Annotated in this window: 51 protein-coding genes (2 of these 51 only partly in view); 19 read left to right on the forward strand and 32 right to left on the reverse strand. The window is 72.0% G+C overall.

Annotated elements, in window-relative coordinates; all coding sequences use genetic code 11:
• The 4 genes in view from ACIA8L_RS13650 to ACIA8L_RS13665 are tightly spaced (at most 2 nt apart) and all read right to left on the reverse strand, a layout consistent with a single transcriptional unit that may run on beyond the window.
• Positions 1 to 1,829, reverse strand: partial view of a TIM-barrel domain-containing protein gene (locus ACIA8L_RS13650; protein ID WP_395903967.1) — the 5' portion only. The gene continues 460 nt to the left of window position 1, outside the view; the window shows 1,829 of its 2,289 coding nt (coding positions 1-1,829); its start codon is at positions 1,827 to 1,829; the stop codon falls past the left edge of the window.
• Positions 1,829 to 2,677 carry a sugar ABC transporter permease gene (locus ACIA8L_RS13655; protein ID WP_395903969.1) on the reverse strand — a complete coding sequence of 283 codons (849 nt, stop codon included), beginning with the start codon at positions 2,675 to 2,677 and terminating at the stop codon, positions 1,829 to 1,831. The genes ACIA8L_RS13650 and ACIA8L_RS13655 overlap by 1 nt, the downstream gene beginning before the upstream one ends.
• Before the next feature lie 2 nt (positions 2,678 to 2,679).
• The gene (locus ACIA8L_RS13660) at positions 2,680 to 4,185 is read right to left on the reverse strand and encodes an ABC transporter permease subunit (RefSeq protein WP_395903971.1); all 1,506 of its coding nucleotides are present in this window, start codon (positions 4,183 to 4,185) and stop codon (positions 2,680 to 2,682) included.
• Positions 4,182 to 5,462: an extracellular solute-binding protein gene (locus tag ACIA8L_RS13665; protein ID WP_395903973.1), complete on the reverse strand. Its 1,281-nt coding sequence runs from the start codon at positions 5,460 to 5,462 to the stop codon at positions 4,182 to 4,184. The genes ACIA8L_RS13660 and ACIA8L_RS13665 overlap by 4 nt, the downstream gene beginning before the upstream one ends.
• 129 nt (positions 5,463 to 5,591) lie before the next feature.
• Here ACIA8L_RS13665 and ACIA8L_RS13670 point away from each other — a divergent pair, with 129 nt between their 5' ends.
• A complete protein-coding gene (locus tag ACIA8L_RS13670) occupies positions 5,592 to 6,599 on the forward strand; it encodes a LacI family DNA-binding transcriptional regulator (protein WP_395903975.1) in 1,008 nt (335 codons plus the stop codon).
• 7 nt (positions 6,600 to 6,606) lie between these two features.
• Here ACIA8L_RS13670 and ACIA8L_RS13675 read toward each other — a convergent pair whose 3' ends face one another.
• From ACIA8L_RS13675 to ACIA8L_RS13685, 3 genes are all read right to left on the reverse strand, one after another.
• Positions 6,607 to 7,353: a GNAT family N-acetyltransferase gene (locus ACIA8L_RS13675; protein ID WP_395903977.1), complete on the reverse strand. Its 747-nt coding sequence runs from the start codon at positions 7,351 to 7,353 to the stop codon at positions 6,607 to 6,609.
• A 197-nt stretch (positions 7,354 to 7,550) separates the two neighbouring features.
• Positions 7,551 to 8,666 carry a GAF domain-containing protein gene (locus ACIA8L_RS13680; protein ID WP_395903979.1) on the reverse strand — a complete coding sequence of 372 codons (1,116 nt, stop codon included), beginning with the start codon at positions 8,664 to 8,666 and terminating at the stop codon, positions 7,551 to 7,553.
• A 117-nt stretch (positions 8,667 to 8,783) separates the two neighbouring features.
• The gene (locus tag ACIA8L_RS13685; protein WP_395903981.1) at positions 8,784 to 9,656 is read right to left on the reverse strand and encodes a S1 family peptidase; all 873 of its coding nucleotides are present in this window, start codon (positions 9,654 to 9,656) and stop codon (positions 8,784 to 8,786) included.
• A gap of 318 nt (positions 9,657 to 9,974) precedes the next feature.
• Here ACIA8L_RS13685 and fxsT point away from each other — a divergent pair, with 318 nt between their 5' ends.
• Both fxsT and ACIA8L_RS13695 read left to right on the forward strand, forming a co-directional pair.
• Complete coding sequence (gene fxsT / locus ACIA8L_RS13690; protein WP_395903983.1) at positions 9,975 to 12,599, forward strand: FxSxx-COOH system tetratricopeptide repeat protein; 2,625 nt, start codon at positions 9,975 to 9,977, stop codon at positions 12,597 to 12,599.
• Between the two features lie 57 nt (positions 12,600 to 12,656).
• On the forward strand, positions 12,657 to 13,673 hold the full coding sequence (locus tag ACIA8L_RS13695; protein WP_395903985.1) for a serine/threonine protein phosphatase: 1,017 nt from the start codon (positions 12,657 to 12,659) through the stop codon (positions 13,671 to 13,673).
• A 3-nt stretch (positions 13,674 to 13,676) separates the two neighbouring features.
• On the opposite strand, the gene ACIA8L_RS13700 is transcribed toward ACIA8L_RS13695, so the two are convergent.
• Positions 13,677 to 14,483: an SAM-dependent methyltransferase gene (locus ACIA8L_RS13700; RefSeq protein WP_395903987.1), complete on the reverse strand. Its 807-nt coding sequence runs from the start codon at positions 14,481 to 14,483 to the stop codon at positions 13,677 to 13,679.
• A 348-nt stretch (positions 14,484 to 14,831) separates the two neighbouring features.
• Here ACIA8L_RS13700 and ACIA8L_RS13705 point away from each other — a divergent pair, with 348 nt between their 5' ends.
• Positions 14,832 to 15,908, forward strand: a complete 1,077-nt coding sequence (locus ACIA8L_RS13705) for a hypothetical protein (protein ID WP_395903989.1) — start codon at positions 14,832 to 14,834, stop codon at positions 15,906 to 15,908.
• 23 nt (positions 15,909 to 15,931) lie between these two features.
• Here ACIA8L_RS13705 and ACIA8L_RS13710 read toward each other — a convergent pair whose 3' ends face one another.
• Positions 15,932 to 16,690: an alpha/beta hydrolase family protein gene (locus tag ACIA8L_RS13710; RefSeq protein ID WP_395903991.1), complete on the reverse strand. Its 759-nt coding sequence runs from the start codon at positions 16,688 to 16,690 to the stop codon at positions 15,932 to 15,934.
• A gap of 151 nt (positions 16,691 to 16,841) precedes the next feature.
• Here ACIA8L_RS13710 and ACIA8L_RS13715 point away from each other — a divergent pair, with 151 nt between their 5' ends.
• Both ACIA8L_RS13715 and ACIA8L_RS13720 read left to right on the forward strand, forming a co-directional pair.
• Positions 16,842 to 18,356: a beta-N-acetylhexosaminidase gene (locus ACIA8L_RS13715; protein WP_395903993.1), complete on the forward strand. Its 1,515-nt coding sequence runs from the start codon at positions 16,842 to 16,844 to the stop codon at positions 18,354 to 18,356.
• 151 nt (positions 18,357 to 18,507) lie between these two features.
• Positions 18,508 to 20,913 carry an Hsp70 family protein gene (locus tag ACIA8L_RS13720; RefSeq protein WP_395903995.1) on the forward strand — a complete coding sequence of 802 codons (2,406 nt, stop codon included), beginning with the start codon at positions 18,508 to 18,510 and terminating at the stop codon, positions 20,911 to 20,913.
• Here the strand turns inward: ACIA8L_RS13720 and ACIA8L_RS13725 are convergent.
• From ACIA8L_RS13725 to ACIA8L_RS13760, 8 genes are all read right to left on the reverse strand, one after another.
• Positions 20,906 to 21,082, reverse strand: a complete 177-nt coding sequence (locus tag ACIA8L_RS13725; RefSeq protein WP_395903997.1) for a hypothetical protein — start codon at positions 21,080 to 21,082, stop codon at positions 20,906 to 20,908. The two genes, ACIA8L_RS13720 and ACIA8L_RS13725, sit on opposite strands and share 8 nt — an antisense overlap.
• 32 nt (positions 21,083 to 21,114) lie before the next feature.
• Entirely contained in the window at positions 21,115 to 22,905 is a 1,791-nt protein-coding gene (locus ACIA8L_RS13730; protein WP_395903999.1) for an alpha-glucuronidase, read from the reverse strand.
• Positions 22,902 to 24,941 (reverse strand): beta-galactosidase, encoded by a 2,040-nt coding sequence (locus ACIA8L_RS13735; protein ID WP_395904001.1) that lies wholly within the window; start codon positions 24,939 to 24,941, stop codon positions 22,902 to 22,904. Before ACIA8L_RS13735 ends, ACIA8L_RS13730 begins: the two co-directional genes overlap by 4 nt.
• A 168-nt stretch (positions 24,942 to 25,109) precedes the next feature.
• On the reverse strand, positions 25,110 to 25,784 hold the full coding sequence (locus ACIA8L_RS13740) for a hypothetical protein (protein ID WP_395904003.1): 675 nt from the start codon (positions 25,782 to 25,784) through the stop codon (positions 25,110 to 25,112).
• A 120-nt stretch (positions 25,785 to 25,904) separates the two neighbouring features.
• Entirely contained in the window at positions 25,905 to 27,416 is a 1,512-nt protein-coding gene (locus ACIA8L_RS13745; protein ID WP_395904005.1) for a xylan 1,4-beta-xylosidase, read from the reverse strand.
• Position 27,417: 1 nt separating this feature from the next.
• The gene (locus ACIA8L_RS13750; protein WP_395904007.1) at positions 27,418 to 29,073 is read right to left on the reverse strand and encodes an extracellular solute-binding protein; all 1,656 of its coding nucleotides are present in this window, start codon (positions 29,071 to 29,073) and stop codon (positions 27,418 to 27,420) included.
• A 34-nt stretch (positions 29,074 to 29,107) separates the two neighbouring features.
• Positions 29,108 to 29,980: a carbohydrate ABC transporter permease gene (locus tag ACIA8L_RS13755; protein WP_395904009.1), complete on the reverse strand. Its 873-nt coding sequence runs from the start codon at positions 29,978 to 29,980 to the stop codon at positions 29,108 to 29,110.
• Positions 29,974 to 30,861, reverse strand: a complete 888-nt coding sequence (locus tag ACIA8L_RS13760) for an ABC transporter permease (protein WP_395904011.1) — start codon at positions 30,859 to 30,861, stop codon at positions 29,974 to 29,976. Before ACIA8L_RS13760 ends, ACIA8L_RS13755 begins: the two co-directional genes overlap by 7 nt.
• Positions 30,862 to 31,102: 241 nt before the next feature.
• Here ACIA8L_RS13760 and ACIA8L_RS13765 point away from each other — a divergent pair, with 241 nt between their 5' ends.
• The 3 genes from ACIA8L_RS13765 to ACIA8L_RS13775 are packed head-to-tail and all read left to right on the forward strand — an operon-like array spanning position 31,103 to position 34,065.
• Positions 31,103 to 32,011 carry an acetylxylan esterase gene (locus tag ACIA8L_RS13765; RefSeq protein WP_395904013.1) on the forward strand — a complete coding sequence of 303 codons (909 nt, stop codon included), beginning with the start codon at positions 31,103 to 31,105 and terminating at the stop codon, positions 32,009 to 32,011.
• 33 nt (positions 32,012 to 32,044) lie between these two features.
• Complete coding sequence (locus tag ACIA8L_RS13770) at positions 32,045 to 33,061, forward strand: LacI family DNA-binding transcriptional regulator (protein WP_395904015.1); 1,017 nt, start codon at positions 32,045 to 32,047, stop codon at positions 33,059 to 33,061.
• Positions 33,058 to 34,065 carry a LacI family DNA-binding transcriptional regulator gene (locus ACIA8L_RS13775; protein WP_395904017.1) on the forward strand — a complete coding sequence of 336 codons (1,008 nt, stop codon included), beginning with the start codon at positions 33,058 to 33,060 and terminating at the stop codon, positions 34,063 to 34,065. Before ACIA8L_RS13770 ends, ACIA8L_RS13775 begins: the two co-directional genes overlap by 4 nt.
• A 35-nt stretch (positions 34,066 to 34,100) precedes the next feature.
• Here the strand turns inward: ACIA8L_RS13775 and ACIA8L_RS13780 are convergent, their stop codons facing one another.
• Positions 34,101 to 35,207: a PQQ-dependent sugar dehydrogenase gene (locus ACIA8L_RS13780; RefSeq protein WP_395904221.1), complete on the reverse strand. Its 1,107-nt coding sequence runs from the start codon at positions 35,205 to 35,207 to the stop codon at positions 34,101 to 34,103.
• 104 nt (positions 35,208 to 35,311) lie between these two features.
• Here ACIA8L_RS13780 and ACIA8L_RS13785 point away from each other — a divergent pair, with 104 nt between their 5' ends.
• Positions 35,312 to 35,509, forward strand: a complete 198-nt coding sequence (locus tag ACIA8L_RS13785; protein WP_395904019.1) for a hypothetical protein — start codon at positions 35,312 to 35,314, stop codon at positions 35,507 to 35,509.
• Here the strand turns inward: ACIA8L_RS13785 and ACIA8L_RS13790 are convergent.
• The gene (locus ACIA8L_RS13790; RefSeq protein WP_395904021.1) at positions 35,472 to 35,600 is read right to left on the reverse strand and encodes a hypothetical protein; all 129 of its coding nucleotides are present in this window, start codon (positions 35,598 to 35,600) and stop codon (positions 35,472 to 35,474) included. The genes ACIA8L_RS13785 and ACIA8L_RS13790 overlap by 38 nt on opposite strands.
• Positions 35,601 to 35,641: 41 nt before the next feature.
• A complete protein-coding gene (locus ACIA8L_RS13795) occupies positions 35,642 to 36,802 on the reverse strand; it encodes a glutamate-cysteine ligase family protein (RefSeq protein WP_395904023.1) in 1,161 nt (386 codons plus the stop codon).
• Positions 36,803 to 36,916: 114 nt separating this feature from the next.
• On the opposite strand from ACIA8L_RS13795, the gene ACIA8L_RS13800 reads away from it, so the two are divergent.
• The 4 genes from ACIA8L_RS13800 to ACIA8L_RS13815 all read left to right on the forward strand — a co-directional run bounded on the left by ACIA8L_RS13800 (position 36,917) and on the right by ACIA8L_RS13815 (position 39,632).
• Positions 36,917 to 37,417, forward strand: a complete 501-nt coding sequence (locus tag ACIA8L_RS13800; protein ID WP_395904025.1) for a hypothetical protein — start codon at positions 36,917 to 36,919, stop codon at positions 37,415 to 37,417.
• Positions 37,418 to 37,500: 83 nt separating this feature from the next.
• A complete protein-coding gene (locus tag ACIA8L_RS13805) occupies positions 37,501 to 38,334 on the forward strand; it encodes a hypothetical protein (RefSeq protein WP_395904027.1) in 834 nt (277 codons plus the stop codon).
• A gap of 87 nt (positions 38,335 to 38,421) precedes the next feature.
• Positions 38,422 to 39,225 (forward strand): zinc-binding dehydrogenase, encoded by an 804-nt coding sequence (locus tag ACIA8L_RS13810; protein ID WP_395904029.1) that lies wholly within the window; start codon positions 38,422 to 38,424, stop codon positions 39,223 to 39,225.
• An 8-nt stretch (positions 39,226 to 39,233) separates the two neighbouring features.
• Entirely contained in the window at positions 39,234 to 39,632 is a 399-nt protein-coding gene (locus tag ACIA8L_RS13815) for a MerR family transcriptional regulator (RefSeq protein WP_395904031.1), read from the forward strand.
• Here ACIA8L_RS13815 and ACIA8L_RS13820 read toward each other — a convergent pair.
• The 3 genes from ACIA8L_RS13820 to ACIA8L_RS13830 are packed head-to-tail and all read right to left on the reverse strand — an operon-like array spanning position 39,598 to position 42,343.
• The gene (locus ACIA8L_RS13820) at positions 39,598 to 40,596 is read right to left on the reverse strand and encodes an ABC transporter substrate-binding protein (RefSeq protein ID WP_395904033.1); all 999 of its coding nucleotides are present in this window, start codon (positions 40,594 to 40,596) and stop codon (positions 39,598 to 39,600) included. The genes ACIA8L_RS13815 and ACIA8L_RS13820 overlap by 35 nt on opposite strands.
• Before the next feature lie 14 nt (positions 40,597 to 40,610).
• Entirely contained in the window at positions 40,611 to 41,381 is a 771-nt protein-coding gene (locus ACIA8L_RS13825; protein WP_395904035.1) for an amino acid ABC transporter ATP-binding protein, read from the reverse strand.
• Entirely contained in the window at positions 41,381 to 42,343 is a 963-nt protein-coding gene (locus tag ACIA8L_RS13830) for an amino acid ABC transporter permease (RefSeq protein WP_395904037.1), read from the reverse strand. Before ACIA8L_RS13830 ends, ACIA8L_RS13825 begins: the two co-directional genes overlap by 1 nt.
• Positions 42,344 to 42,452: 109 nt before the next feature.
• On the opposite strand from ACIA8L_RS13830, the gene ACIA8L_RS13835 reads away from it, so the two are divergent.
• Entirely contained in the window at positions 42,453 to 43,139 is a 687-nt protein-coding gene (locus ACIA8L_RS13835; RefSeq protein WP_395904039.1) for a GNAT family N-acetyltransferase, read from the forward strand.
• Between the two features lie 36 nt (positions 43,140 to 43,175).
• Here ACIA8L_RS13835 and ACIA8L_RS13840 read toward each other — a convergent pair whose 3' ends face one another.
• Entirely contained in the window at positions 43,176 to 44,087 is a 912-nt protein-coding gene (locus tag ACIA8L_RS13840; RefSeq protein ID WP_395904041.1) for a hypothetical protein, read from the reverse strand.
• A 117-nt stretch (positions 44,088 to 44,204) separates the two neighbouring features.
• Here ACIA8L_RS13840 and ACIA8L_RS13845 point away from each other — a divergent pair, with 117 nt between their 5' ends.
• Complete coding sequence (locus ACIA8L_RS13845; RefSeq protein WP_395904043.1) at positions 44,205 to 45,335, forward strand: FAD-dependent oxidoreductase; 1,131 nt, start codon at positions 44,205 to 44,207, stop codon at positions 45,333 to 45,335.
• Positions 45,336 to 45,342: 7 nt separating this feature from the next.
• Positions 45,343 to 45,792, forward strand: a complete 450-nt coding sequence (locus ACIA8L_RS13850) for a MarR family winged helix-turn-helix transcriptional regulator (protein ID WP_395904045.1) — start codon at positions 45,343 to 45,345, stop codon at positions 45,790 to 45,792.
• A gap of 5 nt (positions 45,793 to 45,797) precedes the next feature.
• On the opposite strand, the gene ACIA8L_RS13855 is transcribed toward ACIA8L_RS13850, so the two are convergent.
• The 7 genes from ACIA8L_RS13855 to ACIA8L_RS13885 form a co-directional block, all read right to left on the reverse strand.
• Positions 45,798 to 47,507, reverse strand: a complete 1,710-nt coding sequence (locus tag ACIA8L_RS13855; RefSeq protein WP_395904047.1) for an ABC transporter ATP-binding protein — start codon at positions 47,505 to 47,507, stop codon at positions 45,798 to 45,800.
• Positions 47,504 to 49,168, reverse strand: coding sequence for an ABC transporter transmembrane domain-containing protein (locus ACIA8L_RS13860; protein ID WP_395904049.1), 1,665 nt, complete (start codon positions 49,166 to 49,168; stop codon positions 47,504 to 47,506). The genes ACIA8L_RS13855 and ACIA8L_RS13860 overlap by 4 nt, the downstream gene beginning before the upstream one ends.
• 40 nt (positions 49,169 to 49,208) lie before the next feature.
• A complete protein-coding gene (locus ACIA8L_RS13865; protein WP_395904051.1) occupies positions 49,209 to 49,685 on the reverse strand; it encodes a hypothetical protein in 477 nt (158 codons plus the stop codon).
• Between the two features lie 48 nt (positions 49,686 to 49,733).
• A complete protein-coding gene (chrA, locus tag ACIA8L_RS13870; RefSeq protein ID WP_395904053.1) occupies positions 49,734 to 50,924 on the reverse strand; it encodes a chromate efflux transporter in 1,191 nt (396 codons plus the stop codon).
• The gene (locus ACIA8L_RS13875; RefSeq protein ID WP_395904055.1) at positions 50,921 to 51,304 is read right to left on the reverse strand and encodes a VOC family protein; all 384 of its coding nucleotides are present in this window, start codon (positions 51,302 to 51,304) and stop codon (positions 50,921 to 50,923) included. Before ACIA8L_RS13875 ends, chrA begins: the two co-directional genes overlap by 4 nt.
• Complete coding sequence (locus tag ACIA8L_RS13880; protein WP_395904057.1) at positions 51,301 to 52,053, reverse strand: ArsR family transcriptional regulator; 753 nt, start codon at positions 52,051 to 52,053, stop codon at positions 51,301 to 51,303. Before ACIA8L_RS13880 ends, ACIA8L_RS13875 begins: the two co-directional genes overlap by 4 nt.
• Before the next feature lie 414 nt (positions 52,054 to 52,467).
• A complete protein-coding gene (locus ACIA8L_RS13885; protein ID WP_395904059.1) occupies positions 52,468 to 53,697 on the reverse strand; it encodes an aspartyl protease family protein in 1,230 nt (409 codons plus the stop codon).
• Positions 53,698 to 53,756: 59 nt separating this feature from the next.
• On the opposite strand from ACIA8L_RS13885, the gene ACIA8L_RS13890 reads away from it, so the two are divergent.
• Positions 53,757 to 54,680: an NADP-dependent oxidoreductase gene (locus ACIA8L_RS13890; protein ID WP_395904061.1), complete on the forward strand. Its 924-nt coding sequence runs from the start codon at positions 53,757 to 53,759 to the stop codon at positions 54,678 to 54,680.
• A gap of 44 nt (positions 54,681 to 54,724) precedes the next feature.
• The gene (locus ACIA8L_RS13895) at positions 54,725 to 55,873 is read left to right on the forward strand and encodes a molybdopterin-binding protein (RefSeq protein ID WP_395904063.1); all 1,149 of its coding nucleotides are present in this window, start codon (positions 54,725 to 54,727) and stop codon (positions 55,871 to 55,873) included.
• Positions 55,874 to 55,947: 74 nt separating this feature from the next.
• Here the strand turns inward: ACIA8L_RS13895 and ACIA8L_RS13900 are convergent, their stop codons facing one another.
• Positions 55,948 to 56,141: the 3' portion of a YfbM family protein gene (locus tag ACIA8L_RS13900; RefSeq protein WP_395904065.1), read on the reverse strand. The gene runs 322 nt beyond the window's last position; only the last 194 of its 516 coding nucleotides appear in the window; its start codon lies off the right edge, out of view — the gene reads right to left on this strand; it ends in the stop codon at positions 55,948 to 55,950.

The following is a 56,141-nucleotide window of genomic DNA, read 5'->3' on the forward strand; positions in this document are numbered from 1 at the left end:
TCGCCGTCGGCGCCCACGACCACGAGCAGCTCGACGTGTGCCGGGCGGACCGGGTCGTTCGCCGGGATCGCCGCGCCGTCCAGCGGGATGATCGCCCCCGCCGGGGCCAGGACCGGGATGGTGGTGAGGTCGCGGTGCAGATACAGCATGCGGCCGCCCGAATACACCAGGCCGGTGAACACGTCGACCCACACGCCGCCGGGCAGCCACGCCTTGACCCGGGCCAGCAACGTGCGGCGGTCGGCGGGCTCGGTGACCGCGGCGACCAGCAGCTCGGTGCCGAACTGATACTGGTGCGGCACCGCATAGGCCTCCTCCCGCCCGGGCTCGCGGTAGTACATGGGCAGGACCAGCGGCCGTCCCGCAGCGGCACCGTGGTTCATCGTGTGCAGGTACGGCACCAGGCGGTGGCGCAGCCGCAGGAACTCGGTCATCACCGCCCGGGCCGGGTCCGGGAACGCCCACGGCTCCTTCACCAGGAACGGGTTCTTCGCCGAGTGCAGCCGCAGGATCGGCGAGAACGTGCCCAGCTGCAGCCAGCGCGTGGCCAGCTCGTCGTCGCGGAGGCCGAAGAAGTGCCCGCCGATGTCGTGGCTCCACCAGCCGTAGCCGATGTTGGCCGCGGTCGCCGTGAAGTGCGGCTGGAACGCCAGGGACGCCCACGAGACGACGGTGTCGCCGGAGAACCCCACCGGATAGCGGTGGCTGCCGGGGCCCGCGTAGCGGGAGAAGGTGAGCCGGCCGTTGTCGAGGTAGTGGAAGTGATTGAGCATCCACAGTGGATCGATGCCGGCTGTTCGCGAATACGGGCCGGACTGCCAGTCGAGCCACCAGAAGTCGACGCCGTCCGCCTCCAGGCCCCGGTGCAGGACCTGGAAGTACGCCTCCAGGAACCGGCGGTCGGTGACGTCGAACGCGATCGGCTCCCCCGGCGCGGGATCACGGCCGAGGGCGGCGGCCATCGCCGGGTACGCCGCCTCGAACGACCGGACCCCGTCGGCCGGGTGGACGTTCAGCGAGACCCGCAGGCCGATGGCGTGCAGCCGGGCCAGGAACGCCGCCGGGTCGGGAAACAAGTGCCGGTTCCAGGTGTACCCCGTCCACCCGCTGCCGTGCGCGGGGTCGACGTCGACCAGGTGCCAGTCCATGTCCAGGACGCCGACGGAGAACGGGATCCCCTCGTCCCGGAACCGGTCCAGCAGCGCGAGGTACGACTCCTCGGTGTAGGCGTGGTGCCGGCTCCACCAGTTGCCCAGCGCCCACCGCGGCAGCGGCGGCACTGGGCCGGAGACGGCGTAGAAGGCCCGCAGCGCCTCCGTGTAGTCGTGGCCGTAGGCGAAGACGTAGAGGTCGGTGCGGCCGACGTTGTCCGCGGCGACCCAGCCGTCCTCGTCGAACAAAAACGATCCCCCGTCGTCGAGGACGGCGAAGCCGCTGCGGGCGATGACACCCGGCTCCAGCGGGACGGGGCCGTCGGCACCGTCCAGCGTCCTGGCTGTACCCCCGAGGCTCTCCGCTGTCTGCCCGTAACGCCAGACCGAATGGAATGCGGTCAGGCCGCCGCCCACGGCCAGGCTGAGGCCGCTGCTCGTGAACGGGCCGCGGTCGTAGGTCAGCCGGAACCGGGCCGTGACGATCTCCAGGTGGCCGCCGGACTCGAGGACGCGAAAGTCCGGGACCGGCAGGTTTCGTTCATTCGCGAATGTCGAGCGGCGGTCCTCGAAGCGGCCGTCCTCGGCGTATTCGAGGCGGACGAGGCCGTCGGTGAGAACCGTGATCCGGTAGTGCTCGCCGCTGACGACGGCGGCGGGGTCCGCGGCGCCGGCCATCACTTGACCGATCCGGCGGTGAGGCCGCCCAGGATGTACCGCTGCAGGAACTGGAACAGCAGCACCGCCGGCAGGGCCGTCATCAGCGCGCCGGCCGCGAAGACGCCGAGATTGTCCGACCGGTCGGCGGCGATGATGCCGAACAGGCCGACGGCGAGGGTCTTCGACTGCGAGTCGGTGAGGAAGACGGAGGCGAGCAGGAACTCGCCGATCGTGCTGACGAAGGCCAGGAGCCCGGTGACGGCCAGGATCGGCCGGGCCAGCGGCAGGATTATTCGGAACAGAATCGTGCCGCGGCCGGCCCCGTCGAGCAGCGCGGCCTCGTCGAGCTCGCGCGGGACCGTGTCGAAGTAGCCCTTGATCAGCCAGACCTGGGCGAGGGCGCCGCCCATCAGGACCAGGCTGTAGCCGGTGATGGTGTTCAGGCCGATCGCCGGTACGATCTCGCCGATCGCGGTGAACAGCGAGAACAGCGCGACCGCGGCCAGGAACTGCGGGAACATCTGGATCAGGAGCAGGCTGAGCTGGCCGATCCGGCGGCCGCGGAACCGGAACCGGGAGAACGCGTAGGCGGCCAGGGCGCTGCAGAACACCTGCACACCGGTCACCACGGCGCAGACGATCGCGGTGTTGAGCGCCCAGCGGGGGAACGGCCGGGCCGGGTCGGTGAACAGCGAATCGAAATTCGCGAAACTGAACCGGGTCGGGACGACACCGGTCGAGACGACCGTGCCGAGCGGGTTGAAGGCCGCGGACACGACGTAGAGCACGGGGATCACGGCGAACGCGACGGCCAGCAGCCCGCCGGCGTGGCGCCAGCCGACCTCCCGCCACCAGCGGAAACTCACGGTCAGTACACCTCCTCGAGGCTGCGGGTGGCCCGGAACTGCACGGCCGCCAGGACTGCGGTGATGACGAACAGCAGCGTCGCGATGGCGGACGCGAAGCCGAACCGGGCCCCGCCGGCGCCGAACGCGAGCCGGACCGTGTAGCTGATCAGGATGTCGGTCGCGCCGGCGTCCGGGTTGTCCGGTGTGAACGGGCCGCCGCCGGTCAGCAGCTCGACCACGTTGAAGTTGTTGAAGTTGAACGCGAACCCGGCCACCAGCAGCGGCGCCACCGCCACCAGGACGAGCGGGAACGTGATCCGGCGAAACGCGGTGAACCCGCCGGCGCCGTCGATGGTCGCGGCCTCGCGCACGTCGGCCGGGATCGCCTGCAGCGCGCCGGTGGCGACCAGGAATGTATACGGAAACCCGAGCCACAGGTTGAGCAGCAGCAGCGCCGCCTTCGCCCACAGCGGGTCGCCGAGCCAGTTGACGTGCAAGCCGGTCAGGTTGTTGATGAGGCCGAAGTCGCGGTTGAAGAACCCGGACCAGACCAGGATGCTGATGAACCCGGGGATCGCGTAGGGCAGCAGCAGGATCGAGCGGTACACCTTCTGGCCGCGCACCCTTCGATCGTTGAGCATGACCGCGATGGCGAGGCCGACGACGAAGGTCAATGCCACCGAGCCGGCCGCGAAGATCACCGTCCAGGCGAAGATGCGCAGGAAGCCGCCGAGGATCCGCTCGTCGGTGAACGCCCGCCGGTAGTTGTCCAGGCCGACGTCGGCCCGCCAGGACTGCTCGGCCAGCCGGTTGCCGGCGCCGTCGACGAAGTACTCGCGGTCGCCCTGGCGCTGGACGGTGTACCGCACGCCGGTGTCGGTGTTGACGATCGCGTCCGCGGCGGCGTCGTAGCGCAGCACGGTGTGCCCCTCGAACGCCTCCCGGAGCCCACGGCGGAGGATGGCACCGTCCTGTGTGGGCACGGCGATCGGCTCGGCCTCGTTCACCTGCTGCGGGGTGAGCATCGTGTAACCGGGCACCGCCGTGACGAACCCGTCGGCGATGGTGACCGCACGCGGCTCCAGCGGCCGCAGGCCGTCCTCGGTCCCCGTGAACGCGGCCATGGTCGCGCGGTCGACCAGGAAGTAGGTGAGCAGGTCACCGCGCTTGCCCACCGTGAGGTTGAACGTCGGCGAGTCCGGCGCGGGGACGACGGAGGTGCCGAGCAGCTGGGCGATGGTCTGCTCTTTCGTTGTGCGGGTACCGTCGCCGAAGTTCGTTGTCGACAGTTGCAACGTGGCGAGCACCGGCGTGACCGTGAACAGCACCAGCAGGAGGCAACCCGGCACCAGGTACTTGGCCACCAGGGCGCGGCGGGTCGCATAGGTGGCGAGGAGCACCGCGATGACGGCCCAGGCCGCGGCGAGGAAACCGTAGTGGCGGCCCGCCAGCAGGCTGGGGGTGAGCGCCACCGCGGTACCCGTCGCCGTGCCCAGGCCGAGCACCTTGAGGACGAGGACTGTCACTTGGCGTTGACGACGTTCTGGATCGTCTGCCCGGTCTTCTGCATCGTCGAGGCCGGGTCCGCGCCGCCGACGATCGCGGCGTAGGCCTGGCCCAGCGGCGGCCACACCCCGGACATGAACGGGAAGTCCGGCAGCGGCGTGGCATGCTTGGCCCCGGCGGCGAGCTTCGCCATGTCCGGGTCCTTGGCCGACACCGCGGTGAGGACGTCGGTGCGCACCGGCGGCCGCGGGTCCTGGGTGTACATGGCGGTCATGGCCTCGGGGGTGTTCATGGTCTTGGTGACGAACTCTTCCGCGAATGCCTTGTTCTTCGCCTTCGACATGGTCCAGAACGCCTGGACGCCGAGGAACGGGGCGGCCGGTTTGCCCCCGGCGAACGGCGGGATCGGCGTGATGTCGTAGGGCACGCCGGACTTGCGGATGTCGGCCAGGGCCCACGGGCCGGAGATCAGGTAGGCCGCTTTGCCGGCGGTGAACTGGGCGATGGCGTTGGTGCCGTCGACCGAGCGGGTCAGGACCTTCGCGCCGCTCTCGCCGAGGGCGGCGATCTTCTGGGCGGCCGCGATCGATTCGGCGGTACCGATGCCGACTCTGCTTGTGTCGTATTGGCCGTCGGCATTCAGGGCGAACAGTGAGCCGCCGGCGGACGTGAAGAACGGCTCCATGTGGTAGGCGTCGCCGTCCTGGCCGACCGGCAGGGAGAGGGCGCGTTCGACGGTGCCGGCCTTGACCGCGGCCTGGCCGGTCGTGACGAGGTCCTCGACGGTCGCGGGGGCGGCCGCGACGGCCTTGGTGTTGCGGTAGAGGACCAGGTTCTCCATGCCGTAGGGCAGGGCCCAGACCTGGCCGTTGCGGCTGACGCTGGCGACCGCGCTCGGCTCGTAGGCGGTGAGGTCGGCGGCCCGCAGCGACAGCGGCGTGACGGCGCCGTTCTGCAGCGCGCCGCCGAGGAAGTCGTTCGGCAGGGTCAGGATGTCGGGGCCGTTGCCGGCGGCGTTGGCGGTGATGGCGGTGGCGGCGAGGTCGGCCGCGATGATCTGGACGGCGACGGTGATGCCGTTCTTGCGGCCGAACTCCTCGGCGATCGGCTTGACGGCCCGGCTGGCGATGTCGGAGGTCCAGATCACCAGGTCGGCGTTGGCGCGTACGGGTTTCTGGGACGCTGTCGCACTCGGTTCGGCGGAGGGTTCGGCGTTTGAGCACGCCGCGGTGGACAGCAGGGCGGCCGCCGCGACCACGGCCAGGAGGATGTCGCGGCGTCTGTGAGGCGGGTTCATCGAGCCTCCACGGGGTGTGGACGTAAGCGCTTACGTTCGCGCTGTCGCGGCAAGCGTGAAGCACGCCCTGGTGCTTGTCAATGCTCTGGAGGTGTTTGCGCAAGCGCTTACGTGATCTACGGTGTGAGCGTGGCGTTGAACATGGCCGACCTGGCGGAGCGCGCGGGCGTCTCCATCGCGACGGTGTCGCGGGCGTTGAGCGGCGCGCCCGGCGTGTCGGAGGAGACCCGGCGGCGGATCAAGAGCCTGGCCGAGGACCTGTCCTACACGGTCTCCCCGGACGCCGCCCGGCTCGCCCGGGGCTCCAACGGCCGCGTCGCGGTCGTGACCCCGGACGTCGCACACTGGTTCTACGCGGCCATGCTCGACGGGATCGTCACCAGCCTGCGCGGCACCGACCTCGACGTGCTGCTCTACGAGGTCAAGGAGGAGCGCGAGCGGCGCCGCTTCTTCGAGGAGCTCCCGGCCCGCCGCCAGGTCGACGCCCTCATCCTCATCGCGCTGCCGATCAGCGACGACGAGCGCCGCCGCCTTGACCTCATGGGCGTCACGGTCGTCATGGCCGGCGGCACCCTGGCCGACCACCCCCACGTCCGCATCGACGACGTCGCCGCCGGCCGCCAGGCCACGACCCAGCTCATCCGGGCCGGCCACGAGCGGATCGCGATGATCAACTCGCACGGCACGTGGAGCCTCGAATACGCGGCCCCGAGCGCCCGCCTGCGCGGCTTCACGTCCGCGCTGGAGGAGGCCGGCCTCGCCCTGCCGCCGCAGTACGTGGTGCACAAGCGCTGGGGCAGCCACGGCGGCGTCGAGGGCATGAACGAACTGCTGAGCCTGCCGTCGCCGCCGACGGGCGTGGTGACGTTCTCCGACGAGGTCGCGTTCGGCGCGCTGCGGACACTGCGCCGGGCCGGGGTGCCGATCCCGCACACCATGTCTGTCGTCGGCATCGACGACCACCACCTGGCCGACATGTTCGACCTGAGCACCGTGCACCAGCCGGTGACGCGGCAGGGGGTGGCGGCCGGCGAGCTGGCCCGCTCGATCCTGCAGGACGGCGACGCCGAGACCCGGCACGTGACCCTGCCGACCCGGGTGGTGGCCCGCGGCACCACGGCGCCACCACCCGGTTGAGCCGCGGTCAGGATCTGGCGATGTAGAGGCGCTGCCCGGCCGGCCGGAAGCCGACCCGTTCATAGACCCGCCACGAGTCGTCGCCGCCGGCCTCGAGCCACGCCACCTCGACACCGGCCGCGAACAGCCGCTCGGTGAGTGCGGCCGTGATCGCCCCGGCCAGGCCCTGGCGGCGGTGGGCGGCGGCGACCGCGATGCCGCCGATCTCGCAGATGCCGTCGCTGGGCACGACGGTGCCGCCACCGCCGGCGTACTGCCCGTCGGTGGTGCGGGCGCCCACGAACACCGCGCCCCGTTCTCGGACTCGGCGCTGCCGGTCGATGTCGGCCGGCCCCGCCTCGCCCGGGGAGCCGAACGCCTCGTTCTGCACGGCGATCACGCCGGCGATCTCGGCGTCGGTCTGCGGGGTGAACAGTTCGAAGCCGGCCGGGACGGGCTGGGCCACGGACGTGGCCGGTGTGCAGACGAGGTACTCGTTGCGGGCCTCGACCGCGAACCCGGCGTCGAGCAGCAGGCTTTCGAGCTGGGGGGCGCAGGTGGTGACGTACTCGAGCCGCGGCGGGCGGCCGGCGAACGCCGTGACCAGGTCGGCGACGTCGGCCGCGGTGATGTCGGCGCCGGGGAGCGGCGTCGCGTAGTTGATGTGCGGACTGTCGGTGCCGCGATCCAGCCCGACGATGAACGGGCCGGACTCGACCGCGTCCGGGCGGGTGTGCAGGTTGGCGATGACGGCGCGCTGAATGCGCAGACCCATGGTGAGAAAACCCTTTCGAGGGCTCGGGAAAGGAGGAAGCGACTGCGGGCAGGCGTCAGCGGCAGAGGCCGCTGGGGACCGCGGGGATCACAGGCTTCACGCTTTCGAGCACTCGGGGGCGCGTTGGTGCGCTCACCGGCAATCTATCAGACGGCGGCGCCCGTCCCCGTTGTCGTCACCAGGGGCCCGAAAGTGCGCTAATACGCGTCGCGGAGCAGCTCGGGCAGGACCGGCGGCCCGAACAGGCGGCCCTGGCCTCGCTGCACGCCCAGACCCGGCAGCGCCTCGGCGTCGGCCTCCGTGTCGACGCCGGCGGCGACCAGTCGCGGGCGGACCGGACCCTCGTCGATCAGCGGGCCGCCGCCGGCCGCGGCCGGCGTCTCCAGCTTGACCAGCTCCGGCTGGAGGGCACCGAGCGCGACCGGCCCGGCCGAGCGCACCGTCAGGCGCAGCCCGGCCGCGCGCAGCGGTTCGAGCGCGTGCGCGAGCGCCTCGGGGTCGTCGGTCAGCTCGTCGGCCGCGCACTCCAGGACGATCCGGCCCAGCGGCAGCGCGGCGAGCTCGCGGACATACGGCCGGTGCAGCAGCGTCGCCGCCGCCACCGGCAGCGCGAGGTACCCCGACGTGCGGGGCAGGGCGGCGGCGGCCCGGTGCAGGGTGTGCAGCGCGATCCGGTCCTGCTCGCCGACGTCCCGGGCGGCCGCCAGCAGCGCCTCCAGGGGCTCGGGCCGGTCGCCGTCGAGGGCGGCCGCGCAGGCGCCGATCCGCCGGCGGCTGGCCAGGTGCACGACCGGCTCGAGCAGGAGCCGGGCGTCCTCGCCGGTGGCGGCGTCGATCCGGGCCCGCAGCGCGTCACCGGCCTGCCGGGCCCGGGCACCCGGCTCGATGATCTCGTCGGCCAGCTCGCGCATCAGCCGCTCGTGCTCCGGGCCGAGGTGGGTCGCGGGGCGGAAGCCGGCCGCGCACAGGGTGCCGTAGAACGTGCCGTCGGCGAGGTTGATCGGGACCGAGACGAACGCCCGCAGGTGCATCCGGCGCACGGCCGGCAGCGCCATCGCCTCCGGGAAGGCCCGCAGGTCGGGCATGAGCGCGGGCAGCCGCCCGGCCAGGATGGCCCGGCAGATCGTGGTCTCGTCGGGGAAGGCGAGGCGGTTGTCGCGCAGCAGGGGCGGCAGGCGGGGCTCGACCACCTCGATGTGCTGGGTGGTGCCGTCCATCCGCGTGATGAAGGCCAGGCTGACGCCCAGCGTCCTGCGCACCCGCCGCAGCAGCAGCGCGACCCGCGCGGCCGGCTCGTCCCGAATTCCCAGCACCGTGATCCTCGTCCGCCTGCCAGTTCCCCTGCACCCAGCGTAGCGGTTTCGGTACTGTGAGCGACCAGTCAGGGGCGGCACCCCGCTCGCGAGATGCCGCCGCCTGGACAAAGCGGATCAGTAGATGGTCACACCGTAGGCGTTGGCCGCCTCGCGGACCGGCTGGAAGAACGTCGTGCCACCGGAGGAGCAGTTGCCGCTGCCGCCGGAGGTGAGCCCGAGCGCCTTCGTGCCGTCGTACAGCGGGCCGCCCGAGTCGCCGCCCTCGGCGCAGACGGTCGTCTGGATCAGGCCGCTGACGGTACCGCCGGGGCTGCCGGAGTAGCGCACCGTCGCGTTGAGCGCGGTGACCCGCCCGGTGTGCGTGCCCGTCGTCGACCCGCGCCGGGTGACGTTCTCACCGACGAAGGCGTCGGCGACGGTGAAGCCGCCCGGATGGCTCAGCGCCGTGTTCTGGTAGCGCACGATCGCGTAGTCGTTGCCGGGGAAGCTGGCCCCGGTCACCGGCCCGATCAGCGTCGAGTGGCTCGAGTTCGTGTACCACGTGCTCGCCGACACGCCGCAGTGCCCGGCGGTCAGGAAGTAGTACGTGCTGCCGCTGCGCACGTTGAACCCGAGCGAGCAGCGGTACTGTCCGCCGTAGATGGCGTCACCGGCGGACAGCAGCGGACTGAACGTGCCGGCGGCCCGCTCGATCCGCAGCGCCCGCGTGTTGGCCTTGGCCGCGTGCTGCAGCGTGGCGAGTTCGGCGCCGGAAACGCTGCTGTCGGCGGTGACGACGACCTGCCCGGAGGCGGCGTCGGTGTACCAGGCGATACCGTCGACGCCCGAGAGGTCCACGGCGTCGCTGACGGCGGAGAGTGCCGCTGGCCCGGCGACCGGGGCGGCCGAGGCCACACCCGTCGACGACACGAACACACCGGCGGCGACGGCGGCCGCCGCGACGATACCGGCGAGCCGGCGATGACGGAGGTTGGGCGAGTTGCTCATTGGCGTCTCCTTGCGGGGGTCTCCTTGTGGGGATCTCCTCGTGGGGGTCGATGACCGAGACTGGGGTACGCCGAGCCTCATCCATCGGCGCTCATAAATCAATAGAACCGGGGAAGTCGGCACGAAGTCTGTGAATCCGGACATGATCGCGAATTCGCCACACCATCGGACGGCCGGCCGCGGCGACCACTGATGCACCGTGCACCCTCGCCGCGATCCCGAGCACGCCGGCGCCGAGGCCTACCGAACACCGCCGCCTTCGGCAAGAACCCGACCGCCCCCGACAGTCTCGCGCAATAGAAGTCCGCCTATTGCCCGATGCCGAACTGGGCGCACACTGCCATAGTCCGCCCGATCGAGCTATTTATCGACCGAGCAAATAGCGATAACGTCAACATCTCGGCGACCGGATTTGGGGCGGGTGTACCGATCTTGAATGGATCATGGCCTGCCATCATCGGTAACTTCCCGCCCAAGAACCCCAATTTTACGGGCCGAGTGGAATTGCTGGAGCACTTGGATCGACATCTGCGAGTGCCGGGCACCACCACGACCGTTCTCCCACATGCCTTGCACGGCATGGGCGGCGTCGGCAAGACGCAGCTGGCGATCGAATACGCCTATCGGCACCTGGCGGACTACCAGGTGATCTGGTGGATTCCGGCCGAGACTCCGGCGCTGATCAGCGCATCGCTGGTGGAACTGGCGCAGCGACTGGAATTGCCCGGCGCGCCGACCGCGAATACCGCGGTGCCGGCCGTCCGGGAAGCCCTGCGGAACGGTGAGCCGTATGAGCATTGGCTGCTCATCTTCGACAACGCGGAGAGCCCGCAGACCGTCAGCTCATTCTTTCCGGTGAGCAGCCAGCACGGCAGCATCCTCGTGACGTCGCGGAACCCGGCGTGGAACTCCCTCGGGATACCCCTCGAGGTGGATGTGTTCGAGCGCGCCGAAAGCATCGAGCTGCTGACCCGTCGCGAGCCGTCCATCCGGTCGGAGGACGCCGACCGCCTGGCCGAGGCGCTGAGCGACCTGCCGCTGGCGATCGAGCAGGTGGCGGCGTACATCGCGACCACCGGCATCCCCGCTCCGGAATACCTCCGCCTGCTGGGCGGGAGGATCGAGCTCCTGGAGGACGAGGACCAGCGCCCGATCGGCTACCCGACCTCGGTCGCCGCGGCCTGGGACATGTCGCTGGAGGCGCTGCGGGAACGGGACCCGGCAGCGCTCCGGCTCCTGCAGGTGTGCGCGTTCCTGGCCCCGGACATCAGCCGGAGCCTGCTGTCGAGCGCCCGTGGCATGCAGATCGACCCGGCCCTGGACGAGGCACTCCGAGATCCCGTCAAGCTCGGCCGCGCCATACGCGGCGTGAGCAGATATTCGCTGGCCAAGATCGACCACTGGCACGACGTCATCCAGATGCACCGCCTGCTCCAGCGCGTGCTCGTCAGCCGGATGACCGACGATGAGCGTGACAAGATGCGGCACGGCGCGCACCTGCTGATCGCCGCGAGCGACCCCAACCAGCCCGACGCCCCGTCGCAGTGGCCGCTCTACGCCCAGCTTTACTCGCATGTGCTGGCCGCGGACGCGATCAGGTGCGAGGACGCCTGGGTGCGGCAGCTGGTCGCCAACGAAGCCAAGTACCTGTGGCGGTGGGGCGAGCACAAACTCGCCCGCAACATCTCCCAGAACGCATACGACGAGTGGAAGAGCGAAAGCACCGACGGCGCCGAGAATCCCGATGCGCTGAACATCGCCCGGTGGCTCGGCTTCATGCTGTTCGTGAACGGCGACTATCAGCACGCCGCCGAGCACAATGCCAGGACCCTCGAAATCCACGAGCGGCTCTACGGCGCGGAGCATGAAGACACGCTGGCGGCGATCGGCGCGGTCGCCGCCGACCGGATGGCCCAAGGCGACTTCGGCGAGGCACTGGCCCTGACCGAGACGGTCCACCGCCGAGCCGTCCGGACGCTCGGCGCGGACGACCCGCTGACGTTGGAAGCCGCACATGGCCTGGCCGTCAGCCTGCGTCTATCCGGCCAGTTCCAGCGCGCGTGCGAGGTTGACGAGGTCACCTGGCGGCAGAAGGTCGAGATCTTCGGCAGTGACCACCTCGATAGTCTCTTGACGCTCGGCGGCCTGAACATCGACCGGCGCGAGCTCGGCCAGTACGTCGAGGCCAGAGCGGCGCAGGAGGACCTCGTCGCCACCTACCGGCGGCTGCTGGGCGACGACCGGCACCACGAACTGCTGCTCGCGATCTTGCATCTCTCCGTCGCCCGCCGCAAGGCCGGCCACCACGCCGAAGCGCTGGCGGCTTCCTCCGTATCGCGCCAGCGGTTCGCCGAGCGCTATGGCAACGAACATCCCGGGTCCATCCTGGCCGTACTCGAGGAGTCCATCGACCGGCGGCACAACTGGGATCTGCGGGGCGCGCGGCCGCTCGGCGAGGAGGCCCGCAACCGATTCCGCACGGTTTTCGGCCCCGACCACCCGCATACGCTCGCGGCGGCCGTCAACCTCGCCACGACCCTGCGGCTGTCGGGTGAGGTCAACGCCGCCCGCGAGATCGACGAGAGCGCCCTGGCCACGTTGACGGCGCGGCTCGGCGGTGACCACCCGCTGATCCTGGCCTGCGCGATCAACCTCGCCAGTGACCTCTACCAGCTGGGTGACTTCCAGAAAGCCTACGACCGCGACTCGGCCACGATCGCGGACGCCCGCCGAGTGCTGGGCGCGGAGCATCCGACTGTCCTGGCCTGCGCCTCAAACCTGTCGCTGGACCTGCGGGCGCTGGGCCGGGCGCCAGAGGCGAACGCGCTCCTGGAGGTCACGATGGAGGCGTTCAAGCGGGTGCTACGGGAGCAGCATCCGGCCGTCCGGGCGGCCGCCAATCGGGTCCGGGCCACCTGCGATCTGGACCCGATGCCGTTCTGATCGGGTCCGGCCCGGACGGCGCGAGTGGCATGGGCCGGCGTCGGTCATGATGGTGCGGTGCTCAGGGAACGGCGGCGGCGGGGCGGGCGGGTTTCGGGGGCGCTCGGCGCTTGTCGTGACGACGAACTGGCGGCGCTCGTCGCGGCTGCGCCGGATGGGGCCGTGGGGGTCGGCGGTGGGTGCTCGGTGCTCGATGTCGACGGGGTGGCGGTGTTCGTCAAGCGGATTCCGATCACCGCGCGGGAGCTGGCCCGGCCGCGCAGTACGGCGAACCTGTTCGACGTGCCGGTCTGCTGCCAGTACGGCATCTACCGGATCGCCGGGCCGGGGTTCGGCGCGTGGCGGGAGCTGGCCGCCAACGAGGTCGTCACCGCGGGGGTGCTCGCCGGGGAGACTGCGCACTTTCCGGTGCTGTACCACTGGCGGGTGCTGCCCGACCGGCCGGCGGTCGCGGCCGAGCACGTCGACGTCGAGGCCGTCGTTGCCCAGTTCGGTGGGGACCCGGGGGTGCGGGCCCGCCTCGCGGAGCTGGCCGCGGCCACGTCCAGCCTGGTGTTGTTCGCCGAGTATGTGCCGCGGCCGGTGGACGACTGGCTGCGCGACCCGCTCGGCCGGGCCGAGGTGTTCGAGCGGCAGCTGCTGGAGGCCGCGGGGTTCCTGCGCCGGCGGGAGGTGTTGCACATGGACGGGCACTTCGGGAACGTGCGGGCCGACGACGAACGGATCTACCTCGTCGACTTCGGGCTGGCGACCTCGCCGCGGTTCGAGCTGTCCGGTGCCGAGCGGGAGTTCGTCGGGCGGCACGCCGGGCACGATGCCGACTACGCGGTCATGTGGCTGGTGAACTGGCTGGTCACCACGGTGTGCGGGGTGTCGGTCGAGGACGGGTTCGGTGCCCGCGACGCGTATGTGCGGCGGTGTGCGGGCGGTGACATTCCCGCGGACGTGCCGGCCGTGGTGGCGGGGATTCTGGGGCGGCACGCCGCGACGGCGGTGCGGATGAACGCCTTCTGCCTGCGGCTGTACTTCGACGGTGACCTCGACGCGCGGTATCCGGCTCGGCCGGGCGCGTGAGCCTTACGGTTTGCGGGCCACGCCGGCGTACTCCGAGGCCGGGGTCTCGTCGTTGCCGTCGGGGCGCCAACGGGAGCAGGTGACGATGCCGGGGTCGAGGATGTCCAGGCCCTGGAAGTACCCCCGGATCTGCTGTGGGTTTCTGATCGCCATCGGTGTGGCGCCGCTGCTGTTCCACATGTCCAGGGCCCGGTCGACGGCGGCCGCGTTGACCTCGCGGGTCGGGTGCGAGATGACCAGGTAGCTGCCCGGCGGGACGGCGTCCAGCAGGGCCCGCACGATCGCGGTGGCTTCGTTGTCGTCGGTAACGAAGTTGATGATGCCCAGCAGCATCAGGGCGATCGGGCGGTCGAAGTCCAGGGTCTGGCCGGCGGCGGTGAGGATGACCTCCGGGTCGCGGATGTCGGCGTCGATGTAGGCCGTCCTGCCCTCGGGGCTGCCGACCAGCAACGCCCGGGCGTGGACCAGCACCATCGGGTCGTTGTCGGCGTAGACGACCCGGGTGTCGGGGGCGATCCGCTGCGCCACCTCGTGGGTGTTGTCGGCGGTCGGCAGGCCGGTGCCGATGTCCAGGAACTGGCGGACGCCGGCCGGGCCGACCAGGTGGCGCACGGCGCGGCCCAGGAACTGGCGGTTGAACCGCGCCGACTGGACCAGCTCGGGCATGTAGGCCAGGACCTGCTCGGCGGCCTCGCGGTCGGCGGCGAAGTTGTCCTTGCCGCCGAGCAGATAATTCCAGAGCCGGGCCGAGTGCGCGACCGTGGTGTCGAGCTTCGTGAGTTGCCCGTCGGGCGTGGCCGGTGCGTCCATCCTCGGACCCCTCTACGCATCGATCGCCGTTCGTGGTGTGCGTCAGGTTACACGCGCGCACCCCGTGGAAAAAAAGTCGACCCGCAGTCCTGAAAAACTCGTCCGGCGGGTGGCAGTTTCGCGGGCCGGCGTGCATTCCTATCACCGTGACGTTCGAGGAGTTCGTGGCGGCCCGGCTCGGGGCCCTGGTGCGCTACGCCACCGTCGTCACCTGGGACCCCGACCTCGCCGAGGACATCGTGCAGAACGTGCTGGTCCGGGCCCAGCCGCGGTGGGAGCGCATCGCGCGGATGGAGGCGCGTGAGGCGCGCTCCCCGCCGCCCTCGCGCATCTGGGAGAGGAGGCGTGATGGCCGACCGGCTGGAAGTGGCCCTGCGCGCCGCCCAGCGCCGCCGGGCCGAGGACGCCCCCGACCCGGACCGGCGGCGGCGACGCCTGCCCGCACTGACCCGGCGCCGGACCCGGACCCGGCGCGCCCTCATCGCGGGCGGCGTGGCCGTCGCGACCGCGGCCGCCGCGGCGGTCGTGGTGCTGTTCGCACCGTCCGGCCCCGGCCCGATCAAGCTCCCGGCGGTTTCCCCGTCAATTGCGGCAAGCCCTTCGCCGGTACCGCTCGCGCCCGCGCCGGACGTCGAACGCTCATACGTCCCGGGCTGGCTGCCGCCCGGGCTGCGGGAGCGCAGCCGCGCCGTCGCCGTGGACGGGCCGACCCCCGGCGTCCGGTCCATCCGCATCTGGAGCAAGGAGCCGCTCGGCAGCGACCTGCGCAGGCTCGGCCAGGGCCCCTACCTGATGATGGCGCTGCAGCCGGGCCCGGTGACCGCCGCCGGCACCCCGGTCCGGATCGGCGCCGTCACCGGCTACTACCACGCACCCGACGACCAGAGTGCCGCTGTGGCCCGGCTGACCTGGCCGGTCGACAACGGCCAGGCCGTCTACATCCAGTCGAACGCCGCCACCACCCAGGCCGACCTGGTGCGGGTGGCCTCCTCCGCGCACCTCGACATCACGCCGCTGCGTCAGCCGCTGACGGTCGGGTGGGTGCCGTTCGGCGTCAGGGAGTACACCTTCCGGTATGGCGGTGACAATGCCAAGGCCTGGACGGCCGCGGTCAGTCTCGGCGGTTCGCCGACCGGAGCCACCAACTCCGTGCCGGTGACCGTCGCACCCGACACCGACGTGCCGTTCGGGGGCAAGGCGGTGCTGGTCGGGCCCGCGCACGGGCGGATCCTCACCGAGGAGGAGACCGCCGACCGCAACCCGCGCCAGTGCGTCGTCGTGGCACTGCCGGCGGCCGGGCGGATCCTGAGCGTCTGCAGCGGCATCAGCGGGCCGGGCGGCGACCGCATGCCGGAGGCCGACCTGATCCGGGTTGCCGCGTCCGTCGACACCACGATGCGTGCCGACACCGCCTGGATGGGCTGAGGCTCGCGCGGCATCGAGGTCGGTCAGTGCGCGGTCGCCAGGAAGTCGTCGACGGCCTTGACCGCGTCGGCGGTGCCCTCGGCGGTGTTGACCATCAGCTCCGTGCCGTGCTGCACCCCCGCGACCAGCGTCAGCCGGCGGCCCGGGGCGGGGGTGGCGTCGTACATCGCCTGTGCGTCGCGCCCGAACGCCCAGTCGCTTTTCGCCGCCACGTAGAGCACCGGCGCGCGCAGCCCGGGCACGGCCGCCTGGGCGCTCTCACCGCCGTACTCGGCGGGCGCGGACAGGCTGATCACCGCGTCCGGCGCCGGGTCGAGCGCGGTCGCGGCGACCAGGGTGGCCGTGCCGCCCCGGGACGCGCCGATGAGCACGACCTTGCCGCCACCGGCCCGGGCGTACGCCGCCGCCGCGGCCACGTCGTCGGAGTTGCGGCCGGTCTCCACGCGGCGGGAGCGGCCCTCGCCGTTGAAGTCGAACGCCACGACCCGGAATCCGGCCGCCGCCTGCCGCTTCGCCCACGCCAGCCACGAGCAGCCGGTGGCGCCGGCCTGCGGGGCGAGCACGAGCGTCACGTTGCCGGCGCCGAGCACGTAGGCGCCGAGGGGCGCGCCGGTCCGGCCCGGGAAGGTGACCTGTTTGTCGTCGAGCTCCGCGACCGCGCAGGTGCGGGTCGGGCTGGGCGCGGCCACCGCGGTCGGCGACGGCGCCGGAGCGGCCGGTTCGGCGGTGGAGGCGCAGCCGGCCAGCAGGAGCAGACAGCCGATCCCCGTCATGATTCGCATACCGAGTGCGATCCTTGAGGCGTCCCACGAGTTGCATCACATCTCGGCAACGACGGCCTTGCGCACCGCGAGGGGCGGTCATATGGTGACGATTGTCGATTAAAAAGCGTTGTTTACAGTACTGCCGATCGTTCTCGTCGGGAGGCGCGCCATGCTGCTCAGGCTGATCGTCGCGGGGCTGGTCGCCACCGGCATGTCCGCGGTCACCGCGGCCGAGCCGGCCCGGCCCGCCGCCACCGCCTACGCCGACATCCTGCCCGCGCCCGTGTCGGCGCGGGCCGAGCGCGGTGCGTTCACGATCGACCGGGGCACGACGATCACGGCCGCGCCCGCGGCCCGGGGTGTCGCCGAGTACCTCGCCGGAGTCCTGCGCCCGGCCACCGGCAAGCCGCTGCCGATCACCCGCCCGGGGCGCGGGGGCGACGCGATCGCTTTGGTCATCGCCGGGCGCGACACCGGCGACGAAAGTTACCGGCTGCGAGTAAGCGGGCGGGGCGTCACCATCACCGCCGGGCGCGCGGCCGGCCTGTTCGCGGGCGTGCAGACGCTGCGGCAGCTGAGGTCCGGGCGGACCATCGCGGCCGGGCAGGTGAGCGACGCGCCGCGGTTCGCCTACCGCGGGGCGATGCTCGACGTGGCCCGGCACTTCTTCACCGTCGGGCAGGTGGAGCGGTACATCGATCAGCTGTCGCAGTACAAGATAAACACCTTGCATTTGCACTTGGCGGACGACCAGGGCTGGCGCATCGCGATCAACAGCTGGCCGCGGCTGGCCACCTATGGCGGCAGCACGGCCGTCGACGGGGACCCGGGCGGCTATTACACGCAGGCGCAGTACCGTGCGATCGTCGCCTATGCCGCGAGCCGCTACATCACCGTCATCCCCGAGATCGACATGCCCGGCCACACCAACGCCGCCCTGGCCTCCTACGCGGAGCTCAACTGCGACGGCGTGGCACCGCCGCTGTACACGGGCACGGAGGTCGGCTTCAGCTCGCTGTGCGTGCACAAGGAGCTCACCTACAAGTTCCTGGACGACGTCATCGGCGAGCTGGCCGCGCTGACCCCCGGCCCCTACCTGCACATCGGCGGCGACGAGGCCCACTCGACCAGCCCGGCCGACTACGTCACCTTCATGAACCGCGTACAGGGCATCGTCGCCGCGCACGGCAAGAAGGTCCAGGCCTGGCACAACGTGGTCGCCGCCACCCCACTGCCGACGACGGTCGCGCAGTACTGGGACACCACCCCCGACAACCCGCAGGTGGCCGCGGCCGCCGCGAACGGGACGGGCGTCGTGCTGTCCCCGGCCAACCTGGCGTACCTCGACATGAAGTACAACCCCTCGACCCCGCTCGGCCAGGACTGGGCCGCGCTCATCGAGGTCAGCGACGCCTACGGCTGGGACCCCGGCAACTATCTGGTCGGCGCGCCGCCCTCCGCGATCCGTGGGGTCGAGGCTCCACTGTGGACGGAGACGCTGCGGACGTCGGCGGACATCGAATACATGGCGTTCCCCCGCCTCCCGGCCATCGCCGAGCTGGGCTGGTCCCCCGCCGCCACCCACGACTGGTCCAAGTTCCGCCTCCGGCTGGCCGCGCAGGCCCCCTCCTGGCGCGCCCAGGGCATCAACTTCTACCCGTCCCCCCAAATCCCCTGGCGCTAGCGCTCCGACCACGGACGGTCACGATGTTGGATGACACGCCGCTCGGCCCGCGGGCTGGGCGGCGTCTGTGGGCTCAGGCGGTGGCGGTGGCCGAACCCGTGCGTCGTGGATCTGACGGTGACATCGACCGGTGGACCAATACGATGTCGCGATGGCGGACGCCGGGTTCACGCTGGGCATCGATCTTGGCACGTCCAACACCGTGGCGTGCGTCCGCATCGGCGACGGGATTGTGACACCACTGCTGTTCGACGCCTCACCGCTGCTCGCCTCCGCGGTGTTCGTGGCCGCCGACGGCACCTTGCTCACCGGTGCGGACGCGGCCCGGGCCGCCGGCGCCGCGCCGGCCGGATTGGAGCCGAGCCCGAAGCAGCGCATCGACGACGGCAGCGTGTGGCTCGGCGAGCGGGCCGTGCCGGTGGTCGAACTCCTCGGCGCGGTGCTGGACCGGGTCGCCACGGAGGCGCGCCGGGTCGGCGGTGCGGCGCCGGCCGGCACGGTGCTGACCTACCCGGCCGGGTGGAGCACCGCGAGGCTGGCCGTGCTCGCCGACGCGGCCCGCCGGGCCGGGCTGGGCGAGGTCGGGCTGACGCGTGAACCGGTCGCGGCGGCCGCCTATTTCGCCTCCGTGCTGGGCCTGCGGCTGCCGGTCGGGCAGTGCCTGGTGGTGTACGACTTCGGCGCCGGCACCTTCGATGTCAGCATCGTGCGCCGGGCGGAGACCGGGGTCGAAGTCGTTGCCGCCGACGGGCTGACCGACGCCGGGGGCAACGACCTCGACGCGCTCGTGGTCGACCTGCTGCGCGCCGCGACGCGCGCCCAGGCCGAGGCGTGGGGGCGGCTGGACTGGCCGACGTCGACGGCCGACCGGCGGGCCCGGCGCACCCTGTGGCTCGACGCCCGCGCGGCGCGGGAGCAGCTCACCCGGCACGCCCGCGCCGACGTGCACATCCCGATCGCCGACGTCGACGCGCACGTCACCCGCGAGGAGTTCGAGCGGGCCGCGCGGCCACTGCTGGACCGCACCATCGCGTTGACGGTGGGCACGCTGCGCGCCTCCGGCGTGGTCCGGGACGCGATCGGCGGCATCCTGCTGGTCGGCGGCTCCAGCCGGACGCCGCTGGCGGCCAGCCTGCTGCACCGCGCCCTGGGCATCGCGCCGACGGTGCTGGAGCAGCCCGAGCTGGTGGTGGCGTATGGCAGCCTGCACGCCCCGGCGCAGCTCGCCGCATCGAGACTGCCCCGCCTCCCCGAACCGGCACGCCCCGAACCAGCGAAGCCCGAACCGGCGAAGCCCGAACCGGCACGCCCCGAACCGGTGGAGCCCGAACCGGCACCGCCGCAGTTGCTGCCACCGCGGCCGAGCACCGAAACGGCCGCCCCGATCCCGCCGGGTCCGGTCCCGGTCACGACCTCCGCGAATCCCGTACCGGTGGCGACGGCCGCCCTGGCTCCGGTATCGCCGGCCGCACCGGGTGCGACGCCGACGGCTCCGCCCGTCGTGCCGCCGGCGGCCGCGCCGCCGGAAAGCCGGCCGCCCGTGGCCGCGCCGCCGGTCGCTGCCCCGCGCCGGCGCCGCCGCACGGCGGTCATCGCCGGGATCGTGGTCCTCCTGCTCGCCGCCACCGCCTTCGCGGTCTGGTATCAGCAGCGGCCCGGGCCCAACGTCCTCGCCCACGAAAGCGAGGTCCGGCAGATGCGGTTCAGCCCCGACGGCAAGACCCTCACCACCGTGACCAGCGACGGTCGGGTGCGGGTCTGGAACCTGTCCACCCGCAAGACGACCCACGAGTTCGCCACCGCCACCGGCGAACAATCCAGCCTCAGCGCAGACGGCCGGACGGTCGCCGTCGCCCACTGGCAAGGCACCACAATCCAGGTCTGGGACGTGCCGACCGGCAAGGCCATCACCACGATGGAGAGCAAAGGGGAAGTCGACTCCCTGGCGTTGAGCCCCGACGGCCGGATCGTGGCCGCCGCCGTCGAACACGACGGCACCCAGCTGTGGGACGCGAGAACCGGCGCGTCCATCGCCACCCTGCCCGGCTACAACGAGCTGCTCGGTGTTGTGGCGTTCAGCCCCGACAGCCGGACCCTCGCCACCACGCCCGACCGCGACACCAAAACGTTGCGGCTGTGGGACGTCGCGACCGGCAAGGTGACCGGGACGATCAGCCCGGACGCCGGTGAGATCTTCGGGCGGATCATGTTCGGCGCCGGCGGCACCCTCTACACCAGCGACTACCGGCAGGCGAAGTCACAGGTGTGGAGTGTCAGCACCGGCAAGGCGGTCACCGTGCTCAAGGGCGGCACCACCGGCATCCTGGCGGGAGCCGCACAAGGCACGATCATCGCGACCGGCAGCAGCGACGACGTCCAGAACGACAGTCTCGCGCAGCTGCGCTACGTCACCACCGGCGAGACCATCGTCACGCTCACTGGTCACCGCGGCACCGTAGTGTGCGCGGCGTTCAGCCCGGACGGCGGGACCGTCGCCACCGGCAGCCTCGACCACACCGTGCGGCTGTGGGACGCCGGCACCGGGAAGCTCAAATGAGTAGAGCTTCGCAGGGCCGCTGTGCGTCGGCGACCAGGGCCTGCTCGCCGTTCGCGCACGCCATCACGTGACAGCCGGCCTTGCCGAGGATGCGGGTGACGACCCGCGCCCACGCCGGCTCGTCCTCGACGACCAGGACGGTGCAGCCGGCCGGCGAGCCGGCCTCCACCGTTCGACAGCAGAATCCGCGTCGGAAGCAGGTCAGTAGATGCGGCGGGCTTTGGTGTCGGGGATGCCGGACTTCCGGTAGAAGTAGGTGTTGATCTGGTCGCGCCACTCGAGCGCGGAGCGGTGTTGTTCCCGCAGGCGGTCGGACACCCGCGCGTGGAGGTCTTCGCCGACCGCCGAAGGGGGTAGGTCGGACCAGCGGCTGACCATCTCGGACACCGCCTCCGCGCCCGCGAAGTGGGTGTCGTAGATGTGCTGGATCACGGTCACGCCGGAGTGCAGGACGTGGGTGTACGGCACGTGGTGGAAGAACAGCAGGAGTTCGTCCGGACACGTTGCCCGGGACTCGTACTGCGACGCCAGCGGCTCCGGGTATTGGGCCGTGTAGCCCGTCCCCGTGGCCGTCGTGCGGTCCACGCCCACGCCGTCGCGGTCGGCGAAGTGGTAGGTGCCCCAGCGGCTGTACTCGTAGCCGTCGACGTCCGGGCCGTAGTGGTCGCCGGGGTGGACCATGAAGCCGACGCCCAGCGGGGACGTGTACCGCTCGTACACCGCCCAGGAATCGCGCATCAGCTCGTGCACCGTACCGGCGGCGGCGGGCGGGAAGGTGCGTGCGATCCACTCGTCGAGCAGGGCGGTCGGGTCGAGGGTCGGGTCCCACGCCAGGCGGCCGGCGGCGTACAGGTTGGCCTGGGCCAGCGGGTGGTTGGTCCAGTAGCGGTCGTCGCCGGCGTTGGAGACGGTCACGACGGCGTCGACGCGGTCGGCCACTGTGGACAGTACCGCGCTCCACATCGGCGGGAGGTAGCACACGTGGCGCTGCTGGCCCGTGTACTCCTGGGTCGCCTGGAACTCCACCGCCAGCCGGGTCGCCGGCATGGACAGCAGGACCGGTGACACCGGTTCGCGGGGCTGGAAGTCGATGGGGCCGTGCTTCACCTGCAGGATCACGTTCGGCGCGAACTCGCCGTCGAGCGGGGTGAAGTGGTCGTAGGCGGCCCGGGCCCGGTCCGTCGTGCGGTCGCGCCAGTCCTGCCGGTGGTTGTACACGAACGCCCGCCAGTACACCTCGCCGCCGAACGGGGCCAGGGCCGCCGCCAGCAGGTTGGCGCCTTCCGCGTGGGTCCGGCCGTAGGCGAACGGGCCCGGCTGGCCCTCCGAGTCGGCCTTCACGATGTAGCCGCCGAAGTCCGGGATCGCCGCGTAAACCCGCTGCGTCGCGGTCGCCCACCAGGCCTGGACGCGCTCGTCGGCCGGGTCGGCGGTGTCGAGGCCACCGACGAGCATCGGTGCGGCGAACGAAACCGAGAGATAGACGCGGATATGGTACTGCCGAAACCGCGCCGCCAGCACCGCGACCTCACCGATCCGGTCCGTCAGCAGCCGCGCCTCCCCCGCGTGCACGTTGACGTTGTTGAGCGACACGCTGTTGATCCCGACCGAGGCCAGCAGCCGCGCATAGTCGCCGACCCGGTCCGGGTCGTCGGTGAGCGCCCCGTCCTCCCAGAACAGCGACCCACCGGAGTACCCGCGCTCGACCTGCCCCATCACCGGGTGCACGAACACGTTGTCCCAGTGCTGCATCATCCGCCGCGCCACGAACGGCCGATGCGTCTGCGCCTCCAGATCGTCCTGCAGCCGCAGCGCGTGGAACGACCCGTACATGAGCCCGGCCTCGTCCTCGGCGACGACCGTGGTCACGCCGCCGGAGCGCGCGATCGTGTAGGCCTCCGCCCCCAGCCCGCAGCGCGGGTCGCGGGTGAGCACGACGTCGTCGCCCAGCACCGCCGACCCCAGCCACGCGGGGTGCACCCCGGCGCTCATGACGACGCTCCGGCGGCCAGCTCCACGACGGCCACGCCCAGCGGGGCGAGCACGACGGCGTCGTCGACCGCCGCGCCGCTCAGCAGGTCGGTGCCCGGGCCGGGGACCGCCACCGTCGCGGTGCGGGTGTCGGAGTGGTTGAGCAGGAACAGGTATCGGTCCCGGCGGGTCGCTTCGACGTGCGGCGGCGCGCCCTCGACCACCGGCGCCACCCCGGCCGCGCGGACGGCGCTGAGCAGGGTGTCGCGCAGCGCGGCCGCTTCCAGGCGGGTGCCGATGTAGACGACCCGGCCGGAGCCGAGGTCGTTGCGGATCAGCGCCACCCGGCCGGCGAGGTCACCGGTCGTGTATGAGCCCAGCACCGTGGCCGTCTCCGGGTGGAGGCTGTCCTGCCACCAGTCGGCGGTCGCGGTGGTGCCGTCGGCGAACTCGACCTCGAACGTCTCCCCCTCTCGCGCCGGCCAGTACTCGTCTATATGCGCACCGATGAGCCGCCGGAACGCCCCCGGGTAGGCGGGCTGCCGTACCTGGTTGTTCGCGTCGACGACACCGGAGAAGAAGGACATCACCACGGTCCCGCCGCCGTCCACGAACTCCTCAACCGCCGCGGCGAACCCGTCAGGGACAAGGTACGCGTTGGGTATGACAAGAACGCGGTACCGAGCGAGATCCAGCTCGGAGAACCCGAACGACACCAGGTCGACCGCGTAGTGCGCCTCGAACAGCGGCCGGTAGTGCGCAACAGCGATCGCCGTGAAGTCGAAGTCGTTGCGCGGCAACCCGTGCGTGACCTCCAGCCCCCACCACGCGTCCCAGTCGAACAGCACAGCGACATCAGCCGACGTGGACGAGCCCGCCACGCCGGCGATCGACGGCAGTTCGTTGCCCAGGGCGGCGACCTCGGTGAAGGTCCGCGAAGCGACCCCCGAGTGTGGCAGCATCGCCGAGTGGAAGCGCTCGTGCCCGCCCCGGCTGGCCCGCCACTGGAAGAACAGCACCGAGTCGGCCCCGTGCGCGATCGCCTGATACGACCCGAGCCGCATCCGCCCCGGCCGTTTCACATTGTTGACCTTCCACTGCGAGACTCCCGAGGCCGCCTGCTCCATCAGCACCCAGGGCTCGGCGCGCAGCGACCGCATGAGGTCGAAGTTGAGCGCCGCCGAGACGTGCGAGTCGGGCGAGCCCGGATCGGGGTAGATGTCCAGCGCGACCGCGTCCGCGGAGCCGGCCCACCGCCAGTAGTCCGCGTGCCGGTAGAAGCGCATGAAGTTGGTGAGGATCGGGATGTCGTCGCGGTAGCGCCGCACGGCGTCCCGCTCCGCGACGAAGCACTCGAGCAGCACGTCGGAGGTGAACCGCTTGAAGTCCAGGCGCCGGGCCGGGTTCGACCACGACCGCGGCACCTCCGGCGGTGCGACCTGCTCCCACTCGGTGTACCGCTGCCCCCAGAACCGCGTGTACCAGGCGTCGTTCAGCGCCTCCAGCGACCCGTACCGCCGCTGCAGCCAGACCCGGAACGCGGCCGCGGCGTGCGGCCCGTAGGACGTCGGCCCGTACTCGTTGCTGATGTGCCACATCGCGAGGGCCGGATGGTGCGAATACCGGGCCGCGAGCCGGTCGGCGATACGCACGGCATGCTCCCGGTACCGCGGCGAGGTCGGGTCGAAGTGCAGCCGGTTGCCGAACCCGAACGTCTCCCCGTCCTCCATGACCGGCAGCACGTCGGGGTGCCCGTGTGACAGCCACACCGGCGGCGCCATCGTCGGCGTGGCCAGGTCGACGCTGATGCCGCCGCTGTGCAGCAGGTCGAGCACCTCGTCGAGCCAGTCGAACGTGAACTCGCCGGGCGTGGGTTCGAGGGAGGCCCAGGCGAACACACCGACGGTGACCAGGTTGACCCCGGCCCGCCGCATCAGCTCCACGTCCTCCTTCCACACCGACGGGTCCCACTGCTCCGGGTTGTAGTCGCCGCCGAAGGCGAACCCCCCGAGCCGCCGCCGAAACGCGGACATCCGCGCGTTCGTCCCGGTGCTCATGCCACCATCCCCGCAGCCTCCGGCGCTGAACAACCGAACAAGACAACGCACGAGCGACCACCCCGCTTCGCTCCGCGGCCGCTCATACCACCACCCCCGCAGCCTCCGGCGCTGAACAACCGAACAAGACAACGCACGAGCGACCACTCCGCTTCGCTCCGTGGCCGCTCATGCCACGAACCGCTGCTCGATCTCGGCGCGCATCGGCCGCGCCACCAGCAGCAGGCCGCCGATCAGGACCGACGCCGGGAGCAGCGCCACCGCCTCGGAGGTGAACACGGTGAGCGCACCGGCGGTGAGCAGCAGCCCGGCCGAGCCGAGCGCGACACCGGGGCGGTGCCCGAGGAAGTATGCGGCCAGCCGCGCGATGTCCACGGTCCGGAACACGAACAGCGAGGCGATGACGATCGCGTTGACGCTCCACAGCACCACCGCCGCCCCGATGATCAGCAGCAGCACGGACCACCACACCGGCACACCGGACACCGATCGGTGCACCACCGACGTCGCTAGCACTGCTAGGAATCCGAGCGTCGGCAGCCACACCTTGAGCACACCGACGGCGTTGAGCCGGTAGCCGCGCCAGAACACCGCCGCCGGATGCAGATCGGCGAGGTCGGAGCTCCGCCGGTGCAGGGCGTAGACGGCGGCGGACACGGCCGGGCCGAGCGGCACCGCACACAACGCGTACAGCGGCACGTTGCTCGCGTCCCGGTCGAGCAGCAGCAGGACCACCAGCCCGGGCGCGGCCGTGAGCAGCACCAGCAACTCCACCACGACCAACGTGTAGACGAACGCGGAAGCCCGCGACAACGTCCCCGCACCGAAAGCCGGCGCGCTCATCCGCGCCCACCCCCAAAACCCGGCGCGCTCATCCGCGCCCAGCCCCGCAAACAAGCGCTCATACGCGCCCACCCCCAAAAGCCGGCGCGCTCATCCGCACCCACCCCCGAAAACAAGCGCTCATCCGCGCCCACCCCCGAACAGCCGAGCATCGTCGAACCAGGGCGGCGTCTCGTCGGTCACCGGGCTCACCTCGACCAGCGTCACCTCATGCCGCCCGAGCACCAAGTCCAGCTCGACGCGACCGTCCACGACAGCCGCACTGCGATGCGTGCGCACCGGCTCGGCCGCCTCCCGCAACGCGTCGAGCTGCCGCGGCCGCGGCGAGGCCGGACGACCCATGGCCGCCCACGCGGCCCGGGCATTGCCCGCCTCCTCCCCCACCGACGACCGCGCGACGAAGGCCCGCGAACAGGAGCCGCCGACCGGGACCGACAGCCGCACCCGGGAGCCGGCGACCGCGGACCGTCCGGTGTGGTCGACCGGCGCCCAGGCCAGCACGGTGACGTGGCCGGCGGAGTCCCGGGTGACCAGATATCCGTCCCCGCGGGCGAGCACATCGGGGCCCATGCGCGCGAGGAACGAGTACAAGTGAAAAGTCGGCTTTTTGATCTGACGATGAGTCAGCAGGCCGAAGCCGCCGTGGAACATGCTCGCCGGCACGCCGGCCTCCTCGAACACGTCGCAGAACGTCCAGTAGGAGAACGAGTCCACGAGATCGCCGGCCGCGACCACGACGGGTGCGAGGTAGGCGGCGTGGAAGGCGGTGTCGTGGATCGGGTTGTCGGGGCGGTAGGAGGAGCTGAACTCGGTGATGTGGACCGGCAGCCCGGCCAGCGCGGTGCCGGCGAGCTCCTGCCGCGGCGCCGCGAACTGGTCGAGGAGCGTCGCCGCCGGCATCAGCGTCTGGTAGGTGCCGAACGGGACCGGCTGGGAAGGGCCGGACGTGTAGGCGTGCCGGCTCACGAAGTCGATCGGGACCGAACGGTCCTCCACGAAGGCGCTGAACCGCTTCAGCCACTCGGCGTCCGCGCCCGGCGACAGCGCCGGCCCACCCACCTGCAAAGACGGGTCGACCTCCTTGACGGTACAGGCGGTCAGCTCGTAGAGGCGATGGTAGTCGTCCTGGTCGCCGGCGGGCCAGAAGACGTCCAGGTCCGGCTCGTTCCAGACCTCGATGGGCCAGGTGCGCACCTCGTCGAGGCCGTAGCGGTCGATGAGGTGGGTGATCGTGGTCCGCACCAGCGCCGCCCACTCCGACGTCGACGCGGGCGGGGTCACGTTGCCCTGCCACCAGAAGACCGTCTGCGGGCCGGAGCCGAGCGCGGCCGGGGTGAAGCCGAGCTCGATGAACGGCTTCACCCCGAGCGCCAGGTAGGCGTCGACGACCTGGTCGACGTAGGTGAACGTGTACGCGACGCCGGGGGTGCCGCCGCGCGTGTAGGCCTGGTAGATGCCGGCTCCGTCGCTGAGCAGGCCGTGCTGGCGGACGTAGCCGAACCCGATCTCCTGCTGCACGAGGGCGAGCGAGTCCTGGTAGTCGCGGCGCAGCGCGAGGTCGAACCGCCCGGCGCCGACACAGCGGCGCCAGGCGTCGGACAACCGGCCTGAGGGCGTCTCCGGAACCAGCACGTCAGCCGTGCGCCTTCTTGTAACGCTCGTAGGCGCCGTTGTGCACCTCGATGTACTTGTCCATGTTCTTGGCCTTGAGCTCGCCGATGTAGGCGTCCCATTCGGACAGTGGCCGGGTGCCGAGGATGAACTTGAGCGTCTGCTGGTAGACGGCGTCCTTGAGGCCGGTCTCCCAGAGGGTCACCTGCTCGCGCTCCTCGGCGCTGAGCGGGTGCGGCGGCGCCAGCTCGATCGGCTTGCGCTTGTTCATCTCCTCCTGGAACTGCTGCTCCTCCTTGGAGAACTGGGAGTTGAGCAGTTTCGTGGAGCCGCCGTAGGCGAAGACGCCGTTGAAGAAGCCGTACTCGACCTGGAGATTCTTCGTGCCGGACGGGTTGAGGCCGGCGATGTTGACGTCCGGGGTGAGCTTGAACGTGCCGTCGTCGACGCTGCCGGTGTAGGTGGTGCCCTCGATGCCGTACTTCGCGAACATCTTGCCCTGCGGCGAGTACCACAGCCAGTCGATGAACTGCATCAGCGCGACGAAGTTCTTGCTCTCCCGGGCCTTTGCGGAGATCATCACGCCCGACTCGAGCCGGGACGCGTCGAGGACCGCTCCGCTCGGCCCCAGCGGCACCGGGATCTTCAGGACCGTGGCGCCCGGGATGGTGGCGATGCTCTTGCGCAGCTCGTTGACGAGGGTCTGCGCGTTGCAGCTGATGACGAACGACTTGCCGTTGGCGAACTTCTGCTTGGCCTGGTCGTCGGACTGGGTGAAGCTCTCGGGGTCGACGAGCTTCTCGCTCACCAGCGTGTTCAAATACTGGATCATCTGCTTGTACCCGTCCTGGGCACCCGTATAGACGAACTTCTTCGCCTTCGGGTCCCAGTTGGCGTGCTGGAAACCCCAGCCGGCCTTCGAGCCGTAGGCGATCGCGATGAGCTGCAGCAGGTTGTTGCCACCGGGCTGGGGCGGGGTGCTCCAGCGGTCCGACAGCGGGTACACGTCGGGGTGGGCCTGCTTCATGGCCTTGAGCATCGCGTGGAAGTCGTCCCACGTCTTCGGGATCGACAGCCCGAGCTGCTGCAGGATGTCGGTCCGCACGGCCAGGGAGTAGTCCTGCCAGACCTCCTCGTGCGTGCCCGGCAGCAGGTAGTACTTGCCATCCTCCTGCCGCCAGGCCCCGAGGTCCGGCTCCAGGTTCCACTTCGCGATCTGTTCCTTGAGGTTCGGCATCAGGTCGATGTGGTCGCTGACCGCCAGGACCGCGCCGCCGGCGATGTAGGCCTCTTCGTCGGGGTGGTAGGTCTTCGGGATGATCGTCGGCGCGCTGCCGGAGGACACCAGGACGCTGCGCTTCTGGTTGTAGTCGCTGCCCGGCACCACCGTGGACTGCAGGGTGACGTTGGTGCGCTTGGTCAGCTCCTTGAAGAACAGCCAGTCTTCCTTGTACGGGTAGCCGGCGTTGCTGAGCATCATGATCGGGAACGTGAGCGGGGCGCTGGCCTTGAACTGCTGGCCGACACCGTAGGAGTCCATGGCTCCTTCGCGGTTGGCGCTGTAGTCCTGGGCCTTGCCGTTGTCGGTCTCGCCGTCGTCCTCGCCGGAGCACCCGGCGAGCGTGGTGAGGGCGGCGGCACCGGCGGCGCCGAGCACGGCGCGTCTGGAGAGCTTCATCGGAACTCCTCGGTCCTTCTGGCGGGGCGGCGCGTCAGCCCTTGACCGCGCCGAGGGTGACCCCGGTGACGAAGTAGCGCTGGATGAACGGGTAGACCGTGACGATCGGCAGCGCGGTCAGCACGATCGTGACCGCCTGGATGTTGGCGGCGATCTGCAGCGACAGGTCGCTGGTCATGGAGATGTCCGTGCCGCCGGTCGCCCCGGCGATGAGGTTGCGCAGGTAGATCGTGACGGGGAACAGGTCGTTGTCGTCGAGGTACAGGAACGCCGAGAACCACGAGTTCCAGAACGACACGGCGTAGAACAGCGTCATCGTGGCGATGACGGCCTTCGACAGTGGCAGCGTGACGCGCAGCAGGTTGCCGTAGGTGCTCAGGCCGTCGACGGCCCCGGCCTCCTCCAGCTCGGCCGGCATCGCCTCGAAGAAGGCCTTCATCACCAGCAGGTTGAAGACGCTTATCGCGTTGGGCAGCACGATCGCCCACAGGGTGTTGCGCAGGCCGAGGGAGCTGACCAGCACGTAGTTGGGGATCAGGCCGCCGTTGAAGAACATGGTGAACACCGCGATGCCGATCAGCGCGGTGCGGCCCTTCAGGTTGTGCTTCGACAGGACATACGCGTAGCAGGTGGTCAGCACCATCGCGATCACGGTGGCGACGACCGTGTACAGCACCGTGTTGCCGTAGTTGCGCCAGAACACCGGGTCTTGCATGACCCGCTGGTAGGTCGTCGTGTTGAACCCGCGCGGCCACAGGTTGACCTCGCCGCGCTGGATGGAGCGCTCATCGCTGAACGACCGCGCGATGACGTTGACGAACGGGAACAGCGTCAGGATCACGACCGCGGTGAGGATGACCGCGTTGACGACCTGGAAGACCCGGTAGGACCGGCCGACGGCTACCACAGGCTCGCCCCGACCGTGCGGCGCGAGATGAAGTTCGCGGTGAGCACGAGGGTCAGCCCGATCACCGACTCGAACAGGCCGATCGCGGCGGCGTAGCTGAAGCTGCCCGAGACCACGCCGACGCGGTAGAGATAGGTGGAGATGACGTCGGCGGTGGGGTAGGTCAGCGGGTTGTACAGCAGCAGGATCTTCTCGAACCCGACGGCCATGAACGTGCCGATGTTGAGGATCAGCAGCGTCATCATCGTCGGGCGGATGCCGGGCAGCGTCACGTGCCAGGTCTGCTTCCACCGGCCGGCCCCGTCGATCTTCGCGGCCTCGTACAGCTCCTGGTCCACTGTGGTCAGCGCGGCGAGGTACAGGATCGTGCCCCAGCCGACCGTCTGCCAGATCTCGGAGGAGACGTAGACGGTGCGGAACCACTGCGGCTGCTGCAGGAACGGGATCGCGTCGCCGCCGATCGCCTTGAGCCCCGCGTTCACCGCGCCGTCGAGGGCGAGCAGCTGAAACACCAGGCCCGCGACGACCACGATGGACATGAAGTGCGGCAGGTAGGAGATGGTCTGCACGAACCGCTTGAAGAAGCGGGCCCGGACCTCGTTGAGCAGCAGGGCCAGGACGATCGGCAGCGGAAACGTGAACGCGAGGGTGAGCCCGCCGATGACGAGCGTGTTGGTGAAGACCCGCCAGAACGTCGGGTCGTCCCAGAACATCTCGAAGTAGTGCAACCCGACCCACTTGGTGCCGAACAGGTCCCCGCCCGGCCGGTAGCGGCGGAACGCGATGACGTTCCCGGCCATCGGCAGATACCGGAAGATCACGAAGAACGCGAGGGGGACGACGGCGAGCGAGTACAGCTGCCAGTCCCGCCGTAACGCCACGCGCCAGCTGCGGCGCCGCCCTCGCACAACCATCCGGTAGCATCCAATCCGAAAGTTTCGGAAAATCGCCGGTTAGGCAACGGGTAATTTAGATATTTCACTGAGCGGTGTCAAGGGATCCGCTGGTACGGTGCTGAGCTGCAAACACTTGCAAACGCCGATCTGTCGTAGCCCGCCTGGTAGCGCTACCATGGCGCCCGGCAACGATCGGCCGGCGATCAGAAACTTTCGAAGGAGGGCCATGTTCGACGCCTTCTGGGACGAGACGCTGCGGTCGGCCCGGAACGCCGCTTCCCTGCTCAGCGTGGAGAAGGTGGCGACACCGCTGCCGTTGTTCGACACCTGGGATGTCACATTCGCGGGGTTCGGCGGCGCCCCGATCCGGGCCTGGTTCACGCGTCCGGCGGGCGCACCGGCCGAGCTCCCCGCGGTCGTCGAATACCTGGGCCACGGACGCGGCCGCGGGCTGCCGATCGAGCGCCTGACCTGGCCCGCGGCCGGCTACGCACACCTGCTCATGGACACCCGCGGCCAGGGCGACCTCTACGGCAACGGCGGCGACACCCCCGACCCGGAACGCGGCCGCGGTGCCGGCGGCTCCCGGCCAACCACCGACGGCATCCTCGACCCCAGCGACTATTACTACCGCCGCCTCATCACCGACGCCGTCCGCGCCGTCGACGCCGTCCGCGAGCTGCCGGGGGTCGATGCGACAAAGGTCGTCGCGGCCGGCAACAGCCAGGGTGGCGGCCTCGCCCTCGCCGTCGCCGGCCTGGTCCCGGACCTGTTCGCGCTGCTCACGTCGGCACCGTTCCTGTGCGACATCGAGCGCGGTCTGCACTTGAGTCATCTGGCCCCGTACGCCGAGATCGCGCAGTACCTGGCTGTGCACCGGGAGTCGCACGCGCAGGTGCTCCGCACACTGTCCTATGTGGATGGTGTCGAGTTCGCCCGCCGCGCCCACGCACCGGCCCACTTCGGCATCGGCGGCCGCGACCCCGTCTGCCCGCCGAGCACCGGACAAACGGCCTTCGACGCCTACGGCGGAACGGACAAAACCCTGCACGTGTACCCGTACAACGGCCACGAGGGCGGCGAGGCACTGCACACTCTGCGACAGCTGGATTGGCTCGCGAAACTTTCGAAGTAGACTCGCGCCGCCAGAACATGCGAAGGGACACCGATGCCGCAGCACCAACGGGCCACGATGGCGGAAATCGCCGCAGAAGCGGGCGTTTCCGTGCCGACCGTGTCCAAGGTCCTCAATGGACGAAGGGACGTCGCGCCCGCGACCCGGGACCGGATCGAGGACCTGCTGCGCCGGCACAGCTACAAGCCCCGGCGGGCTCAGCCGACGGCCGCGGCCGGCCTCATCGACGTGGTCTTCGTCGACCTCGGCAACTCTTGGTCCATGCAGATCCTGGCCGGCGTCGAGGAGACCGCGCACCGGGCCGGCACCGGCGTCGTCGTCTCCGCCGTGCACGGCCGGGTCCGCACCGCGCCCGACCGCGGCTGGCTGGAGAGCCTGTCCGCGCGCCGCTCCGACGGGGTGTTACTGGTCCTGTCGGAGCTCTCCGCGGACCAGCTCGAGCAGCTGTCCGGGCTCGGCATCCCGGTCGTCGTCATCGACCCCGTCGGCCAGCCCGATCCGGCGGTACCGTCGGTCGGCGCCACGAACTGGACCGGCGCCCTGACCGCGACCGAGCACCTCATCGGCCTCGGGCACCGCCGGATCGCGGTCATCGGCGGGCCGGAGGACGTGCTGTGCTCGCAGGCGCGGGTGGACGGCTACCGGGCCGCCATGCACGCCGCCGGCCTGCAGATCCCGCCCGGGTTCGTCCGCACCGGCGACTTCACCAGCCCGACCGGCTACCGCGAGACCCAGGCCCTGCTCGACCTGCCCAACCCGCCGACGGCCCTCTTCGCCTGCTCCGACGAGATGGCCCGGGGCGCCTACGAGGCCCTCTACGAGCGCGGCCGGCGCGTCCCCGACGACCTGTCGATCGTCGGCTTCGACGACCTCGAGCAGGCCCGCTGGTCGATCCCGCCGCTGACCACGGTCCGCCAGCCGCTGACCGAGATGGCCGCCCTCGCCACCCGGATGCTGCTCACCCTCGTCGCCGGCGACAAGCTCGACGCGTCGCGCCTCGAACTCGCCACACCGCTCATCGTCCGCGACAGTACGGCGCCCCGCCCATGAGCGCCCGCCGCCGGGGCGAGGTCACCGTCGCCGCCATCGCCCAGCTCGCCGGGGTCTCCGTCCCCACCGTGTCGAAGGTCCTCAACGGCCGGGCCGGGATCGCCGCCGAGACCCGCGACCGGGTCGAGGCGCTGCTGCGCGAGCACGGATACCGCCGCGCCGACGCCGCCACCACGACCCCGAACATCGAGGTGGCGTTCTTCGGCATGGAGAGCCACCTGGCCATGGAGATCCTCCGCGGCGTCGAGCAGACCGTCCGCGAGCGCGGCCTCGCCGTCGGCTTCACCGACCTGCAGGGCCCGGCGGCGGCCGGCCGCCGCCCCGCCGACCGGCTCCTGGCCCGCCGCCCGACCGGCGTCATCGCCGTCAACTCCGCGTTCCGGGCCCGGCAGTACGAGCAGCTCATCGCCAGCGGGGTGCCGATGGTCGTGCTCGACCCGACCGGCGAGCCGAGCCACACCATCCCGTCCGTCGGCGCCACGAACTGGAGCGGCGGCGTCGCCGCGACCCGCCACCTGCTCGACCTCGGCCACCGCCGGATCGGCGTCATCACCGGCCCGCTCGAGTACCTCTGCGCCCGGGCCCGCCTCGAGGCGTCCCGCGGCGCCCTGGAGACCGCCGGCCACCCGCTCGACCCCGACCTGGTCCGCAACGGCCGGTTCACCTTCGACGACGGCGTCGACCTGGGCCGCGCCCTCCTCGCGGCCGAGCACCGCCCGACCGCGATCATCTGCGGCGACGACCTGCAGGCCCTCGGCGTCTACGAGGCCGCCCGCCGCCTCGGCCTGCGCATCCCGGAGGACCTCAGCGTCGTCGGCTTCGACGACATCGAGGTCACCCGCTGGTGCGGCCCGCCGATGACGACCGTCCGCCAGCCCTTCGCCGAGATGGGCGCGACCGCCGCCCGGATGGTCCTGCAGCTGGCGATGGGCGAGCCGGTCGAGCCGGCCCGGGTCGAGCTGGCCACCGAGCTCATCGTCCGCGGCAGCACCGCCCCGATCTAGCGCTCCGTCAAGACCCCGTCAAGTGGCGCCCGCGCTCAGCCGAAGCGCAGGATGCGGTCGTCGCCGTCCTTGGGCTGGCCCCGGCCGTCACGGTTGGACGTGGTCAGCCACAGGGAGCCGTCGGGGGCGGCGACGGCGGTGCGCAGCCGGCCGTACTTCCCGGTGAACTCCGCCTTGGGGGTGCCGACCTGCTCGCCGTTGAGCGGGACCGTCCACAGCCGCTGGCCGCGCAGCCCGGCGACGTACAGCGTGTCGCCGATGATGGCCGCGCCCGACGGTGAGGCGTCGTCGGTCGGCCAGGTCACGAGCGGGTTCGTGAACTTGCCGCCCTGGGTGTCGCCCTTGCCCTCGACCGTCGGCCAGCCGTAGTTGGCGCCGGGCTTGATCAGGTTGACCTCGTCGAACGTGTCCTGACCGAATTCGATCGCCCACAGCCGGCCCGCGGAGTCCCACGCGAGGCCCTGGACGTTGCGGTGGCCGAGGCTGTAGACCGGGGACCCGGCGGTGGGGTTGCCGGCCGCCGGCTTGCCCTCCGGGGTGAGCCGCAGGATCTTGCCGTTGGGCTTCGCGGGGTCCTGCGCCAGGCCGCGCTGGCCGGCGTCGCCGGTGCCGACATACAGCTGGCCGTCCGGGCCGAACGCGATCCGCCCGCCGTTGTGGATGCCGGCCTTGGTCAAACCGCTGAAAACGACTTCGGGGGTACTGCCCGTGAGCCGGAATCGCACGATGCGGTTGTCGGAGGAGCTGGTGAAGTACGCGTACACGTACTGGTCCTGCGCATAGTTCGGCGACACGGCCAGGCCCAGCAGCCCGCCCTCGCCCTGCGCGGACACCCCCGGCACCTGGAACACCGGCTTCGCGGCGCCACCGGCCGCCGGGACCTGGACGATCCGCCCGGTGTTGCGCTCGGCGACGAGGGCGTCCCCGCCGGGCAGGAACGCCACCCCCCACGGCACGTTGAGGCCGGTCGCGACCTCCTGGGGTCGGCTCAGGTCCGGCGCCTTGGCCGCGGCGCCGCTGCCGACGGGCGCGCTCGGCGCGGCCGCACTGCTCCCGGGGGCCGCCGGGGCCGCCGAGCTCTGCGGCCGCGGCTCCGGGTCGCCACTACAGCCGGCCACCAGGACCGCGGACAGGACTGCCATCACACCGACTCGCACCAGCACAATTGTAGAAGAGCGTCGCGGACGGGCGTCGGTTCCCGATTCATGTCCTATCGGACTTGTAGGAATTGAGCTACGCTGACGGCATGACGTCGTTCGTCGTGACGCGTGTCGTGAACCGCGTCGTCCGCATCGCGCACCAGCTCGTCGGGTTCGGCGTGGACACGCCGCCGGAGGCACATGTGTGGGCCGAGCTGTCGCCGGATCGCGCCCTGCACCGGATCACCCACCAGACCGAGCTGGACTTCACCGCTTACGCTCCAGGGCGACCAGTTGCCAGGTGACGGCCACGCCGGCGAGGACCCAGAAGCCGAGCTCCCAGTGCAGCACGAGCGCGACCAGGGCGGCCGCGAAGAGCAGGACCGCGACCGCCATCACGACCCTGCCCTCCGGTTTGCCGAGTACTCCTATCGAACTTATAGCATATTGGCACGACGGAAGCGGCTCTCGATCGCGCCCTGAACCTCCTCGACGAGCGGCCCCGGCAGCCCGTCGCGTTCGAGGACGCGCAGTGCCAGATCGGCCACCGGGAGTACCCCCGCGGCAATTGAGGCATCGGTGAGGCCGTAACGGGCCGCCTCGACCCACCGGCCCACCGTCGGTGCGGCCAGGTCCCGGGCCGCCTCGACAGTTGCCGGGTCGGACACGAGCGCCGACAGCACGGCCACCGGGGCGAACCAGTCGCCGCCGGGCTGGGCGTCGAGGTAGCGGACCTCGAGGTGGCCGCCCGGGCGCACCAGGGGGAAGAGGGTGCGCAAGTGGTAGTCGAGGTCGTCGAAGGTCGGGCGGCGCGACAGTGCGCCACCGATCCAGTCCGCGAACGTGACCCCGGCCGGGACGTTCCAGCTGGCGCCGGGGCGGCGCACGCACAGCAGCGGCGCGCGCACGGCGTAACGGGCCCAGGCCGCGGCCGGGTCGGGCCCGGTCGGGAGGGCGCCGGCGCGGGCGGGGTCGATCCCGTACCAGGCGCGCATGCGGGTGGACGCCCAGCCGGTGTCGCGGCCCGCGTGGACCGGCGAGTTGGCGAACAGGGCGAGCAGGATCGGGCCGAGCTCGTGCACGGCGGCCCAGCGGGCGGGCAGCTCCTTCGCCGGGCCGGCGGGCAGCAGGGGCCGCAGGCCGGCGGCGCTGTACATGAGGGTCCGCCCGTCCCCGCCGCGGCGGGCGAACGCGGCGGCCATCGCCCGGTAGCGTGGCGACGAGAGCACCCGGCGGGGCGCCCGGTGCGGGTCGATCCCGAACCCGGCGAGCCGCAGGCCGCTGCGGGTCACGTCGAGGTCCAGCCGGTCGAGCGCGGCATGCCCGGCTTCGTGCAGCCGCTCGAGGTCCGGCTGCGGCGGCACCGCGAGGGTCACCTGCCCGCCGGGACCGAGGGGCCGGGACGGCAGCAGCGCGGTGAGCGCGGCCGCGCCGAGGGGCCGGCTCGGATGGTCGGCGACATGGACGAGATGCTCGATCTCGACGCCTAAGGACGCTGGTGGGCCGGTCTTGAAGCAGATCGACGCGATGTACCCCTCCGCGTCCTCGATCCGCCCGATCTCGGCCTGCGCGACAGACGCGTGGGCTGTGGTCGTCATGTCCGGATGCTAACCCCGTCGGCAGCGCAAACGCACTACCTGTTCATCGACAAATACTGTCGGTAAGATAGGTTGTCCGCACGTCCGGCTCACGACAGGTATAGCCTGTCTTCTATGGCCGTCCGGAGGATGCCGCCCGCACCGATCATCGCCGCCGCCGTGGTGCTCACCGCCCTCACGTCGTGCCAAGCGTCCGACGCCCCCACCGCCGCGCCAACCCCCACCCGCCCGGCCACGGCCTCGTCCACGGCCCCGCCGCCGATCCCGTCCTCGGCCATACCGTCCCCCGCCCCGACCGGCCCGTGCGCCACCGGCACCTGCCGGCTCGAGGTCAAGGTCGGCGATGCGGTCACCGTCCCGGACCGCTACGGCCTGGGCCCGATCCAGATCACGGCGATCACCCCGTCCTCGGTCGAGATGACCGCCCCGCTGACCGGCTCCGGCTTCAGCGTCACCGGCTGCTCCGGCGGCGGCGGCGTCTCCTCCCAGGGCGGCGGCGGGGTCGCCCTCACGTGCCGCCTCAACACCCCCGGCACCATCAACAACGCGATGATCCTGGAGATCGCCGAAATCCACGCCCCCACCGCCGTCCTCACCATCAAGCCCGCCGGCTGAGACCTTCGCTCCTCCGCTCTACGATGATCGCCTCGCGGGCCGTCGCATGGCGCGAAGCGGCGAGCGCGTCGAAGGGGTGAGGGTTGGCCGGGCTCAGCATCGTCGTGTGCCTTCCGCCGGAGGCATCGGCGGACGTCGTGGCCGCGATCGACCGGGCGATGGCGCCGTTCGAGGCGCAGCGCGGCTATCCCCCCGAGCGGGACCAGTGGGATCGGTGGGCCGTCCAGGGCGGGGCCGACGGCTTCGGGTTCCGGGTGCGGCCGGGTTTCGAGAACGACCCGCGTCTCATCCACGACCAGCCCCATTGGCGGCTCGGGCCGCAGCCCAGCCCGGCCGGCATGTGTACCGGCGGGCCGCGTGAGCTGCTCGACCTGGCCGGGCCGGGCGCCGAGGCGGAGGTCGCGGCCGGGCGGCTCTGGGACCTGTACCACGAGCTCCGCGTCCAGCTGCCGGCTCCCCGGCCGCGGGCGCACTTCGTGGCGCGGCCGGAGAACCAGGTCCCGCACCTGCCCGTCGGGCGCAACGCCGATGGCGAGTACCACCTGCTGCCGGACCCCGGCCAGGAGCGGGCGGAACGGCAGTACGGTGCGCAGCCGCTGGTGCGAGCGCTCCGGGCGGCGCCGTACTACGGCGCCGGGGTGGTCGGCCGGTTGCCGGAGATGCTGCCGTGGTTCGACCTGCCGCGCCCGGCCTACGTGGCCCGCCGGGCCGAGGAGGCGCTGCGGCAGTCCGAGCTGCTCACGCTCGACGGCTGGTGGATCGAGTGGAACTCCGCACCGGTGCACGGCGCCTGCGAGAGCCATACGACCTGTCCGCACGATACCGGCCGTGATCGGTGGAGCCGGGCGGACATGGCCGCCTACCTCGAGCACCTGCCCGATGGCGTCATCATCGTCCAGCTGCACTGCAAGGTGTGAACGGCCGGCCGGCACCCGACCGGTGCCGCGTCGCGTAGCCGCTGGGCTTGACCCTGCCGTGGGGGTCAGGGTTTAGCGTCCCCGGCCATGACCCACGTCGTCGTTCGCAACCACTACCTGGCGCTCGGCGCCTTCATGCACGCCGGGCCGCGCACCGCGAAAGCCCTCGGCGAGATTGTTGTTTCAAACGATGCGCGATTCCCCGTTGGTACTGCCGTGACGCACCGCTCCCCCTGGGCGTCCGAAGTCGCCGTCGACCCGGCGGCGCTGCGCCCGGCGCGGCTGGATGATCCGCTGCGCCACCTCGGCGGTGCGTTGACGGCGCTGACGGGGCTGCGGGCGGCCGGGCTGCGGGCGGGTGAGACGGTGTACGTGACGGGCGCCGCGGGCGGGGTCGGTAGCGCGGCGGGGCTGGTGGCCCGGGCGCTCGGTGCGGGCCGGGTCATCGGCAGCAGCGGCTCGGCGGCCAAGGTCACCGCGCTGACGTCCGAGCTCGGCTACGACGCCGCCTTCGACCACAGCGCGGAGCCGATGGCCGCCGCCCTCGACCGCCTGGGCCCGCCCGACGTCGTGTTCGACACGCTGGGGCGGGTCGACGACCTGGTCCCCGCGGTCGGCCCGGGCACCCGGATCGCCCTGTGCGGGGCCCTGGCCCAGCAGCTCGGCGGGGCCGCGGACCCGCGGCTGGACCTCAACACCGTCATCTTCAAGCGCCTGTCGCTGCTCGGCTTCACCGGCGACCCGGGGCTGGAGGCCGACCTGGACCGGTTCTGGCCGCTGCCGCTGCCGCACACGATCGTCGACGGGCTCGCCGCGGGCGAGCGGGCCCTGGCCGACCTGGTGGCCGGGCGGCACACGGGGCTGGTGCTCGTGCGCGCGCATTCGGCATAGTCGCGGGCATGCGGATCGGTGAGCTGGCCGAGCGGGCCGGGACGACGGTGCGGGCGCTGCGGCACTACGAGGCCGAGGGGCTGCTCACGAGCGCCCGCGCGGCCAACGGGTATCGCCGCTACCCGGACTCGGCGGTGCTGCGCGTGCGCAACATCCGCGAGCTGCTCGCCACCGGGTTCACCATCGGCGACGTGCGGGCGTTCCTGCGCTACCTCGACGCCGACCTGCCGCCGGTGTTCGGCGACGGCGGGACGTGCGCCGTCGCGATGCGGGTGGCCGGCGACCGGCTGGCCGACCTGCGCGCCCGCATCGCGACGCTCACCGAACTGCACGACACCCTGGCCGCGCGCCTCGGCGTCCAGGCGCTGTGCCCTACGCGTTCGACTTCGGCAGGCCTGGCGGGTTGATCTGGGAGGTGTCGACGGCCTCGTTCTCGAGGCCGTAGGCGGCCAGCCAGGCCTGGTACTGACCGTTCTTGATCAGGTAATTGATCGCGTCGCCGATGGCCTTGATCAGGCCGTTGTCCTTCTTGGTGGTGGCGGCGATCAGGCCCTGGAGGGTCTCACCGGCACCGGAGAACACGCCGGCGTTGCGCACGGCGTCGGCGGTGCCTTTGGTCTTGCTGATCTGGAAGGCGATGCCGGGGTTCGGGCCGAAGTAGGCGTCGATCTGCCCGGAGACGATGGCCTTGAAGGTGCTGGGCGTGTCCGCGAAGTACTTGATGTCCAGGGTCTTGCCCTCGGCCTTGAGCTTGTCACCCCAGGCGACCAGGATCTTCTCCTGGTTGGTGCCGGCGCCGACGGCGACCTTGAGGCCGGCCAGGTTCTTGTAGTCCTTGTTGAAGTCCCACTTGTTGCCCTCCTTCACCGCGAAGCCCAGGTTGTCCTGGCGGTAGGAGGCGAAGTCGTACTTCTCCTTGCGCTGCTCGGTGTCGGTGATGTTGGTGAAGCCGACCTCGTTCTTGCCGGAGTCGATGCCGACGAACAGGTTGTCCCAGGTGTCGTTGCTGAACTCGGCCTTGAGGCCGAGGACGGCGGCGACGAGGCGGCCGAGGTCGGGCTCGGCCCCGGTGATGGTCTTGTCGTCGTCGCCGACGAACGCCAGGGGCGGGAAGCCGGTCGGCAGGGCGCCGATGCCGATGTTGAGCTTGCCGTCGGACTTGATCGCGTCCGGGACCTCGTCGGCGATGCTCTGCTGCCGCTCGACCTTGATGTCGGCCGGCTTGCCGATGCCCGAGGCCTGGGCGGCGATGCGCACCGATCCCGCGGTACCGCTGCCGCTTTCCGCATTCGCTTTGTCTTCGCTGCCGCAGGCGGCGACCCCGCCCAGGAGCAGTAAGGCGATCGTGGCGGCCGCAATGGGTCTGGACATCGTTCTCCTCGGATTCATGTCAGCACCTTCGAGAGGAACTCGCGGGTGCGGGTCTGCTGCGGGTTGTCGAGGACCTGCGCGGGCGGCCCCTGCTCGACGATCACGCCGTCGTCGATGAACACGACGGTGTCGGCGACCTCGCGGGCGAAGCCGATCTCGTGCGTGACGATGATCAGCGTCGTGCCGCTCTCGGCGAGCCGGCGGATCACGGTGAGCACCTCGCCGACCAGCTCGGGGTCGAGCGCGGACGTCGGCTCGTCGAACAGCACCAGCCGCGGCTCCAGCGCCAGGGCGCGGGCGATCGCGACCCGCTGCTGCTGGCCGCCGGAGAGCTGGCGCGGGTACGCGTCGCCGCGGTCGCCCAGCCCGACCCTGGTCAGCAGTTCGATCGCCCGGGCGTAGGCGTCCGGCCGGCTCAGCCGCTTGTGCGCGATGAGCGGCTCGGCCACGTTGTCCCGGGCGGTCAAGTTCGGGAACAGGTTGAAACTCTGGGCGACGAAGCCGATCCGGGTCCGCTGCCCGCGCACCGCCCGCTCCGGCAGCTCGTGCAGGTGCGTGCCGCGGACCTCGACCCCGATGAGTTCACCGTGCACGGCGACGTAGCCGAGGTCGGGGCGCTCGAGGTGGTTGATGGTGCGCAGCAGGGTCGACTTGCCGGAGCCGGACGGGCCGAGGATCGCCACGACCTCACCGGGCCGCACGGTCAGGTCGACGCCCTTGAGCACCTGGCGCTCGCCGAACGACTTGTGCGCGTTACGGATCTCCAGGGCCGTGGCCGCGGTCATCAGAACCCTCTCCTGTTCAGGCGGACGAACCGGCGCAGCTTCTGGATCGGCGTCAGGGGCAGCGCCCGGGCCCCGCCGCGGGCGTAGAACCGCTCCACGTAGAACTGCCCGATCGAGAGCACGGCGGTGATGACGAGGTACCAGGCCGCGCCGACGATGAGGATCGGCACGATCGACTCGGGGTGGCGGGACTCCAGCACGAAGACGGCGCCGAAGAGGTCGAGCAGCGACACGTAGTACACCAGGGAACTGGCCTTGACCAGGCCGACGAGCTGGTTGCCGTAGGCCGGGACGATGGAGCGCAGGGCCTGTGGAAGTACCACCCGCCGCAGTTGCCGTGCTTTTGACAACCCGAGCGCGTTGGCCGCCTCGATCTGGCCGTGTTCGACCGAGAGGATGCCGCCCCGGATCACTTCGGCGGCGTAGGCGGCCTCGTTGAGGCTCAGGGCGATGACCCCGATCGCCAGGGGTGTCAGCGACGAGGTCTGGACCTCGGCGAACACCGGCCCCCAGGGGATGCCAATGCCGAGGCGCGGGTAGAAGTACGAGAAGTTGAACGTGATGATCAGCAGCAGGGGCAGCGGCAGGGCCCGGAAGAACCACACGTAGGCCCAGGCCAGCCCGGCCAGCAGCGGGTTGGTCGAGAGCCGCCCGAGCGCCACGACCACGCCCAGCAGCAGGCCGAACACCGCGCTCAGCCCGACGACCTTCAGCGTCACGACGACGCCGTCGAGGATCGACTCGCGGGTGAAGTAGGGCCAGAACTTGTGCCATTCGTAATGGGTGTTGGTGAACACGCCCACGATGAACTGGGCCAGCACCACCAGCACGACCGCGCTGACGAGCCAGCGCAGCGGCCGCCGCCGCGGGGTGACCCGGCGCCCGGTGAGCTGCGGGTCGAGCTCGACGGCCCGGCCACCGGCGGCCGGTGCTTCGGGTTTGAGGGTCAGTGGCTCGGCCATGGCAACGGCTCCATCGGGGTGTCACGGTCTGAATCGCTACTGGAACGGTAGGGATTCTCGCGGTATGTTGTCAATCCCGATCGGGTTACTAGTATTTAAGAGGCGCTCAATGAACGACGACACGGTGCTCGACAACCCGGCCTGGCACGCACTGAACGGCCCGCACGCCCGCTTCGCCGAGACCTACGGCACAGTCCGCCGCTACCACCCCGACGTGTCCGTCTTCACCGGCCTGCCCGACGAGCGCGACGAGACGACCTGGAAAGACCTCGCCGCCCTGGCCGGCCCCGGCGTCGAGGTCCCGCTCAGCGGCGCCGACGTCGCCCCGCCGGCCGACTGGGAGCAGGTCGCGCTCGGCACCGGTGTGCAGATGCTCGGCCACGGCGTCGACGCCGCCCCCGACCCCGAGGCCGTGATCCTGGGCGCGGCCGACGCCGCCGAGATGGCCGACCTGGTCGCCCGGACCAACCCCGGCCCGTGGCGCGCCCGCACCTTCGAACTCGGGACCTACCTGGGCATCCGCCGCGACGGGCAGCTGGTCGCGATGGCCGGCGAGCGCCTCCACCCGCCCGGCTGGACCGAGATCAGCGCCGTGTGCACCGACGCCGCCCACCGCGGGCAGGGCCTGGCCGGCCGGCTGGTCCGCGCGGTCGCCCACAACATCCGTTCGCGCGGCGACCGGGTGCTGCTGCACGCGGCCGCCTCGAACACGGGGGCGATCCGGCTCTACGAGCAGCTGGGCTTCCACTTGCGGCGGCGCACGACGTTCGCGGTGTACCGGACCCCGGGCCTTTAGCTTCCCGGCGGTCGCGGCACTCGGCCCGCTCCCCGCTCACCAGTCGCGGACGTCGTTGACGCCGCCGGCGAGCTGCTCCCGGGCGGCGGCGAAGGCCCGGCCGTGCTCGGCCTCGGCGTAGTCGACGATCGCGTCGAGGGCGTCGAACAGCTCGTCGCGCTCGACGGTCTCGACGAAGGTGCCGTTGGCGGCCTCCGGCACCCACACCTTCTTCATGGCGGCCGCGTATTCGGCGGGCACGCTGTGCAGCTCGAGCTGCGCCAGGTCGGGCACCGCGGCGGTCGACAGACAGTCCCCCGCCACCATGCCGAACAGGTCCACGACGAACAGCGACCTGAGTTTGCGCAGCCGGTTCAGCCCGTCGGCTCCGCTGAGCAGGCCGAGGTTCCCGGCCAGCCGCAGCCGCACCGCGTTCGGGAAGAGGCCCGCGAGGTCATGGCCGTCGGCGGCGTCGATCCGGTCGACGGAGACATTCCAGAGCTCGGTGAGCGGCTCACCCCGGGCGACGAGCTCGGCGAGCTCATGGCCGAAGAACGACCGCCGGCCCGGATGGTGCGTGATCCGCTCGCCGCGGTCCCACCGCCGCTGCGACGCCAGCTGATCCCCGATGTACCAGCCACCCGAGTAACTGTTCGACTTGCCGTCCTCCAGCAGCGGCGCGTTGCCGAGCACCTTGTAGCCGCGCGGGAGGAGCCACTCGTAGTTGCGGTAGGAGAGCCGGCCGCTGTGGGCGTGGTGGGTCAGCGTGAGCTCCCGCAGCTCGCCGAGGTCGGCCAGCGACGACGGCTCCGGCCCGGACCAGTCCAGCTCCAGCACCCCCGTCGTCCGCCCGGCCGGATCGAGATTCGTCACCTGCGCCGCCGTCCACTCCCCGAGCTCCTCGGAGTAGGCCGCGACGACGTCCCCGGGGGCGACGGCCCGCGGCGGAAGGCGCTCCCGGTGCCCCATGCGCGGGGTGCTACCGCAGCCATGATCAGCGCCGCTCGGCCGCGTTGCGCCGGCCGGGCGGAGTGTGGCGGCCGCCGACCATTGCGCAGTGTTATCTTAATGGCTAAGGTTTTGTGCATGGCGATCGAGGTGGCTGTGGTCGGGGCCGGGTTGGCTGGGCTTTGTCTGGCGCAGCGGCTCCTCCGGAGCGGTGTTGATGTGCGGGTGTTCGAGCGGGACCCGGGGCCGTTCGTGCGGCGGCAGGGGTATCGGATCACCGTCGACAGTCACGGGCTGGGTGCCTTGCGGGACAGCCTGCCCGCGGAGCGGTTCGAGCGCGCCGTGGCCGTCGCCGGGGCGCCCGGCGGGTATTTCCGGTTCACCAACAGCAAGCTGCGGGACGCGTTCAAGCTGAGTTTCGCGGCGACCGACGAGTCCGGGCGGCAGATGGATCGGCAGGTGCTGCGCTCCATCCTGTTGCAGGGGCTCGAGGACCGCGTCCACTATGGACAGGCGGCGGTCGGTGTCGAAGCGGGCCCGGAGGGGTTGCGGCTGCGCTTCGTCGCCGGCGGTACCATAGCGGCGTCTGTCGTTGTCGCAGCGGACGGAGTCGGCTCGGCGTTGCGGTCGGCGATCGCGCCCGGAGCCGAGCCGGTCGACTCCGGAGTCGCCGGAATCTACGGGCGGACACCCCTGGCGAAAGCCGGGCTGCCGGTCGCGCTGGAGAAGAGCGGGGTCCTCGCACTCGGTGACGAACCGGGGCGGGCCGTCTTCTTCACCGCCATGCGATTCGGCGAGCCGCAGCCGGACGGCGACTACGTGATGTGGGGTGTGGTGCTGCGGCCCGGGGAGGCCGCGCGCGAGCTACCCGACCTCGTGGCCGGGTTCCACCCGCTGATCCGGCGGCTCATCGACCACGCCGACGCCGACGCCACGGTGCTGAGCCCGTTCGCGGTCGGCCGGCGGCCCACCACCTGGGCCCTCCCCGGCGCGACGGTCATCGGTGACGCCATCCACGCCATGCCCCCGTTCGGCGCACACGGCGGCAACACCGCCCTCCGGGACGCGGCACTGCTCGGCGGGTACCTCACCGACGGCCGCCCCACCGCGGAAGCCCTCGCCGCCTATCAACGCGAGATGCCCGCGTACGCCTTCAAGGCCGTCGACACCGCGGCCGGCATGATGCGCCGCCTCACCAGCGGCGGGAAGCTGTCGCACCTGGTCCTGACGCGCGTCCTGCCGCGGCTGCACCGGGTGACCGTTCCATAATGGGCGCGTGGAGGATCGGGAGCGGGCGACCGCGGCGTTCATGCGGGCCGGCCGGGAGTCGTCCCGGCTGTCGGTGCTGTTCCGGCACGCCCTCGCGGCGCGGCTGGGGCTGACCGTCACCGACATGGAGTGCCTGGACTTTCTCATGGACAGCGGGTCCGCGACGGCGGGACAGCTGGCCGCGCAGACCGGGCTCACCACCGGCGCGATCACCAGCCTGATCCGCCGCCTCACCGACGCCGGCTTCGTCACCGCCGAACGCGACCCGGCCGACCGGCGCCGCGTCATCGTCACGCTCGTCCCCGAACGGGTCGAGGAGGGCGGCCGGCTGTACGCCGGCTTCGGTGCCGCCGTGCACGAGGTCATCGCCGGCTACAGCACCGACGAACTGCGGTTCCTGGCCCGGCACTACGACACGATGAGCGCCGTCTACCGCGCCCAGCTGTCCAGCCTGTGACAACGTCAGCCGTGCCACTGGCGCCAGAGGCGGGCGTACGGGCCGTCGCGGGCGATCAGGTCGTTGTGGGTGCCCAGTTCGATGATCCGGCCGGCGTCCATCACCGCGATCCGGTCCGCGTCATGCGCGGTCTGCAGGCGGTGGGCGATGGCGATGACCGTGCGGTTGTGCAGGACCGCGGCCAGCGCCCGCTCCGCCGCCCGGGCCGCGCTCGGGTCCAGCAACGCGGTCGCCTCGTCCAGGATCACCGTGTGCGGGTCGGCCAGCAGGACCCGGGCCAGGGCCAGCTGCTGGGCCTGGGCGCCGGTGGGTGGGTGCTCGCCCAGGTCCTCGTCGAGGTCGTGGGCCCAGTCGGCACCGACGGTGCGGAGGGCTTCGGCCAGGCGATCGTCCTGTGCGGGTACCAATAAATTGTCCCGGACGGTTTCGCGGAAGACGTGATGCTCCTGGGTCACCAGCACCACCTGCCGGCGCAGCAGGTCCGGTGGGAGGTCGGCCACGGCGACGCCGCCGACGGTGACGGTGCCGGTGTGCGGGCGGTCGACGCCCGCGAGGAGGCGGCCCAGGGTGGACTTGCCGGCGCCGGACAGCCCGACGACGGCCAGCCGCTCGCCGGGCTGGACGGTGAGGTCGACGTCGTGCAGCACGTCCGGGCCGCCGGGGTACGCGTAACGCACGCCCCGCACCTCGATCCGGTCGCTGTCCGGGGTGGCGGTCGCGGTCGCCGGGGCGGGCGGGACGGCGGCCAGGCCCTCGACCCGGGCGAACGACGCGCTGCTGCTCTGCAACTGCTCGAGCCAGATCAGGATGCTGTCCATCGGGCCGATCAGCTGGCGCAGGTACAGCGCGGCGGCGACGATCGTGCCGAGCGTGATCCGGTCGTTGAAGTACAGCAGCCCGCCGATCAGCAGCACCAGCACGACGGGGACGTTGTAGGAGCCTTCCGCGGCCGGGAAGTACACCGACCGCAGTCGCAGGGTCGCCAGCCGGCTGCGTTTCGTCCGGGCGATCGCGGCCCGCCCGACGGTCAGCCGGGATTCGTGCAGACGAAAGGCTTCGATGGTACGGGCACCCGCCGCCGTCGCCGCCAGCTCCTCGGCCAGCTCGGAGTTCGCCGCGCCTTCTTCGAGGTAGGCGGTGCGGGCGCGGCGCAGGTACCAGCGGCCGGTGACCACGATCCCGGACAGCCCGAGCAGGCCGGCCACGCCGAGCCGCGGGTCGAGCACGAACAGCGCGCCGACCAGGAACAGCGCCTCCATCGCGGCGATGAACACGCCGGGCAGGATGTCGCGCAGGGTGCCCGCGACGGCGTCGACGTCGGTCGTGCCGCGGGCGGCGAGGTCGCCGGGCGGCACGCGCTCGATGACGGACGCGGGGAGGTTGAGGGCCCGGCGCAGGAATCCGGTGCGGATACGGGCCGCGGTGCGCTCGCCGAAGCGGTACCCCAGCAGCAGTGCCGTTCGCGCGAGCAACGTCTGCGTCAGAGCGCACACCAGCACCGCGGCCGCCAGCAGGTCGATCCGGCCAGCCGTGCGCGACCCGGTGACGGCGTCGATCATGCGGCCGAGCAGGTATGGCGGGCCCAGCGCGGCCACCGCGGCCAGCACGTTGAGCAGCAGGACGGCGGCCGCGGACCCCTTGTCGGCCGCGATGAGCCGCCGGGCCGCCCGCACGACCGCCCGGTTGTCGGCGATCGGCAAGGTCGGCGTGCTCACAGCGCCTCCTGGGCGGCGGAGAAGGTCCGGCTCACCAGGTCTCGGTAGCCGGGTTCGCGTTCCAGCAGCTCACGGTGGGTGCCGGAGGCGGCGACGCGGCCGTCGACGAGGTAATGCACGACGTCGGCCCGGTCCAGCAGCACCGGTGATGTCGTCGACAACAACGTCCCCCGGCCGGTGCGGGCCGCGGTCAGGCGTTCGGCGATCGCCGCCTCCGTGTGCGCGTCGACGGCCGAGGTCGGGTCGGTGGCGAGGAGCATCTCCGGGTCGGCGGCGAGGGCCCGGGCGAGGCGGACCCTCTGCCGCTGCCCGCCGGAGAGGTTGCGGCCGTCGCGTTCGACGCGGTGGTCGAGCCCGGCGACGTCGGTCGCGACCGCGGCGTGGATCGCCCGCCGGACCGCGTCCTCGTCGACGCCGCCGCAGCCGGCGACGACATCGCGCAGCGCCCCGGCGAACAGGTCGGCGTCGTGCTCGGCGACGAGCACCCGTTCGCGGACGGCGGGCTTGGCAACGCCGGCGATGGGGTGGGGACCCCAGGTGGCGGCGGTCGGGCCGTAGCGGCCGAGCCGGTCGATGATCAGGGCCGCGTCGTGCGGGCGGGCCGAGGCCAGCATGGTCAGCCGCCCCGGCTCGGCGGACACGCCGGACTCGGGGTCGCGCAGCACCGCCGGTCCGTCGGGGGCCGCGCCGGTGCCGGGCGGCTCGACGGGCAGCCGCAGGAAGGCGATGACCCGCCGGGCCGCGATGACGCCGCGGCTGACGTCGCCGGCGCTGAAGATGAGCATCCAGGTGGGCACGACGAGGATCGCCGCATACCCGTAGACGGCCACCAGTTCGCCGGGCGTGAGGTCGCCCCGGACCGCGAGCCGCGCCGCGAGCCAGGTGACCCCGGCCAGGAACACCGTCGGCAGTCCGTCGCCCAGGGCCGTGATCCAGCTCAGCGGCCCGCCCATGCGATAGCCCTCGGCCCGGACTTCGTCGGACTGCTGGGAGTACCGTCGCAAATGGCTGTCCTTGCCACCGAGTCCATTGAGGATCCGCAGGCCGCCGAGGACGTCGACGAGCCGCGTGGCCAGCCGCCCCTGCTGTTCCCGATACTCGCCGCCGGCCGAGTTGAGCCGCCGCAGCAGCGGTCCGAGCCCGAGCGCCAGCACCACCACCCCGGCCGCGACGACCAGCGCGATCATCACCGACACCCGCACGAGCAGTGTCATGACGACCGCGTAGGCGACGACCGCGCCGACGCCGGGCCCGGTCACGGTCAGCGCCCGCGCGACGAGCCACACGTCCCCGATGCCGATGGTGACGACCTCGCCGGCGGTGACCCGCCCGGGCAGCGCGGCCCCGAGCTCCACCCCGTGGGCCATGACCGCGTCGGCCGTGCGCAGCGCCCCGTCCAGCCGGATCTTGGTCATGGTCCGGTGCCGCAGGATGCCGAGCACCGCGTTGGCGACCCCGACCGCGAAGATTGCGCCGGCCCAGACGAGCAGCGGCCCGGCCTGCCGCGGCCGCAGCCCCCGATCGACGGCCTGCGCGATGAGGTACGGCGTGATCACGAGGCTGATCATCCACAGCGAGCTCCACAGCCCACCGAGCGCGACGCGCCGCTTCTGCCGCCACGCCAGCCACCCCAGATACCGCACCGGCCCCCGTGTCCACATACACCCATCATGTCCGATGGGCGAGCGCGGCCCGAAGCGGTTATTCCCCCGTTCGATTGACGGCCAGCAGCGCCCGCACGACCGCCGCGTGCACATCGGGCAGCGCGAGCACGCTGCGCACGAGGAGCACCTCACGGTCGGTGTGCGCGACGGCGTCGATCCCGGGCTGCTCCACCAGCGCCGCTTCGAGCCCGTCGACGGCCACGTCGGCGTATGAGCTCACCACGTCGTCCAGCCCGGCGACGGTGTTGAACCCGTCCTCGTCGACCGGCTCCAGCTCGCCCACGCCGACGATCCACCGCAGGTCCTCGACATCGAGGCGTTCCCCCGCGATCCGGGACACGGGCCGAGCGCCAACCAGCGCGTCCCCGACCGGATCGGCACTCGACGGGTCCAGCCGCACGGGCCGGGGCGGCGTCCGCCGCAGCGCCACATTGATCAGCGCCCAAGCAATGACCCCAAGGGCCAGCAGCAGCCGTGGTACTGCCAGCAGCACCCGCAACACCCGCCCGCGCACTACCGCACGATCCCGCACCCGCTTCGGCCACGCAAGCGCGCCCGGCGCTCAGTGCGGCAAGGGGCCGCCGGCGAGGACGATGACGACGCCGGCCGCGGCCGCGGTGAGCAGGGTCAGGACCGGGCCGCGGCGCAGGGCCAGCAGGAGCACGGCGGCGCCGGCGAGGACGGCGAACTGCCACAGTTGGGTGAGCGCCAGCGCGAGGGGGATGGCGGATCCGAGGATCGCGCCGATCGCGGCCGGGCCGGCGCCGTCGAGGAACGCGCGGACCGTGCGGTTGCCGCGGAGCCGGTCGAAGCGGTGGGCGCCGAACAGGATGAAGGCGAACGACGGGCTGAACGCGACCGCGGAGGCGAGCAGACCGCCGGCGATGCCCGCGGCGGCGTACCCGACCACGGCGACGGTCTGCACGACCGGACCGGGCGTGATCTGGCCGAGGGCGACGGCGTTGAGGAACTGGGCGCCGGTCATCCAGTGGTAATGGTCGACGGCGTCGGCGCGCATGAGGGGGATGATGACGAAGCCGCCGCCGTAGGACAGGGCCCCGACCTTGATCGCCACCCAGGCCACGGCCGGCAGCACACCCCCGGCGATGCCGGCGGCGGCGAATACCGGCAGGCCGGCGGCCGGGCGGCGCGGGGCCGGGACGCGCTGGGCGACCCCCTCGGCGATGCCGAGGGCGACGAGGAGCAGCACCAGCCACGGTCCGATCGTCGCCGCGGCTATGGTGCCGAGCGCCAGGTACAGCACCCAGCGCCGGCGGCTGCTCTGCTGCGGGGCGCGCCGCCAGCCGGCCGGGATGAGGCTGACACCGGCCTGGACGGCGACCGCGGCGACACCCGCGCCCGCGCCCGCGCCGGCCGCTCTCACCCAGGTCGGCGGGTCACCGCGGAGGAACAGCACGGCGAGGGCCAGGATGACGACGAGCCCCGGGACGATGAACGCCGCCCCGCCGACGAGCGCGCCCGCGCGGCCCCGGACCCGCCAGGCGCAGAAGATCGCCAGCTGGGTCGAGGCCGGGCCGGGCAGCAGGTTGCAGGCCGCGATGGCGTCCTCGAACTCCTGCGGGTCGAGCCACTGACGGTCCTCGACGCACAGCTTGCGCAGCAGCGCGATGTGGGCCGGCGGGCCGCCGAAGCCGAGGCAGCCGATGCGGCCCCACTCCTTGAGGACGGTACCCAGACCCACGACCGTCCGGCCGCCGCCCGCCGAGGTCTCCGCCCGCGGTGCACCACTCATGCGCCGGCCGGCTGGAACAGCTCGATCGGGTTGCCGGCCGGGTCGTCGAGGACGATCTGGCGGCCGCCGGGCCCGTCGACGACACCGCTGCGGAACGTGACGCCGGCCGAACGCAGCCGGGCCACCTCGGCGTCGATGTCGGCGACGATCAGATGGATGCGGTTCCAGCCGCCGGGGTGCGGGACCCGCCCGTCCGGCATCGCCCGCCCGGCCGAGCTGGCCGGGCCGGACAGCAGCAGCCGCAGGTTGCCGCGCAGCACGTCGGCGAACGCGGGCGGGAACGCCGTGTTGACGGTGAAGCCGAGGTGCGCGGTGTAGAAGTCGACCGCGGCCGGCACGTCGTCGACCAGGTAGCGCACGCTGACGGTGGCGTCGGTCATGATCCCTCCAGGGTGTGCAGCAGGTGCTCGATCCGCTCGGTGAGCTCGTCCGCGGTCCGTTCGAACGCCGCGCGGCCGTCGGGCTCCGCCGACGGGTCGGCCATGCTCCAGTGCGCGGCGACCGGCCGGCCGGGGAACTCGGGGCAGACCTCCCGGACCCGGTCGCACAGGGTGATGACCCGGTCGAACCGCTCGCCGCTGAACACGTCGAGGTGCTTCGAGCGGGCGGCCCGCAGGTCGACGCCGCGCGCGGCCATCACGGCCACCGCGTCCGGATGGACCGGCTTGGGCCGGCTGCCCGCACTGCACGCCACCACGACACCGCCGGACCGCGACCGCAGCAGCGCCTCGGCCATCTGCGACCGCGAACTGTTCCCCGTGCACAAGAACAGGACCCGCGCCGGCCCGGCAACCGCCGCCGCACCCGGCGCCCGGTAGCGCAGCGCGGGGTGCAGCGAGCCACCGGCGACGGCGAGCAACTGCCCGCAGCGGACCAGGTCGAGCCGGTAGTAGACGTCCCGCCCGTCGGCGGCGCTGCGGCGGGTCCGCACCAGCTCGGCGCTGCGCAGCACCCCCAGGTGATACGACACCAGGCTCTGCCGCTCACCGACCGCCGCCGTGAGCTCGTGCACCTGCCGATCACTGCCGGCGAGCGCCCCGAGCAGCCGCCACCGCACCGGATGCCCGGCCGCGGCCAGGAACACCGGCGGTTCGTCTCCTCCGGTCACGCCCACGCCCTCAGAATACATCAAACTAGTTTGATGCAAAATCCGGCCGGTAATAATCGAAAAGCGTCAGAACGAGGGGATTCCGGGGCCGCTTCGCTCCCGCCCCGGGCAGGGGGCTCACCGCCCCCTGCACCCCTGCCACGCGCTCCGGTCGCCGCCATCGCGCCCGGGGACGTCGCCGCACCCGGGGACGTCGCGCCCGGGGACGTCGTCGCGGCCTCTCCGATCAGCTCGGGCAGTGGACGGCGGCGCGGGTGACCGATCTCGATCCGGCCCGGCGGAGCCTGGCGTCCTGGACCACCGCCGGGGCATCCGGACGTTCGGGCCGCGCAACGCCGTGCACGCGCCCGCATCCGCCCCGCACGCCGGCGCCGCCGGGGCCGTCCCGCAGCCCGCGCGGGCAGACCCGCCCCGGCCGACGGTCTGCTCAGAGCCCTAGCTGACCGACACCCGCATCGCCGCGTAGTCGAAGGTGACCTTGAAGCGCTTCAGGTACTCGTGCGTGAAGTTGGCCATCGCGTCGAAGCCGAACATCGCCGACTGGCCCGGGCCCGGTAGGCCCGGCCAGACCGCGGCCACCGCGTTGCCGGGGATGTTGCGGGCCCCGACGCGGCCCAGGGCCATGCGGTCGGGGCGGATCGGGTAGACGTCGACGCCGTTCACCTGCTGTGGGTGGGCGTAGTCGACCTTGATGCCGGCCCGTTCGGCGATCTCGGCCGTCGTGTCCAGGCCGTGGGCTATGCCGCCCGAGTCCAGGGTGACGATCCTGGGGCCGTAGCCGCCCAGCGTGCCCAGCGTGCACGGGAAGTGGTCGCCGGCCAGCCAGAGCGGCAGCGGGTTCGTCGTGTAGGGGGCGGGCTCGTCCTTGCGGCGCAGCAGCAGGGCGCCGCCGGTGTAGTCCAGTGTGGACAGCAGGTGGTACAGGACGGTCGTGCCCAAGACGCCGGTCGGGGGTGTGCCGTCGGGCAGGGTCGGCAGGTCGGTGTCGACCCACTGGACGGGGAGGTTGCGCAGCTCGATGTCGCCCAGGCGGAGGGAGCCCAGGATGCCGAAGGAGATCGTGACCGGGTGGTTGCCCAGGACGCCCTCGGCCGTCGCCAGGACCTGCAGGCCCAGGCGCTCCGCCTCCGGAGTCGACAGCGTCAGGGTCGCGTAGGTGTCGATCAGCATCGTGCGGGGCGGGCCGCCGTTCAGGGACACCGGCACGTGCGGGAGCGGGTCCAGTCCCAGGAACGGCACGCGGGTGCGCCTGGCTCCCAGGACCTGCCAGGGGTGGGGGCCCAGGTTGGAGTACACCCGGGAAAGCGGGCCGTCCATGAGCGGGACCGCCTGGTCGTAGCGGTCCTGGCGGACGTAGGACTCGGCCAGCCGGCGGCGGGCGAGCGGGTCGCTGCCGGCGATGGGTCCCAGGAACCGTTGGACGTCGGCGAAGCGGTTGTGCAGCAGGGCGATGTAGCCGCGCTGGGCGAGGGCGTGCGGGTCGTAGGGGTCGGCGCGGAGGCGGTGGGCGTAGCCGCGGTCGGCCTCCGCGAACCGGCCGTCCCGGAAGAGCACGTCCGGGTCGGCCGCGGCGGACGCGGCGGCGGGTGCGGTCCAGAGGGCTCCGGCGATCGCGGCGCCTCCGAGGAGTACCCCCCGCCGCTTCATCTGTTTGTGATCTGTCATGGAGCCGATCAAACAGACGGGGACGTATCCGTGGCGTCACCATCGTCTATTGTGAACGCGTGCTGGGGGTCGTCGCGGCCGCGCTTGGCGGGCCTGAGGTGTTGCAGGTAACGGAGCTGCCCGATCCCGTGGCGGGGTCCGGCCAGGTCGTCGTCCGGGTCCGCGCCGTGTGCGTGCACCCCGCCGACGTCGCCTCCACCACCGGGGAGATTCCGCTCGGGCCGGTGCCGACGCCGTTCCTGCCGGGCTGGGACATCGCCGGCGAGGTCACCGCGGTCGGCCCCGACACGACCGAGTTCCAGGTCGGGGACCGGGTCGCCGGCATGGTCCCGTGGTATCTGACCCGGGGTGCACCGGGTGGCTACGCGGAGTACATCGCGGCCGACACCGGCTGGCTGGTGCCGCTGCCCGACGGGCTCGACTACGCCGCCGCGGCCACCGTGCCACTCAACGCCCAGACCGCTCACCAGGGCCTCGCCCTCATCGCCCAGGGCCTGTTCCCGCCCGGCACCAGCATTCTGATCACCGGGGCCAGCGGCGGCGTCGGCGGCTTCGCGACCCAGCTCGCCGTCCAGAGCGGCTACCGCGTCCTGGCCCAGGCCGGCGACGGCGACGAGCAGTGGGTGCACGGCCTCGGCGCGGACGTCGTCATCCCCCGCTCCACCGACCTGGCCACGGTCGGCCCGGTGCCGGCGGTGTTCGACGCGGTCCCCGTCGGCCGGCCCGCGGCCGCCGCCGTCGAAAACCGCGGCGTCGTCGTCGCCACCCGCCCCACGCCGACGATCGTGCCGTCCCGCGGGGTGCGCCAGGACCTGCAGCTCATCCGCCTCGACCGAGCCCTGCTGGCCGACCTGGTGGCGCAGGTCGCCGCGGGCCGGCTGCTGACCCGTGTCGCCGGCACCGTGCCGCTGACCGAGGCGGCCGACGCCCACCGCCGGGTCCTCGCCGGCGGGCTGCTCGGCAAGCTCGTCCTGACCCCGTAGAGTCCGGCGTTTGGGTGCTGCCCGCAGCGGGAAGTGGGCGAGCGGTGATCGTCAACCTGGCGTGGGCCGATGCTCATGCGGCCGGGCGAGCGGCGGCTCAGCCCCTCGCCGCCCGGCTCGTCGCGGTTGAGCGGGCGGCCGGGCTGGTCCTCGCCGCGCCCGTCGTCGCGGCCACCGGCTCGCCGGCCGTGGACATCGCGGCCATGGACGGATACGCGGTGGCCGGGCCCGGGCCGTGGCGGCTGATCGGGCGGCGGCTGGCCGGGGAGGTACCGGCCGTTGCCGGGCTCGCGGCGGGGCAGGCCATGGAGATCGCGACCGGGGCGACGGTGCCGGGTGGGGTCGATGCGGTACTGCCCTATGAGGACAGCACCCTCGACGCCGAAGTCGTCGCCGGGACCCCCGCGCGGGCGCACATCCGGCGGGCCGGGGAGAACGGCCAGGCCGGGGATCTGATTCTGGCCGCCGGGCGGGTGGTCACGCGCGTGGCCGTCGCGGCGGCGCTGCAGTTCGGGGTGGACACCGTGGCGGTGGTTCCGCGGCCGCGGGTGGCGCTCCTGGTCACCGGGGACGAGGTCGTGCTGGAAGGCCGGCCGAGCGCGGGGCAGGTCCGGGATGTCTTCACGCCGCTGGTGGGCGCGGTCGTCGAACGGGCCGGCGGGACCCTGGCCGCCGCCCGGCACGTGGCCGACGACGCCGATGCGCTGCGGGACGCGATCGTCGCCGCCGACACGGACGTCGTCGTGGTCAGTGGTTCGTCCTCGGCCGGGGCCGCCGACCACCTGCGGGACACGCTCGAGCGGCTGGGGGCGGGCTGGTTCGTCGACGGGGTCGCCTGCCGGCCCGGGCATCCGCAAGGCCTGGCCGGGCTGCCCGACGGGCGGCGGGTCGTGAGCCTGCCCGGGAATCCGTTCGCCGGGCTCGTCGCCGCGCTCACACTGCTCGAGCCGCTCGTCGCCGCCACGGCCGGACGGGCCGAACCGGCGCCGGTCACCGCGGCCGTCACCGGGCAAGCGCGGCCGCGGCCCGGGTGCACGCACATCGTGCCCGTGGCACTGCACGACGGGCGGGGCCGGATCCTGCACAATGCGCGGGCCGGCGGGCTACGGGCGGTCGCGGCGGCCGACGCCCTCGCCGTCCTCGGCGACACGTGGACCAGCGGCGACCCGGCCCGGCTGCTGGACCTGCCGTAGCGGCCGCGCTCGCCGTGCCGTAGCGGCCGATCGTGGCCTGGACGAGGGCGCGCCGGTCGGCGTCGCGCTCGCCCTCAGCTGAGCCAGACGACCAGGCCGTCACCGGCGGCCGCGGTGATGCGGAAGTACTCGACGAGGTCGTCGTAGTAGCGGCGGAGGTACTCGAAGACGGAGTCCGCGTCAGGGGTGTCGAACCCCGGGTAGAGGTCGGCGGCGGCCAGGTCGGCCACCGTCACCCCGGCGACGAGCTGGTCGTAGGGCAGCGCGG

The sequence above is a fragment of the Dactylosporangium sp. NPDC051541 genome, from assembly GCF_044454505.1.
In the GTDB taxonomy this organism is placed as follows: domain Bacteria; phylum Actinomycetota; class Actinomycetes; order Mycobacteriales; family Micromonosporaceae; genus Dactylosporangium.

Excerpts from the sequence above, each read along its gene's own strand:
- ACIA8L_RS13665 (WP_395903973.1), bottom strand. The coding sequence starts at position 5,462 with ATGAACCCGCCTCACAGACGCCGCGACATCCTCCTGGCCGTGGTCGCG.
- ACIA8L_RS13675 (WP_395903977.1), bottom strand. The coding sequence starts at position 7,353 with ATGGGTCTGCGCATTCAGCGCGCCGTCATCGCCAACCTGCACACCCGC.
- ACIA8L_RS13685 (WP_395903981.1), bottom strand. The coding sequence starts at position 9,656 with ATGAGCAACTCGCCCAACCTCCGTCATCGCCGGCTCGCCGGTATCGTC.
- fxsT (WP_395903983.1), top strand. The coding sequence starts at position 9,975 with ATGCCGAACTGGGCGCACACTGCCATAGTCCGCCCGATCGAGCTATTT.
- ACIA8L_RS13700 (WP_395903987.1), bottom strand. The coding sequence starts at position 14,483 with ATGGACGCACCGGCCACGCCCGACGGGCAACTCACGAAGCTCGACACC.
- ACIA8L_RS13705 (WP_395903989.1), top strand. The coding sequence starts at position 14,832 with ATGGCCGACCGGCTGGAAGTGGCCCTGCGCGCCGCCCAGCGCCGCCGG.
- ACIA8L_RS13710 (WP_395903991.1), bottom strand. The coding sequence starts at position 16,690 with ATGCGAATCATGACGGGGATCGGCTGTCTGCTCCTGCTGGCCGGCTGC.
- ACIA8L_RS13715 (WP_395903993.1), top strand. The coding sequence starts at position 16,842 with ATGCTGCTCAGGCTGATCGTCGCGGGGCTGGTCGCCACCGGCATGTCC.
- ACIA8L_RS13720 (WP_395903995.1), top strand. The coding sequence starts at position 18,508 with ATGGCGGACGCCGGGTTCACGCTGGGCATCGATCTTGGCACGTCCAAC.
- ACIA8L_RS13730 (WP_395903999.1), bottom strand. The coding sequence starts at position 22,905 with ATGAGCGCCGGGGTGCACCCCGCGTGGCTGGGGTCGGCGGTGCTGGGC.
- ACIA8L_RS13735 (WP_395904001.1), bottom strand. The coding sequence starts at position 24,941 with ATGAGCACCGGGACGAACGCGCGGATGTCCGCGTTTCGGCGGCGGCTC.
- ACIA8L_RS13740 (WP_395904003.1), bottom strand. The coding sequence starts at position 25,784 with ATGAGCGCGCCGGCTTTCGGTGCGGGGACGTTGTCGCGGGCTTCCGCG.
- ACIA8L_RS13750 (WP_395904007.1), bottom strand. The coding sequence starts at position 29,073 with ATGAAGCTCTCCAGACGCGCCGTGCTCGGCGCCGCCGGTGCCGCCGCC.
- ACIA8L_RS13765 (WP_395904013.1), top strand. The coding sequence starts at position 31,103 with ATGTTCGACGCCTTCTGGGACGAGACGCTGCGGTCGGCCCGGAACGCC.
- ACIA8L_RS13770 (WP_395904015.1), top strand. The coding sequence starts at position 32,045 with ATGCCGCAGCACCAACGGGCCACGATGGCGGAAATCGCCGCAGAAGCG.
- ACIA8L_RS13775 (WP_395904017.1), top strand. The coding sequence starts at position 33,058 with ATGAGCGCCCGCCGCCGGGGCGAGGTCACCGTCGCCGCCATCGCCCAG.
- ACIA8L_RS13780 (WP_395904221.1), bottom strand. The coding sequence starts at position 35,207 with ATGGCAGTCCTGTCCGCGGTCCTGGTGGCCGGCTGTAGTGGCGACCCG.
- ACIA8L_RS13785 (WP_395904019.1), top strand. The coding sequence starts at position 35,312 with ATGACGTCGTTCGTCGTGACGCGTGTCGTGAACCGCGTCGTCCGCATC.
- ACIA8L_RS13790 (WP_395904021.1), bottom strand. The coding sequence starts at position 35,600 with ATGGCGGTCGCGGTCCTGCTCTTCGCGGCCGCCCTGGTCGCGCTCGTG.
- ACIA8L_RS13795 (WP_395904023.1), bottom strand. The coding sequence starts at position 36,802 with ATGACGACCACAGCCCACGCGTCTGTCGCGCAGGCCGAGATCGGGCGG.
- ACIA8L_RS13800 (WP_395904025.1), top strand. The coding sequence starts at position 36,917 with ATGGCCGTCCGGAGGATGCCGCCCGCACCGATCATCGCCGCCGCCGTG.
- ACIA8L_RS13810 (WP_395904029.1), top strand. The coding sequence starts at position 38,422 with ATGACCCACGTCGTCGTTCGCAACCACTACCTGGCGCTCGGCGCCTTC.
- ACIA8L_RS13815 (WP_395904031.1), top strand. The coding sequence starts at position 39,234 with ATGCGGATCGGTGAGCTGGCCGAGCGGGCCGGGACGACGGTGCGGGCG.
- ACIA8L_RS13820 (WP_395904033.1), bottom strand. The coding sequence starts at position 40,596 with ATGTCCAGACCCATTGCGGCCGCCACGATCGCCTTACTGCTCCTGGGC.
- ACIA8L_RS13825 (WP_395904035.1), bottom strand. The coding sequence starts at position 41,381 with ATGACCGCGGCCACGGCCCTGGAGATCCGTAACGCGCACAAGTCGTTC.
- ACIA8L_RS13830 (WP_395904037.1), bottom strand. The coding sequence starts at position 42,343 with ATGGCCGAGCCACTGACCCTCAAACCCGAAGCACCGGCCGCCGGTGGC.
- ACIA8L_RS13835 (WP_395904039.1), top strand. The coding sequence starts at position 42,453 with ATGAACGACGACACGGTGCTCGACAACCCGGCCTGGCACGCACTGAAC.
- ACIA8L_RS13840 (WP_395904041.1), bottom strand. The coding sequence starts at position 44,087 with ATGGGGCACCGGGAGCGCCTTCCGCCGCGGGCCGTCGCCCCCGGGGAC.
- ACIA8L_RS13845 (WP_395904043.1), top strand. The coding sequence starts at position 44,205 with ATGGCGATCGAGGTGGCTGTGGTCGGGGCCGGGTTGGCTGGGCTTTGT.
- ACIA8L_RS13860 (WP_395904049.1), bottom strand. The coding sequence starts at position 49,168 with ATGTGGACACGGGGGCCGGTGCGGTATCTGGGGTGGCTGGCGTGGCGG.
- chrA (WP_395904053.1), bottom strand. The coding sequence starts at position 50,924 with ATGAGTGGTGCACCGCGGGCGGAGACCTCGGCGGGCGGCGGCCGGACG.
- ACIA8L_RS13875 (WP_395904055.1), bottom strand. The coding sequence starts at position 51,304 with ATGACCGACGCCACCGTCAGCGTGCGCTACCTGGTCGACGACGTGCCG.
- ACIA8L_RS13880 (WP_395904057.1), bottom strand. The coding sequence starts at position 52,053 with ATGTATTCTGAGGGCGTGGGCGTGACCGGAGGAGACGAACCGCCGGTG.
- ACIA8L_RS13885 (WP_395904059.1), bottom strand. The coding sequence starts at position 53,697 with ATGACAGATCACAAACAGATGAAGCGGCGGGGGGTACTCCTCGGAGGC.